Source organism: Bacteroides faecalis (assembly GCF_003865075.1).
Lineage (GTDB): Bacteria > Bacteroidota > Bacteroidia > Bacteroidales > Bacteroidaceae > Bacteroides > Bacteroides faecalis.
In genome coordinates this window covers 1-57,671 of sequence record NZ_BHWB01000025.1, presented here as the reverse complement: position 1 = coordinate 57,671, position 57,671 = coordinate 1, and the positions used below count along the sequence as shown (strand labels likewise).

The window sequence follows — 57,671 nt, the reverse complement described above, 5'->3', positions numbered from 1 at the left end:
CTATCAATATGTTTTTTATTATAGGTAAGATCTTTCCGATAGGAACCCAGATGATCTACATCTGCATAGTCGAACTCTTCCGCTTCAGCAATACGAAGTACTTCGTTGCCTTCTGCTGCATTCAAAAATTCACCATGTTCATTAAGCAGCTTCAGTGCATTCCACTGTTTAGGATTATGAGAAGCTGTCAGAATGATACCTCCACAAGCCCCTTCCATCGTAACAGCCAATTCTGTAGTCGGAGTAGAAGCCAGATCAATGTCTACAACATCCCATCCCATCCCCATCAATGTACCAACTACTACGTTTTTCACCATTTCACCAGAAATACGGGCATCGCGTCCCACAACAATCTTGTTACTTTTCACTTTACAAGTCTTGCGAATCAAAGTAGCATATGCCGAAGTGAATTTTACAATGTCAAGTGGATTCAGTCCCTCTCCTGCTCCTCCGCCAATAGTACCACGGATTCCAGAGATAGATTTAATTAGAGTCATAAGTATTAACTAAAAATATTATTTATGTTAGTGTTCTAATTCAGTGCTTTACTGAATGACCAAATATCGTAGTGATAAGGAATAACATAATTCGAACTTTGCAATGCAGCATGTCCCATCTTAGAAGGCACAATTAAACGGACATGAGCGTTATTACGAACAAAAGGTAATGCCAACAACCAACCAGCAGGTACTGTATAATCCCTCAATTGGCTACGAACCATGAGCATCCACGAATAATCCATTTCTACAACTGTACCATAGGCATAAGAACCTTGAACATTATAACGAAACACCAAAGGAGATGAATAAATAAGAGGATTCTCATATCCTGGATAAAAAACGTTCAAAGATTGAATGGAGTCACCCATTATACTTCTTTCTATATAGCGAACACAAATTTCATCATTTGTAGCAAAAGTATCCGTTTTATTTTCTTCGGAACCTCTATCCACTATTTGCATATACACCCCATCAGAAAGAGCTACATATTCATTCCTATCCAAATTTGTAACTGTATCATTCCTTTCAAATTCATCCTGCGAAATAATATGGATTCCATTATCTCTAATGAACCTACTCACCTCTCTTTTTTCATCTTCCAATTGCTCTGCATATGTTTTGGAGTTATCACATGCCTGAAATAGACCACCGGCAGCCATCAAAGAGAGAAATAAATATACAAGTTTCTTCATTATCTGTTATTTAGCTATATTTGGCACAAATGTATCTCAAATCGAGGAATAAAACATAAGGAGAAGGTTAAAAGTTTGTAACTTTTAACCTTCTCCTTACACATTTAACCATGTTATTATAATCCATATAAATCTCATCACTAGAAAAAGACCTATACTTTACATTAAGAATCAGGGCGGCTTTTAGGAAAAAATTCTTAGTTTTTAGCTATAAGCAAAGGCTTATACTTTTCAAGTGCCTTTTCAAAAACAGCCTTTGCTTCCTCCATTGTTCCAAAGAATTCACCTCCGGATGCATTCAAATGCCCACCTCCATTAAAGAATTCAGCAGCCACTTGATTACAAGGGAAAGTTCCTACGGAACGAAGAGATATTTTTATCATCGGCTTCTCGGTATCTTCACGCAAAAAGCAAGAGAAACATACATTTTTAATAGATAAGGGAATATTGACAAAGCCCTCGCTGTCGCCTTTGATATAATCAAATCTCCCCTGTTCCTCTTTCGTAAGAGAAATGAGTGCAGCGTTACAATCAGAATATACCACCATGTTCGACAAGACATATCCCATCAAACGCAAACGACTCTCAGAGTAAGTATTGTACACCTTGCGATAGATGTCATCTTTATCAATACCTTTGGAAAGGAGTTCACTGATAATGAAATAGATCTCGCAATTGTTGGAGTTGTAAGTAAACCCACCTGTATCAGTCATCATACCGGTGTAAATACATTCGGCTCCTTCTTTGGAAATATCACTGAAATAACCCATTCGGCAAATCAAACGAAATATTAATTCGGAAGTAGAAGAAATGGTAGGATAAGACATCGTAATCTTACAAAAATCTTCCGGATAAAGATGATGATCAATCAAGACTTTACGTGCCGGAGATGCAACAACTGCATCTGCCATATCCTCAATACGTTTTAACGCATTGAAATCAAGACAACAAATAATATCTGCTTCGGCTATCAATTTATCGGCAAAATCTTTATAACGGTCATACAAAAGAACATCTTTACTACCCGGCATCCATCTCAGAAAATCAGGAAACGCATTGGGAACAATGACATTTACATTTTTTTCCTGTGAATCCAGAAAGTGATAAAGTCCCAATGATGAACCGATAGCATCGCCATCCGGAGAAACATGAGACACGATTACTATTTTGTCAGCTCGTTCAAACCACTTTGTAAAATGATCAATCTTAGCCTGTTCAATTACTTTAGTCAGCATACTATAATTACTTTTTTGAGTTGCAAATGTACGATAAATCTTTGTACTTAGAGCAAAAAGCGGATAGAACCTTCTTCAGATAAAGAGATAAATCGGAAACCTAATTGCCGACATTCCTTTTCTAGAAGCCGCTTTCGAGATTCTGAAAAAGAAGCATCCAAAACGATACATGACGGAGAAAATATCCGGGTTAGCTCTTTCATATGTCCTTCATAACCTTTACACAAATAAAGATATTGAATAGATAACGGAGAAACAGCAGATTTGTTTTGCCAACGGTTGTCTGTGATCATACCCACACGACAGCCATGATAAGATAATATCTGCCGGTGACGAGAGAAGCCGGCAGACTGAAAATCCGTTTTAACTTCAACAGGAGGTAAAAGTTGAATCTGTTTCCAATAGTTCGCTGCGACACGCTGTAAACGTCTCTTATCCGATTGCTGATCTCCGTAACTAAGCCATGAATGCCCATCATTTTCTATACAATGCACCACCGGACACCCACGAACATTATAAAAGACAAGACTACGTTGAGGATGATTTACCCAATTCATAATAGAATGTCCCGTTCCCAACATCAACAAAAAGGATAAACACACCCATAAGTATCGAAGCCGGCGCTTCATCATATAATACAATACCAACAATAGGAATATATAAAAGCCTGCAACTTCCCATTGATAAAGCCAAATATTATCTATGGAAGAGAATGGTAATTGCTCTACCCAATGGACAAAAGTATTAAGAGCCTTAAGAAGCAACCTGCATCCTTCAGCCATGACAGATTGAAGCCAGAAAAAAGGAGTCAGGCAAAGCATCAAAACAGCCATATATAATATAATGGTTACTAAAGGAATCACTACCAGGTTAGTCAATAAGAAATGAGTGGAAAAACGGGAAAAGTAAAACATAACAAGGGGAGCCGTACCTAATTGTGCCGCTATAGATACTGCCATCAATCCCCAGATATATTTTCCCAACCAACCCTTGACAGGAAGCAACTGATAAATCGGTTTCTGAATTAATAAAATAGACGCTACCGCAAGAAATGAAAGTTGAAAACCTACATCAAACAGCCAGACCGGTTTACATAATAACATAAACCACGCAACTGCAGCTAAAGTATTTAATGAGATAGCCTTACGGCTGAATACTTCTGCTACTGCCAACGCAGAAAACATACTGGCCGAACGAATAACTGACGGCGACAGTCCTGTGAAAAATGCAAAGGACCATAATAATAGAAGGAGAAGAAGAGTGCGCAAATATTTTCCCGCATTACCTCCCTTCACATCCAACAATTTCAAAATATAAGAAAATAAGACATATAAAAGTCCTATATGCAAACCGGATAATGCCAAAACATGACTTGCACCAGAAACAGAATAACTTTCACGAATTGATTCACTTAGCTCAGTTTTATCCCCCACAGTCAATGCTGAAAGTACCGCTAATTCATCTCCTTCAAACCCTAGTTTCCGATATAAAGCCAGCAACTTCTCCCGATAAGAATTAGCCATCAACCGAAGGGAAGAAACTGAAACAGAAGACAACTTTGTCCATTTCCCGGAAGCAACATATCCGGTTCCGGCGATCCCTTTATACATCAGATAGCGGCTATAGTCAAATTCTCCAAAGTTTTTCCCGTTCACAGGAGGAGAGATTTGCGAAGAAACTAATAGTTCATCTCCATCCTGTAACCGCACTACTGACGAATCTTGTTCCAGATAAAGAATAGCCTTTCGCTCCACCGGACAAATATTGACAGAATCATGATACTCTTCCAGAAATACACGACAAAGGTAGGACCGCTCCTTTAACTCCGGTGCATCTGTCAATCGTACCCGATACACTGTTTCTTGATCTTTAAAGTCATAAACAGACTGTTGCAATTGCCCTGTTATTCCTATCCACCCTCCCATAAAACAAAGAGCAGAAACCGAGAAACCAAAACACCAACGCAGGGAATGACGTCGTAAAAAATGAAAAGCAAAGGATAAACCGACAAAAAAACAAAAAAGAAGGATACTTCCAGACAGTACAGATGTATTGTCAAAGAACATATCTCCACAAAAAACGCCTGTTATCCATGGGATAATCAGGCGTATATATGGATACTGATGTAAATAGTAATTATCCAAAAAATAAATTAGATTTCGTGTAACTTCCGAATCATCTGTTCCGGATCGGGTGCTCCGAACACCGCATTACCGGCTACTAATGCATCCGCTCCTGCTTCCACTAACCGAGCTCCCGTCTCTAAGTTCACTCCTCCGTCCACTTCAATCAAAGCTTTCGACCCTGTACGTTCAATCAAAGACTTCAACTCACGGACTTTTTCAACAGAGTGTTCTATAAACTTCTGTCCGCCGAATCCAGGATTTACACTCATGATAAGAACCATATAAACATCCTGTATAATATCTTGCAATAAAGCTACCGGAGTTGCCGGATTAATAGTTACAGCAGGCTGCATCCCTGCTTCCCTGATCTGCTGAATTACCCTGTGTAAATGAGGGCAAGCTTCATAATGAACATTCATCGTATGAGCACCCAGTGCTTTAACTTCCGGTATAAACTTCTCCGGATTAACAATCATCAAATGTACATCCAAAGGCTTGTTCGTTAATTTAGCTACATATTTCAATACCGGAAAGCCGAACGAAATATTAGGAACAAACACTCCGTCCATAATATCAATATGCACCCACTCCGCTTCACTGCGGTTTATCATTTCAATATCTCTCGCCAAATATCCAAAATCAGCCGAAAGAATGGAAGGAGCAATAATTGGTTTCATCATTTATCTATTTTAGTTCATAAAAGGTTAGTTCATTCGAAATTCATTCGTAAGATGGAATCCACGAAGAAATTCGTCCGTTTTAAGACGTTTCTTACCGGGAAGCTGCAAAGATAGTATGGAAACAAATCCGTCAGGTACGGCGACTTTGATATATTTCTTCCCATCCGTAACAATAGTACCCGGAGTAAGATCATGTGTTTCATGTATTTTCTCACTTTCAAATACTTTCATTATTACTGCTTCCCCTTCAGAGTTTATCAATTCGGTCCATGCGGCAGGATAAGGAGATAATCCGCGAATAAAATCGTATACCTTCTTCACCGGCTGATTCCAATCAATGCGACAAGTCTCTTTAAAGATCTTCGGAGCCGGACGAAGTTCACCTGCTACCGCCATTTCTTCCTGAGGAATAGATTTCACTGTACCATTTAAAATATCATCAACTGTTTCAACAACCAACTTTCCTCCCAACATCATCAGTTTATCATGCACCACTTCTACATTATCTGTATCTGCAATTGGCACTCGTACCTGCTGAATTACTTCACCGGTATCTATTTCATGTTTTAAGAAAAAAGTAGTAATCCCTGTCTCCGTATCCCCATTGATTACCGCCCAATTGATAGGAGCCGCACCACGATATTGAGGAAGCAGGGAAGCATGAAGATTAAATGTACCCAATCGAGGCATGTTCCATACTACTTCCGGCAACATCCGAAAGGCAACCACAATCTGTAAGTCTGCCTTCCAAGCACGAAGAGCTTCCACAAAAGCTTCATCCTTTAGCTTTTCAGGTTGCAACAAAGGCAAATTCTGTTCCAACGCATATTGTTTTACCGGAGAATACTGCACTTTATGTCCGCGTCCTGCCGGTTTATCAGGCATTGTTATCACACCTACTACGTTATAACCACCCTCTACCAACTGACGCAAGGCCTCCACCGCAAAATCGGGTGTGCCCATATATACAATTCTTAAATCTTCTTTCTTCATTTCTTCTAGTCTTCTGAAAAATGTACCAACACCTGTCGATATGAATTAAATATCTTCGACTTAGAGACAAAACCTTCATAACGACCTTCTTCATCTACCACAGGTAAGTTCCATGCTTTTGTATCATCAAAAGTCTGCATCACTTGCTCCATTCCATCCGTATCAAAGATCTTTGCAGGAGCAGATGTCATCAATTTACTAACGGTAAAGCGATGATAAAGTTCTTGACGAAACATGATATTACGAATGTCATCCAACAGTACTAATCCCAACAACTCACCTGTCTTTTTATCTGTCACCGGAAAAACATTTCGATGTGAAGCAGCAATTGCTTTTACAAGTTCACCCAAATCCATTTCCGGGTGGACTACCACAAAATCTTTCTCTACCACATTCTCCATCTTCATCAATGTTAATACAGCTTTATCTTTATGATGAGTGAGTAATTGCCCTTTCTTGGCAAGACGCATGGAGTAAATACTATGTGGCTCAAATACAATAATCGTCAGGTATGAACTTACCGAGACAATCATCAATGGAAGAAACAAGTCATATCCTCCTGTCAGTTCCGCAATCAGGAATACGCCGGTCAGAGGAGCATGCATGACACCACTCATCACTCCTGCCATTCCCATTAAAGCAAAATTCTTTTCGGGCAGAAAAGCAGAGAATTCAAACTCATTACTGAAATGAGAAAAGACAAATCCCGCAATACATCCCAGATAAAGTGAAGGTGCAAAAATACCACCACATCCACCTCCACCATTCGTTGCACTGGAAGCAAACACCTTAAACAAGATAATCAGTAAAAGATATACCAACAACAAATTACCATATCCATAGAACATGGAATTGTTCATGACCGTATCCCACTCTACTGCCGATGATCCATTCAGTAAAAGTTCAATCGTATCGTAACCTTCGCCATAAAGAGGAGGAAAAAGGAAAATTAATACACTCAACATCACCCCGCCGAAAGCCAGTTTCTTATATGGATTTTTGAGCTTTCCGAAAACTCCTTCTACGGAATTCATTGCACGGGTAAAATACAGCGAAACAAGGCCACAGAAAATACCTAATAAAATAACATAAGGAATACGCTCCAACTCGAATGCCTGATCCAGATGGAATTTAAACATAGCCTCAGTTCCGGTAATGATATAAGATACTGTTGCTGCCGTTACTGCCGAAATTAATAAAGGAAGCAAAGAGGACATAGTCAAGTCAATCATCAAGACTTCCAACGTAAACACCAAACCGGCGATCGGAGCCTTAAAGATTCCGGCAATTGCACCTGCCGCACCGCAACCAACCAGTAACATCAGGGTACGATGTTCCATCTTGAACACACTTCCCAGATTGGAACCGATTGCCGAACCGGTTAATACAATAGGAGCCTCCGCCCCGACCGATCCACCGAATCCGATGGTTATAGCACTGGCAATGGTAGACGACCATATATTATGTCTTTTAATACGTCCTTGTCTACGGGAAATAGCATACAGAATCTTAGTGACTCCATGACTAATGTCATCTTTTACTATGTTCCGTACAAACAAACCCGCTAAAAAGATTCCGATTACCGGATATACTAAATAAAGGTAGTTAGCTTCTGTCGCGTTAAAGTTTTCTGTAAGAAAATTCTGTATTTCATGAATCAGGAATTTCAATATTAAGGCTGCCATCGCCGTAAAGATACCAACAAGAAAACTTAGTATCAAGATGAATTGTTTCTCCTTAATATTATTTTCCCGCCATTTAATACAACGCTGTAACAAACTCTGTTTTTCTTTCCTCATCTATTCACGAATTATCTTAATCACTCCACCTTTATCCAACTTAATAATACTAGAAGGTTTTGGCCGGCCCATATCATCCTGACGATAACCTACAATATAATCTACAGCAGATTTTATTTCATCGCTGATTTCACTAAAATTAGCTGCACCCGGTTGCCCGCTAACATTGGCCGATGTAGAAACAATCGCCTTACGGAACTGTTGGCAAAGGCGTTTGGAGAACTCTTCATTTGTCACCCGGATACCAACACTACCGTCCTCAGCCAGCAGATTGGGAGCCAAATTACGCGCACCTGAATAAATAATGGTAAGTGGTTTTTCTACAACATCAATTAAATCCCACGCCACCTCGGGAACATCCTGTACATAAAAATCTACTTTCACAGAGGTGTCCACCAGAACCAACATTGCTTTACTGTCGGCCCGTTTTTTTATCTCATAAATTCGGCGTACAGCCTCTTCGTTAGTAGCGTCACAACCTATACCCCATACGGTATCAGTAGGATAAAGGATAACTCCTCCTCCATTCATCACCTGACAGGCTTTTTTAATATCTTCTATCATTTCTTGATTAATTTCTGTTGAGAATAACACGCAAAAGTACTACTTTTGCTCCGAATTCAAAAAGATTAAGTGAAAACTATGGAAGAAATTGTATTTCACCACTCATTGCCTATCCAATTACGCTTTAATGACGTAGACAAATTCGGTCACGTCAATAACACCGTTTATTTCTCTTTCTACGATTTGGGAAAGACTGAATATTTTGCTTATGTATGCCCGGGAGTCGACTGGGAAAAAATGGGAATTGTCGTTGTACATATTGAGGCAAACTTTGTCAAGCAAATTTTCGGATCGGATCATATTGCAGTACAAACAGCCGTTTCGGAAATCGGAACTAAAAGTTTTCATTTGGTTCAACGGGTGATCGACACAGAAACTTTTGAGGTAAAATGTGTCTGTAAATCTGTGATGGTTACTTACGATCTGGAAAAGCACGAATCTATGCCACTTACTCAGGAATGGATTGAGGCTATTTGCAGGTATGAAGGACGGGATTTACGGAAAAAGACAGGAAAATGATCATAAAAAGAGCTGCAATGGCAAATATTCTTTTTAGAAAGTAATGTAAGTACTAAAAATATCATATATTTGTTTATTAAACAATCCCTTAATAAACAAAGCTATGAGAAAGATATCAATACTCACCGCTATTCTTGTTATATCATGTTTTTCGGTAGTTTATTCTCAAACTAATAATTATACCGAAGCTGAATTAGGACAAAAATGTGACTCTATCATCCAAGAAGGTAATCTTCTATATCGATATGAAAAAGCCACATGGGTATTTTCGGATATGTATATGAATAAACCGGAAATGATGGAAACTGCTACTACATATTTAACTTATGAACAAGGAGATTCCATCAAATGTATTCTAATCGACAAAGAGGGAAAATGTTGTTTTGAAGTATCTTTTATTGAAACATCAACGCCTTGTTTAGTACGTCATTTATATCGAGACCTGTCCGATTATGAAGACAACCTACTCAATACCAGAACAAAAATTCTGAGAAATATAGTCGAGAATAAATACGAGGTAACCACATTTGAAGGATATAGTCTGAACTGGATATTACTCCCTTTTGAAAAAGGGTATAAACTTTATGCTATAAACGGAACTCAGAAAGCAGAAGAGGTCCCCATTGGAAACGACTATCTGTTCATCACTAATAAAGAAGGAGAAATACAATCCTGGAAGAAATTTCATTCCAGCCTTATTCCAATTGACAAGGGAAAACCCGGTGGAAAGCATTTCCATTCTCACCTAAAACAAGAACCATTTATCTCAGCAACAGATATTTGTACATTCAAGTTATACCAAAATCAAGTTGGGCTCACCAGTTTTGGAGTATATTCACCGGCTCTTAGTACTTATTTTATCTATCAACTTGAAACAAATTCTATCAAAATTACAAAGGATCTCGATGATATGTAGTAAAACATAGATAGTCTCCCATAATAATCTCATATAGACAAAATTGGATTGGCGATGTAAATATGCCAATTCAGTTTTAGTTTTCTCTTAATATAAGTTTCTAATAAAGTATTATTGAGTCTATATCTAGCTTGCTCTCTTAGAGATTATAAAGTTACTTTTTATTGTCACTTGTCACTTTTCTGTATTAAGTCCCAGATAATCAATGATGAAATAGTGATAATAGACAGGTGACAATAGAGTGACAATAGAAATTTAGAACCTCCCTATTGTCACTACAATTTAGTTATATTATCATTTATATATCTGGTTATCAACGATTATGAATACAATTTGGTCATCAATTCCCAGAGTGTTAAGAATCCCTTTACCCACTAGATTATTGAGTTTTCCACTCCATTCACATTGGATTTTCTCACGAAAACACAATCTACGGCTATTGCATTACTTGCTTTTTATTAATAAATAGACTGATTATTCAAACAATACGGCATATAATAGAACAAATACTACTAACCTTAACATACTGACAAGGCTCGACTACTGTTTTTTTCAAGGTACACATACTCGTTTCACGTACGTAAACCATTCGGATGATGTACGTGAACCCAATGGATCACGTACGTGGAGCCATGGGAGCATGTACGTAAAACGATATTTTATCATCTCAAAAAGCCATTAACTAAAGGTTTAAAACAACTAAACAAACGATCTATTTCCTCTAATATAAAGGGGATTACACAATTTTACATGCCAAATCTATTTAACCGAAATAAAAAGATAAGATGATTGCTTTGTCTCTTTTTATCTATATTTAAAAGAGGTAGAAAATCCAATAATAGCACAAAGAAAGGGAAAGTAAAAACACAAAAGCGCCGAGAATAATAGAATAACAAAGTAAAAGTGACAATAGAACCCAGATAATTTTCTATTGTCACCCTATTATCACCGGCTATTATCACCATTTTAGCATTGATAATAAGATGTTTAACTTAAAAAAGTGACAAGTGACAATAAAACAAGTATTTTTTATCCTAAGAAGAAAAGCATAATTCAACAATAACATCGCATTCAAAACATTATTCATATATATAAAGGAAATTAGCTATCCGGCGTTCTCCCTGGTGATCGTACCTTTTATTATCACATGGATAATTAACAATACCATTTTCTGATACTCCTGACAGCCATAAAGTGGTAGATCCTCCACCATCTAAATTAATTGCATCTTTACCTCCTAACACTTTAAGCAAATGAGCTAACTCAGGGATATTTATCCCATCTGCAAGTCCTTCCGAACGTCCATCTACCGTTACAAATAAGATTTTCCCCTTTTGGGTAATGCAGACAGCACTGCGGGGATGTTTTGTCCGAATAAACTCAGAATCACACATACTCCAGTCATAATAAGCCGCGTCTTTCAACATCAAAGGGCCGGAAGCTAGAATCGTTCCTTTTTTCCCTTCATACGTTTTCTCAACACCTCTGTTCCAAGGAATTAATTTCAATTTACCCTTCTTAATGTAAATTGCTCCCGTTACCCGAATTTTAAATTCATTCAAAGTAGTCGTATCCACCAACTGTTCGTCCATTTTCAAGAAACAAATCGAATTTCCCTCCTTCATATTGAAATAAGAGCCATTAATTGCTGTAATTGCTTGATAATTTGGAGCACTATAGCTGATTTTATCCATTTTTTCATTTATAGCTACCCCTACTTTCTTCTGTGTTGCCGGATCTATTTCAATTATATTGATGGATTGAACACCTTGATAAAGAGAAGGGACGACAACATGTTTATGAACAATACCTTTTTGTGTTTCCACAACCTGCCAGGGGGCAGTGACAATAGCGACAGAATCTACCTTCGTCTGAGCACCAACCACACCAATTAAAAAAACAAGCAAAATAAAGAAAGTAAAATAACGTTTCATGTTCATTGGGAAAATTATTATTTTGTATTTCACTCTAGACAGAGTATATTACAAAGATAAGCTCTATCCATATATTCAGCAAGTATTTGTCAAAAGAAAAAAAAGTTCTATTCTTTAAAATAAATCTTAACTTTCAAATCTCCCCGAAATATTTTCGTCACATCTTACTATAAGCTTCCGCTTTTTTTCGTACTTTTACCCCTTGTTGGAAAGAAGTGCCTTTCCGACCTCTGAGAAAAGAAAAAGAAAAAACAATATATAAAATGAATCACAAATGGAATTATCAACCCATTACACCCGAACAGGCAGAGACAAGCCAGACATTGGCCCAAGAATTAGGGATTAGCCCGATACTTGGACGTTTATTGGTGCAGCGGGGAATAACAAAGGCTTCAGAAGCTAAAAAGTTTTTCCGCCCGCAATTGCCCGATCTGTATGATCCATTCCTAATGAAGGATATGGACATTGCAGTGGAACGTCTGAACAGGGCGATGGGAAAGAAAGAGCGTATTCTGATTTATGGGGATTATGATGTAGACGGTACTACAGCTGTGGCACTGGTCTACAAGTTCATACAACAGTTCTACTCGAACATTGACTATTATATACCTGATCGTTATAACGAAGGGTATGGCATTTCCAAGAAAGGTATAGACTATGCCGCAGAAACCGGTGTAAGTTTGATTATTGTACTCGACTGCGGAATTAAAGCAGTGGAGGAAATTTCATATGCCAAAGAAAAAGACATTGATTTCATCATCTGCGACCATCATGTTCCTGATGATGTTTTACCTCCTGCGGTAGCTATTCTGAATGCGAAACGTTTGGACAATACATATCCATACACACACCTTTCCGGTTGTGGCGTCGGTTTCAAATTCATGCAAGCATTCGCTATCAATAACGATATTGAATTTCACCATTTGATTCCATTACTTGATTTAGTGGCAGTTAGTATCGCTTCGGATATCGTACCGATTATGGGTGAAAACCGAATCTTGGCTTTTCATGGTTTGAAACAGTTGAACAGTAATCCCAGTGTCGGGATGAAAGCGATAATCGATGTTTGCGGACTTTCCGAGCGTGAAATCACCGTCACCGATATCGTATTCAAAATAGGCCCGCGTATCAATGCCTCAGGAAGAATTCAAAATGGTAAAGAAGCAGTAGACCTGTTAACAGAAAGGGATTTTTCCACTGCTCTGGAGAAAGCGGGACAGATCAACCAGTACAATGAAACCCGAAAAGATCTGGATAAGAGTATGACTGAAGAGGCTAATCAGATTGTTGCTCATCTAGACGGCTTGGCCGATCGGCGTTCTATCGTTCTTTTCAATGAAGAATGGCATAAAGGAGTGATCGGTATCGTTGCCTCCCGTCTGACAGAAATCTATTATCGTCCGGCAGTTGTACTGACACGTACAGATAACATGGCAACAGGTTCGGCACGTTCCGTATCCGGTTTTGATGTTTATAAAGCTATCGAGTATTGCCGTGACCTATTAGAAAACTTCGGAGGACATACTTACGCAGCCGGATTATCAATGAAGGTGGAAAATGTGGAAGCATTTACACAACGCTTTGAAGAGTTCGTCTCAAAAAACATTTTGCCCGAACAAACCAGTGCGGTGATAGATATTGATGCTGAAATTGACTTTAAGGACATTACTCCTAAGTTCTTTAATGATCTGAAGAGGTTCAATCCTTTCGGTCCGGATAATACCAAACCTGTATTCTGTACTCATCATGTATATGATTATGGAACCAGCAAAGTAGTTGGACGGGATCAGGAGCATATCAAACTGGAATTGGTAGACAACAAATCAAATAACGTAATGAATGGTATAGCTTTCGGTCAAAGCTCGCACGTTCGTTATATCAAAACGAAACGTTCATTTGATATCTGTTATTCCATTGAAGAAAATACACACAAGCGTGGTGAAGTGCAACTTCAAATTGAGGATATAAAGCCGATTGAATAAGTATCAGGAGATATTAAAACAATATTGGGGATATGACTCCTTCCGCGATTTGCAGGAGGAGATCATCACCAGTATCGGCGAAAGGAAGGATACGTTAGGATTGATGCCTACGGGAGGCGGAAAATCCATCACATTTCAAGTACCTGCTCTCGCTCAGGAAGGAATTTGTATTGTTATCACTCCCCTCATAGCCCTTATGAAAGACCAAGTACAGAATCTTCGGAAACGAGGAATCAAAGCACTGGCTATCTATTCAGGGATGTCCAGGCAGGAAATTCTTACTGCTTTAGAGAACTGTATCTTTGGCAATTACAAATTCTTATATATATCACCGGAACGTCTGGATACTGAAATATTCCGTATCAAACTACGTTCGATGAAAGTCTCAATGATCACAGTGGACGAAAGCCACTGTATTTCACAATGGGGATACGATTTCCGTCCGGCTTATCTTAAAATAGCTGAGATACGGGATTTACTACCTGGTGTCCCAGTACTGGCTTTAACGGCTACGGCAACTCCAGAAGTAGTGAAAGATATCCAGTCCAGGTTAAATTTTCGGGAAGAAAACGTTTTCCGAATGAGTTTCGAGCGAAAGAATCTGGCCTATATTGTTCGCAAAACAGATAATAAAACAGGAGAGTTACTACATATTTTACGTCGAATAGAGGGTAGTGCTATTATTTATGTACGTAACAGACGACGTACAAAAGAAATAACCGAACTGCTGATGAACGAAAATATTACAGCAGATTTCTACCATGCCGGACTGGATAATGCTGTAAAAGATATCAGGCAGAAACGTTGGCAAAACGGTGAAGTACGCGTCATGGTAGCTACCAACGCTTTCGGTATGGGTATCGATAAACCGGATGTACGCATCGTCATCCACCTCGACCTTCCCGACTCTCCGGAAGCTTATTTCCAAGAGGCCGGACGTGCAGGGAGAGACGGGGAAAAAGCCTATGCCGTTATCCTGTATGCAAAATCCGATAAGACGACCCTTCACAAGCGGATCGCCGATACTTTTCCCGAAAAAGAATATATTCTAAATGTTTACGAACATCTGCAATATTATTACCAGATGGCAATGGGTGATGGCTTTCAATGTGTTCGTGAGTTTAATCTGGAAGAGTTTTGCCGAAAGTTCAAGTACTTCCCTGTCCCGGTAGACAGTGCTTTAAAAATACTGACGCAAGCAGGTTATCTGGAATATACGGATGAACAAGATAACTCCTCGCGTATCTTTTTTACCATTCGGCGGGATGAACTTTATAAGTTGCATGAAATGGGCAAAGAAGCTGAAGCATTGATACAAGCTATCCTCCGTTCTTACACAGGGGTATTCACCGACTATGCTTATATCAGTGAAGAATCACTTGCCGTACGTACAGGACTAACGCGCCAACAAATCTATGCTATTTTAGTGACATTGACAAAGCGTCGTATCGTAGATTACATCCCTCATAAGAAGACACCTTATATTATATATACGCGCGAACGAATGGAACTACATGATGTCCACATTCCTACTTCCGTCTATGAAGACCGCAAAGTACGGTATGAAGCACGTATTAAGGCAATGGAAGAATATGTCACAACAGATAATATCTGTCGAAGCCGGATGTTACTTCGATACTTTGGCGAGAAGAATGAACATAACTGCAAGCAATGTGATGTTTGTCTTAGTCATCATGCAGATAGTCATTTGTCCGAAACTTCTTTCGAAGAACTAAAAAGACAGATTCTCTTTATACTCAACAAAAAGAAACTTACTCCTGCGGATATCGCTAACCAAGTGGAAACAGAAAAAGAAGATATAGGAGAAGTCATTCAGTATTTATTAGAAGAAGGAGTATTGAAGATAGAAGATGGAATGATCTATATTTCAAAATAAGTTATTACATTTGCACATAAACTCAAAAATAACAGAATCATGCCGAACTTTTTTAAATCATTCTTCTCCAGGAAGAGTGAAACATCAGAAAGTGAAAAACAAAAAAACAACCAAAAGAATTTCGAAATATTCAAATATGACGGCTTACGTGCACAGCGTATGGGACGTGCGGATTATGCTGTAAAATGTTTCACTGAGGCCCTTGCCATCGAAGAGGATTTCGAAACAATGGGGTATCTTAGCCAGCTGTATATCCAAATGGGAGAAACAGAGAAAGCACGTATACTCTTGGAAAAAATGGCTGTAATAGAGCCGGATATGACTAACACCTTCCTGACCTTGGCTAACGTATGTTACGTTCAGGAAGATTACAAAGCAATGGAAGAGGCTGCCAATAAAGCAATCGCAATCGAAGAAGGTAATGCTGTTGCTCACTTCCTTTTAGGAAAAGCCTGCAAAGGACAAGATGATGATCTCATGACGATCGCCCATCTGACTAAAGCTATCTCACTGAAAGATGATTTCATTGAAGCTCGTCTAATGCGTGCTCAAGCATTAGTAAAGATGCACCAATATAAGGAAGCAATGGAAGATATTGATGCCGTACTGGCACAAAATCAGGAAGAAGAGACCGCCATACTTCTGCGTGGGAAAGTGGAAGAATCTAATCAGCAACAAGAGGAAGCAGAAGCAGACTATAAACAGGTGACAGAAATAAATCCGTTCAACGAACAAGCTTATCTCTATCTCGGACAACTTTTCATTAACCAGAAAAAACTGTCGGAAGCGATTAGCCTGTTCGACGAAGCAATCGAACTAAATCCTAATTTTGCAGAAGCCTATAAAGAGCGCGGACGTGCCAAACTTCTTAACGGAGATAAAGATGGTTCTGTGGAAGATATGAAAAAATCACTGGAGTTAAATCCAAAGGATGGTTCAAGTCTTAACGGGGAGTTTAAGAATTTGGGAACCAAACCGGAAACACTGCCTGGGATTTTCTAAAACAGCAAGAAAAATGTAATTAAGAGCGAAATATTTCTGTAACATAGCATGATACTTTCATCTATTTTAGATGAAAAACTAAAAAAAATATCGTTTTTTATTTGCATCTAACAGAAAAGTATTACTTTTGCCCCATGAATTAAAAATTAAAGCTAAAAAATTGAGATTCGAATGAAATCATTTACTTATGCATATTACTTCTTTTTTTACTTTTACTTTAGCAACAAAGTGGAGCGGGAGTTTGTATGTATCAAGTGACAGTGATGCTTAAGGACTGAATGAAGAAATCAATCATATGAATCCCGCTCCGACATGGACGCGGGATTTTTTTATTTACAGAAATTTAGAACAATGAAAAAGATAGCAATTCAAGGAACAATCGGCTCGTATCACGACATCGCCGCACACAAGTATTTCGAAGGAGAAGAAATAGAGTTAATCTGTTGTGCCAACTTCGAGGATGTGTTTACATCGATCCGGAAAGACAGTCAAGTCATCGGGATGCTTGCCATTGAAAATACAATTGCAGGTAGTCTGTTACACAACAATGAGTTATTGAGACAAAGTGGTACACAGATTATTGGAGAATACAAACTGCGCATTTCTCACAGTTTTGTCTGCCTCCCGGATGAAGACTGGAAGGATTTGAATGAGGTAAACTCCCACCCTATCGCATTAATGCAATGCCGCGAGTTTCTGAACCAGCATCCGCAACTGAAAGTAGTAGAAGGTGAGGACACAGCGCTCAGCGCAGAAATTATTAAAAAAGAGAACTTGAAAGGACATGCAGCAATCTGTTCCAAAACAGCAGCAGAGCGCTATGGAATGAAAGTTTTACAGGAAGGTATCGAAACCAACAAACACAACTTCACCCGTTTTTTAGTAGTGGCCGATCCTTGGCAAGTTGATGAACTCCGCCAACATCATACCAATGCTATCAATAAAGCAAGTATGGTATTCACACTACCACATATGGAAGGAAGTCTTTCACAAGTGTTATCAATTTTATCGTTCTATAATATCAATCTGACTAAGATACAATCGTTGCCGATCATCGGACGTGAATGGGAATACCAATTTTATGTAGATGTAGCTTTCAACGATTATCTGAGATATAAACAATCCATTACAGCAATCACTCCATTAACCAAAGAACTTAAATTATTAGGCGAATATGCAGAAGGAAAATCAAACATATAAGATATCTCCAGCCGATAGACTGAGTAGTGTCAGTGAATACTACTTCTCCAAAAAACTTAAAGAAGTAGCTCAAATGAATGCTGAAGGCAAAGATGTAATTAGTCTGGGAATTGGAAGTCCTGATATGCCGCCTTCGGAGAAGACAATCGAAACATTGTGTAACAATGCACACGACCCGAATGGACATGGTTACCAACCGTATGTAGGTATTCCTGAACTTCGTAAGGCTTTCGCCAATTGGTATCAACGCTGGTATGGAGTAGAACTAAACCCGAATACTGAAATACAACCGCTTATCGGTTCAAAAGAAGGTATTCTTCATGTCACGCTCGCTTTCGTTAATCCGGGAGAACAAGTTCTGGTCCCCAATCCGGGATATCCGACTTATACTTCTCTGAGTAAAATACTTGGTGCAGAGGTGATTAATTACGATTTGAAAGAAGAGGATGGATGGATGCCGGATTTCGAAGCATTGGAAAAGATGGACCTAAGCCGGGTTAAATTAATGTGGACCAACTATCCCAATATGCCAACAGGTGCCAATGCAACGCCGGAACTGTACGAACGTTTGGTAGACTTTGCACGTCGCAAGAATATCGTGATTGTCAATGACAATCCATATAGCTTTATCCTGAACGAAAAGCCAATTAGTATTCTCAGTGTACCGGGAGCTAAAGAGTGTTGCATCGAATTCAACTCCATGAGTAAAAGCCATAATATGCCGGGATGGCGTATCGGAATGATAGCCTCAAATGCAGACTTTATTCAATGGATTCTGAAAGTGAAAAGCAATATCGACAGCGGAATGTTTCGTGCCATGCAACTGGCGGCAGCCACTGCTTTAGAAGCAGAGAAGAGTTGGTATGAAGGTAACAACTTAAATTACCGGAATCGTCGTCATCTGGCAGGTGAAATTATGAATACACTAGGCTGCACGTACGATGAAAAACAGGTAGGTATGTTTCTTTGGGGAAAAATTCCAGCTTCCTGCAAGGATGTGGAGGAGCTGACGGAAAGAGTACTCCATAAAGCAAGAGTGTTTATTACACCTGGATTTATCTTCGGAAGTAATGGAGCCAGATATATCCGTATCTCTCTTTGTTGTAAAGACGCCAAACTGGCAGAAGCATTGGAGAGAATAAAGAAACTTTCCTAATCGTCCAAAGAGGGAAACAACAAGAATAGAACAAATTTCCTGATAAAAACTGAATATTAGAATAAAATAAAAATAAGAAAGAATATGGAACTCGAATCAATTTTATTACCGGGCATTGAAGCGAAAAGACCGATTGTCATCGCCGGTCCATGTAGTGCAGAAACTGAAGAACAAGTAATGGATACAGCCAAACAACTGGCCGCTAAAGGACAAAAAATATTTCGTGCCGGAATCTGGAAGCCACGTACCAAACCGGGAGGCTTCGAAGGTATCGGCGTAGAAGCTCTTCCCTGGTTGAAAGAAGTGAAAAAAGAAACAGGCATGTATGTTTCTACCGAAGTAGCTACAGCAAAGCATGTTTATGAATGTCTGAAAGCGGGTATTGATATTCTTTGGGTAGGTGCACGTACCACTGCCAATCCCTTCGCTGTACAAGAAATTGCGGATGCTTTGAAAGGTGTAGATATTCCTGTACTTGTGAAGAACCCGGTAAATCCAGATCTTGAATTATGGATCGGTGCTTTGGAGCGCATCCACAACGCTGGTTTGAAACGTCTAGGAGCTATCCATCGCGGTTTCAGCAGCTATGATAAGAAAATTTATCGCAATCTTCCTCAATGGCATATTCCAATCGAACTACGTCGTCGTATTCCTAACTTACCTATTTTCTGCGATCCTAGTCATATTGGAGGTAAACGAGAATTGGTAGCTCCTCTTTGCCAGCAAGCAATGGATTTAAATTTCGACGGACTGATTGTAGAAAGTCATTGCAACCCGGATTGTGCATGGAGTGATGCATCTCAACAGGTTACTCCGGATGTACTGGATTACATCCTCAACTTATTAGTGATCCGTACCGAAACTCAAACAACAGAGAACCTATCACAATTGCGCAAGCAAATTGATGAATGTGACGATAACATCATCCAGGAACTATCGAAAAGAATGCGTGTAGCACGTGAAATCGGTACTTACAAGAAAGAACATGGAATCACTGTTCTTCAGGCAGGACGTTATAACGAAATTCTGGAAAAGCGTGGTGCACAAGGTGAGCATTGCGGTATGGATGGAGAATTCATGAAAAAGATATTCGAAGCCATCCACGAAGAATCTGTTCGCCAACAGATGGAAATCATTAATAAGTAATAGGAGAATTATTACACAATAAACTGATAAATAAAGATATGAGAATATTAATCCTTGGAGCCGGAAAAATGGGTTCCTTCTTTACCGATATATTAAGTTTCCAGCACGAGACGGCCGTGTTTGATGTCAATCCGCACCAGTTGCGTTTTGTCTATAACACCTATCGTTTCACTACACTAGAGGAGATTAAAGAATTTGAACCGGAATTAGTCATCAATGCTGCTACTGTGAAGTATACTCTTGATGCTTTCCGCACCGTATTGCCTGTGTTACCCAAGGACTGTATTATCAGTGATATCGCCTCGGTAAAAAACGGACTGAAGAAATTCTATGAAGAAAGTGGTTTCCGTTATGTCTCTTCTCACCCGATGTTTGGTCCTACTTTCGCCAGCCTCAGCAATCTGAGTAGCGAAAATGCGATTATCATCAGCGAAGGTGACCACTTAGGAAAGATATTCTTCAAAGACCTTTACCAGACATTACACCTGAATATCTTTGAATATACATTTGACGAGCATGATGAGACAGTGGCTTACTCATTGTCTATTCCATTCGTATCGACTTTTGTGTTTGCAGCAGTGATGAAACATCAGGAAGCACCGGGTACTACCTTCAAAAAGCACATGGCTATTGCCAAAGGACTTTTGAGCGAGGATGACTATCTGCTTCAGGAGATTTTATTCAATCCCCGTACCCCGTCACAAGTAGCCAATATCCGGACAGAGCTAAAAAATCTGCTTGAAATCATCGAAAACAAAGATGCGGAAGGAATGAAGAAGTATCTGACGAAGATTAGGGAGAAAATTAAATAATCCTTTAGCCTGTATAGGCAATATTCAACGATCCTCTGCTAAAAATCTTTTTTGCAGAGGATTTTTTTATGTGTAACTTTGTATCCGCAAAAACGGATTCACAGAAGAAAAGAACCATGATTGATCAAGCAACGATAGACCGCATATTAGATGCATCACAGATAATAGATGTTGTATCAGATTTCGTCACTCTGCGTAAACGTGGAGTGAATTATGTCGGTTTATGTCCGTTCCATAGTGATAAGACACCTTCTTTTTATGTTTCTCCTGCCAAAGGACTTTGTAAATGCTTCGCTTGTGGAAAAGGGGGGAATGCTGTGCATTTCATTATGGAGCATGAGCAGATGTCTTATCCGGAAGCTCTGAAATATCTTGCTAAGAAGTACAATATTGAAATTAAGGAACGGGAGTTAAGTGATGAAGAGAAACTGGTCCAAAGTGAACGTGAGAGTCTTTTCATCGTCAATAACTATGCACGTGACTACTTTCAGAATATTTTAAGAAATCACGTTGATGGTCGTAGTATCGGTATGGCATACTTCCGTAACCGTGGTTTTCGGGATGACATTATTGAGAAATTCCAATTAGGATATTGCACCGACAGTCATGACGCCTTCGCACAAGAAGCCCAACAAAAGGGATATAAAAAAGAATATCTTGTTAAAACCGGACTTTGCTACGAAACAGACGACCATCGATTACGTGACCGTTTTTGGGGACGGGTTATTTTTCCTGTTCATACACTATCAGGCAAAGTTGTTGCCTTCGGCGGACGTGTACTTGCCAATGCAACAAAGGGAGTCAAAGTAAAATATGTCAATTCTCCCGAATCTGAGATTTATCATAAAAGCAATGAATTATATGGTATTTACTTCGCGAAACAAGCGATCGTAAAGCAAGATCGTTGCTTTCTGGTTGAAGGCTATACGGATGTTATTTCCATGCACCAATCGGGTATAGAGAATGTGGTTGCTTCCTCAGGAACGGCGCTTACTTCAGGACAGATCCGTATGATCCATCGTTTCACTAATAATATCACTGTTCTTTATGATGGTGACATGGCAGGTATCAAAGCTTCTATCCGGGGAATCGATATGCTACTTGAAGAAGGAATGAATATCAAGGTATGTTTGCTTCCTGACGGTGATGACCCGGACTCTTTTGCCCGTAAACATAACTCCACTGAATTCCAAGCCTTCATCAAAGAACATGAAAGTGATTTTATCCGTTTCAAGACAAACTTATTGTTGGAAGACGCCGGAAAAGATCCAATCAAGCGTGCAGAACTGATAGGTAATCTGGTACAAAGTATTTCCGTTATTCCGGAAGCTATTATACGGGATGTTTATATCAAAGAATGTGCTCAGTTACTACATGTAGAAGATAAACTACTCGTATCCGAGGTAGCTAAAAGACGGGAAGTACAAGCGGAAAAACGAGTTGAACAAACAGAACGGGAACGTAGAATTAACGAAAGAGCAGCTAATATGTCTCAGGCTGTATCTGGAGAAAATATCCCAATGCCTGACGGAGATGTTCCAATGCCACCCGAAACGGGTGCTGGATATTCGGAGGTTCCATCTGCTTTACAGGAGGATAGCTATACTTCCTTTATTCCTCAGGAAGGAAAAGAAGGACAAGAGTTCTACAAATTTGAACGTTTGATTTTACAAGCGGTAGTCCGTTATGGCGAAAAGATTATGTGCAATCTGAGTGATGAAGAAGGAAATGAGACTCCTGTAACTGTCATAGAATACGTTATCAATGATTTGAAAGAAGATGACCTGGCTTTCCATAACCCGTTACATCGCCAGATTCTGTCGGAAGCAGCAACGCATATTCATGACTCAGGATTTGTGGCAGAACGCTATTTCCTGGCACATCCAGATCCGACTATCAGCAGACTAAGTGTCGATCTGATTAATGTACGTTATCAACTCAGTAAATATCATTCGAAATCACAGAAGATTGTGACGGATGAGGAACGTCTTTATGAATTAGTTCCTATGCTAATGATAAACTTCAAATATGCAATTGTAACAGAAGAATTAAAACACATGCTTTATGCATTGCAAGATCCATCTCTCGCTAATGACAACGAGAAGTGCAACTCACTGATGCAACGTTACAATGAATTGAGAGGAGTACAAAGTATTATGGCTAAACGCCTGGGGGATCGCGTAGTTCTGCGATAATCCCCTTGTTTCAGAACAGAAGACCGTTACAAGTATCCGTGCTGAATCAGATTCATAAACTCCTCACGCGTCTTAGCCTGATTGAATGCACCCGTAAAGTCGGAAGTGGTAGTTATGGAATTTTGTTTTTCCACCCCACGCATTTGCATACACATATGTTTCGCCTCCACTACAACCATTACTCCCAATGGATTAAGTGTTTCCTGAATACACTCCTTGATTTGCAGTGTCATACGTTCCTGGACTTGCAGACGGTGAGAAAAGATATCGACTACACGAGCAATCTTACTCAGTCCGGTAATATATCCGTTGGGAATGTATGCTACATGTGCCTTTCCATAAAACGGCAACATGTGATGTTCGCAAAGAGAGAAGAAATCAATGTCTTTCACAATCACCATCTGGCTGTATTCTTCTTTAAACTTAGCTGAGCGGAGCACTTCATGAGGATCCATATGGTAGCCCTTTGTCAAACTCAACATTGCTTTAGCCACACGTTCCGGAGTTTTCAATAAACCTTCCCGTTCTGCATCTTCTCCCAAAAGGGTGATGATACTACGATAATGACTTTTCAATTCCTCCAGATTCGGAGAGTCTATTTCTTCTTTTTCTAACATAATCAGATTATAAAGGAATATTAATTTGGTCCTTAACGATAGAGACCTCTTTAAACACACCGGTTGCTTTCATCTTACGCATCATTGCATCCGCTTCTTCAATGCTTCGGAAATCACCCACACGACAAAGCCAGCGAGGAGAATTGAACGAAGTATATACTGTCAGTTCCGGAAAATGATCTTTGATACGTGCACCCACATTACGAGCTTCATTTTTAGCTTCATTGGTATTATTGCCGGCATATGCCTGAATTCTGAATCCAGAAGTCTTTAATACTTTCTGCTCACCCGTTCCAATACGTTCTACACCGATCAACGCTTCTATTGCAGGATCCTGATGAATGGTCACCTTTCCCTGTCCCGGTACGTTACGTTCCAGACTCTTTACGATATTCTGAGCCTGTGCACCGACGCCTGTAAAAACAAACAATAGGATAAATAAAGATAGCTTTTTCATTCAGTGAATTTTTAAATAGACACGGATTTCACAGATCAACTGTTACTTATAGAGTTGGGTATCTCCATGCAATCCGCGTCCAAAAGATTTTAATTATGCATTAAACGCATCAATGATGCCTTTGAAGTCAGCAACTTTCAAAGCAGCACCACCAATCAAACCACCATCTACGTCAGGGTTAGCAAACAATTCTTTTGCGTTAGAAGCTTTACAGCTACCACCGTAAAGAATAGAAGTATTGTCTGCAATTTCTTTACCGTATTTATTTGCTACCAATGAACGGATGAAAGCATGGATTTCCTGAGCTTGTTCTGCTGAAGCAGTTTTGCCAGTACCAATAGCCCAAACCGGTTCATAAGCCAAAATAATCTTAGAGAAGTCCTCTGCAGACAAAGAGAATACAGATGCCAATTGAGCAGCTACTACTTCATTTTGCTTGTTAGCTTCGCGTTCTTCCAAAACTTCACCGATACAGAAGATCGGAGTCAAACCGTTAGCCAGAGCCAATTTAACTTTCTCTTCAAGAATAGCAACAGTCTCACCGTAGTAAGCACGACGTTCAGAGTGACCCAAAATTACATATTTAGCACCTGTAGAAGCTACCATAGCAGCAGAAACTTCGCCAGTATAAGCACCTGATTCTTTATCAGCACAGTTTTCAGCACCTACACCAATCTTAGCAGCATCTACCAATGGAGTAACAGAAGCCAGATGGATGAACGGAGTACAGATAATTACATCACAGTTAGGCTTTTCATTAGCCAATGTTTCATTCAGTTCTTTTGCCAAAGCAATACCTTCTTGAAGGGTTTTGTTCATTTTCCAGTTTCCTGCAACAATGTTCTTTCTCATTTTGTCTTTTTATTTAAAGGGTTAATAAATTACATTCTATCTATTTATAAATCTTCAAGCAGATAACTTAGAATGAAGATTTTTCTCCGTTATCCTCTCTTGTTTTCTCTTTCTTTTCATTTACATTATTTTGCCGTTTCTTAGCAGCTCTTCGTTCCCGGCGACGGACGATTAAAATATCTACTCCTAACACCAACAACAATGGTATTACAAACCATAAAACGACAAAGCCAATGGTATGAGTATCACTCTCCACTTTCACTTGTCCCAATGGCAAATTTTCCAACTTATCAGTCAGCACATATTCATCCGGAATATCTTCATCGCTCCACTTGTTCAGGATTGTCCCATTCTTTATCAACATCAATCCCGGGTTAGAACGTATCATCGTTTTTAATGTAATATCATCCATCTGGCAGAACGGATATTCAGCTCCTGTCTTATCCTTCCACAATTCTATTTGTTCTTCCGGTGAAGAGGTCAGGCAATAAAACTTATAACCATGTTCTACAGAATAATCAAAAACGTCATTAATCAGATCGATATTACTATCGTCAGCCTCCTCAATACGATGAGCTACCAACAGGAAGGTATATCCCATATCAGTCAGCACATCATCTGTTATATCATCTCCCGTATTCAGTTCCACCATCGAGAAATCGTGAATAGGAGGTTCATACCCTTTTTCTTTAAGGACAGTACGGGTATCTACAAATTTCCATGTGCTATCAGGATAGTTCTCTAACGTAAACTCTTCCTTTTTTCCGTCTTTTTCTAAAGTGAATATACTTTCATATACACTGGATTTAGCTCCTTCCGGAATAGTCATGCCTTCCGGGATATTCTTTCCGATCTTGTAAGGGCGAAAATCCAAAACAGGCAAACGGTCTAAGCAATAAAACGATAATGTAAATACAAAAAACAAAGTATATAGAGATACTAACCACTCCATTTTCTGACTTACAAACCGGATCAGCAACTTTCTTTCTTTAAATACGATGATTGCTGCGATCAACAATATCACATTCTTTCCGAAAGTCTCCCAATTGGTCAATACCCATGCATCACCAAAACAACCACAATCTGAAACCGGATTAAAAAGTGCAAGATATAAAGTCAACGGAGTCATGAAAATCATCAGGATCAACGCTAAAGTAGAAGCGACTGATCTTCTGACACCAAAAAACAGGAAAATACCAACAGAGAACTCAACCGCAGATAGAATAATCCCCCCTAACAACGGGAAAAAGGAAGGAAACCAGGAAGCCATCCCGAACGCTGAAAGATAATCTTGTATCTTGTACTGCGAGCCTAGCGGGTCTACAGACTTCACAAACCCGGAAAAGATAAATGCTGCTGCCAACAAAAAACGGCAAACATTCGCTCCTATCTGCTGAATGATATGTAAGTGCTTATCCTTCAAATTCTATTTTAATCAGTCCGAAAACAGAGTAATTAATCATATCCATGTAATTGGCATCGATACCTTCCGACACTAAAGTGTTTCCTGACAAACTTTCAATCTGTTTGGTACGATAGATTTTCATCAGGATCAGGTCCGTGTAAGAGCTAACACGCATACTTCTCCAAGCTTCATCATAATCATGGTTCTTGGCAAGCATTAATTCCAAAGCTTCTTTAGCATATTTATCATACAAGGCCAACGCTTCCTCATTGCTTATGTCTGCAGATTCAGCATATCCCAATTCTAATTGAATCAGTCCGATTAAACCATAATTGACTATGGCAATGAATTCGGAACGGATACCTTCATCTATCAAGGTCACTCCCTTTATTTCAATGCTACGTATCCGGTTGGCTTTAATAAAAATCTGGTCAGTTACCGAAGCCGGACGCAAAATGCGCCATGCAGGCCCATAATCATGCAGCTTCTTGGAAAATAAGTCACGGCACAAAGCGATGACATGTTCAAATTGTTGCTTGGTATCTTTCATTTTCTTCCAAATAGTGTGCAAAGGTAACAATAATTAAGTAAAAACAGAAAGAGGGCACTCTAAATTATATTAAAGTGCCCTCTGCAAAAGATTATATTGTATTACTTTTTACGAACAACGCAAAACTTGATTCAATCGTAAAATACTCTTAGTTGTGATACGATTCAATTCACAAAGTTTCGTGATAGAGACTCCCGTTATCTTAGAAATACGTGACAAGGAGTCACCACTCTTCACTTTATAATAACGAACAGTTCCATCAGCCACCTCCGTATCATGAGAACCTGCACGAGTAGGATTCCGTTGAGTCTTACGGAATGTGTATGTATCAGCTACGATATCTTGTTTTGGGAAATCAAACATATAAACCGGATTGATAGCAATTCCCAAGAAACGAGTTTCAAAATGAAGATGTGAGCCTGTAGAACGTCCGGTGTTACCACCTAAACCTATTACTTCACCGGCTTTTACCAATTGGTTTTCTTCTACAAGTTGTTTAGACAAGTGGCCATATACAGTTTCCAAACCATTATCATGACGGATCACTACATATTTACCATATCCTTTACGCTCATATTTTACAATACGTACCTTACCATCAAAAGCAGCTACAATAGTATCACCAATATTTACCTTCAAATCCAGACCATTGTGCATTCTTCTCCAACGCGGACCAAAAGGTGAAGTGATCTTCGTACTTGGAGTCGGCATATGGAAACCTGTCAAGTCAATAGTATAAGAATCAGGAACAATAACATCTTTTCCGTATGCATGTACATATTGGTTATTCCAAGTTGGATATAGACTAAGAGCAGGGTATTCAGACTGCTCAATACGAATTTGCTTTTGCAATGCCAAAGAGTCTACTGTTTTTAATTTTTTATCTATTGGTGCCTGGCGGGCAATCAGGTCTTGAGAAAAAGAGCTCAAGCTGACCATAGCCGCTACAGCGACCAATCCTGTTTTAATAATACAATTAAAATTCATTCGTTCTCGTCAATTGTTCAATCAATATTCGTCATTTGCATACAAGTAATCAAAGGTAACCTGCTTATAATCGAATATTTCTTCCGGTTTAAAAAATCTTGTTAATTCAGCGGCTGCCGTCTCCGGGGAATCAGAAGTATGAACGATATTCTCTTGAAAACTCATACTATAATCTCCACGAATGGTTCCTGGTGCAGCCAAACGTCCATTAGTTGGTCCCGCCAACGTACGGACTGTTTGAATAGCATCCACACCTTCAAAGCAACAAATAATAACAGGAGCTGTCATCATCGAGTCCTTCACCCGTTGGAAGAAGGGTTTACTGCTCAAGTGGGAATAATGTTCACTTAACAAATTGTCAGTCAATTGCATCATCTTCATTCCAGCCAATCGCAACCCTTTACGTTCAAAGCGATGAGTAATCTCACCAACCAATCCCCGTTGAAGGGTACAAGGCTTTAAAATGACCAATGTTTTTTCAAGCATAACATGCAATATTCAGACGGTTAAACGATACATTTTCTAAAAAATTCTCCCAAAGATAGCATTTTCTAATGAAACAGCAAGTTTGTTATTAACTATTTTTTAGATAGACATAACTAAAAAAAGACTAAAAACTAGTTGTAAGTGCCTATGAATAGGAGATATAATAAAAAACATGTTTTGCAACACATTTACGTAAATAAACTGTATGTTTAACCGTTTTTCAACTAATAGCAGCCCAATTAACGTTCGACTTCCGAAGTGCCTTCAACTGACGCCATAAAATTTCATTCTCCGGGTTCTCTCCCATAAGGTCATGCTCCACAATATCTTCGGCTATCAAACGGACATATTGCAACAATTGTCCGTCACGGGAAATATCCGCAATCTTCAGATCAAAAGCGACACCACTCTGTTGCGTACCCTCCAAATCACCGGGACCGCGCAATTTCAAATCGGCTTCTGCTATTTCAAATCCATCATTGGTACGTACCATAATCTCAAGACGCTTTCGGGTATCTTCCGTCAGTTTATAAGTGGTAACCAAAATACAATAAGACTGATCGGCACCACGTCCTACTCTACCCCGCAACTGATGTAATTGTGAAAGGCCAAAACGTTCTGCATTTTCTATAATCATCACAGAAGCATTAGGCACATTTACACCTACTTCTATCACAGTAGTAGCGACCATAATCTGTGCCTGTCCCGAAGCAAAAAGCTGCATTTGCTCGTCTTTCTCAGCCGACTTCATTTTACCATGTACTTTGCAAACCTTACATTCGGGAAATTCTTCAAGAATATGTTGATATCCCTCTTCCAGATTCTTCAAATCAATCTTCTCACTCTCCTTTATCAGAGGATAGACGATATATACCTGGCGTCCTTCTTTAATTTGTTTGTGCACTGAACGATATAGACTTTCACGACGGTTATCAAACTGATGAATCGTAGCGATTGGCTTTCGTCCCGGTGGGAGTTCATCAATAATAGAAACATCCAAGTCGCCATATAAAGTCATTGCCAACGTACGGGGAATTGGGGTTGCAGTCATCACAAGCACATGAGGGGGCTGAACATTCTTACTCCAAAGACGGGCCCGTTGTGCTACACCAAAGCGGTGTTGCTCATCAATCACCACAAATCCCAGAGAAGAGAAGTTTACCGTATCCTCAATAACAGCATGTGTACCTATTAATATATGCACTTCTCCTGTCAATAGACCGGACAGAATAGCTTCCCTTTTTTTCCCTTTGATGGAACCTGTCAAGAGTTCCACACGAATGTCCATTCCAAAAAGTAACTCTTTGATGGTTTCGTAATGTTGATTTGCCAATATCTCGGTAGGAGCCATCATACAAGCTTGAAAGCCATTGTCCAGCGCCAACAACATACTCATCAACGCAACCAAAGTCTTTCCACTACCTACGTCTCCTTGTAGAAGACGGTTCATCTGCTTTCCACTCCCGACATCGTTTCTTATTTCTTTCAGCACTCTCTTTTGAGCACCTGTCAGTTGGAAAGGGAGATTCTGTGTATAAAAGGTATTAAATATATCTCCCACCTTTTCGAATACATATCCCCGATAACGCCTCTGCCTGTCTTTGGCATACCGGAGAATATTCAATTGCACATAGAATAGTTCTTCAAATTTAAGACGATATTGTGCTCTGCGCAACACATCAGGATTTGCGGGAAAATGAATATTCCGAAGAGCTTCCGTCAAAGACATCAAATGATGGTCGGCTAGCAATTTAGGAGAAAGTGTTTCCGGCAGAGGTGCCTGAATTTGTTGGATAACCATTGTCATCATCTTCTCAATAGCATGAGAATTGAGAAAACAACGCTTCATCTTCTCCGTTGTATTATAATAAGGTTGCAGTCCTACGGACGAAAGTTTCAACTCATCCGCTTTATCGATATCAGGATGTGCCACATTGATCCGTCCATTAAAAACAGTCGGCTTGCCAAAAATAATATATTCTTCGTGAAGCTTATATTTCTCCAATATATATTTAATTCCCTGAAACCACACCAAGTCCACTACACCTGTACCATCAGAGAAATGAGCTGTCAGACGACGTTGCCGTCCTTCACCTGCTGTTTCGAAACCGAGGATTCTTCCTTTCAATTGAATATATGGCATATTACCATCTATTTCGTGAATGTAATAGATGCGGCTCCGGTCTACATATTTATAGGGGAAATAATAAATCAAATCATGCAAGGAGTAGATTCCCAACTCCTTATTTAATATAGTTGCCTTTTGAGGACCTACACCGGAGATATATTTTATGTCACGTGTAACTAAATCGAACATTTACAAGAGAGCACTCCCTATTTTCAAATCGAAAGGAGTCGTTATTTTTATATTTTCACGATTACCGGGTGCAAGATAAACAGAAACACCCATAGCTTCTACTACAGAAGCATCATCAGTAAAAAACGGAGTATATTCCTGCGCATAAGCCTGTCTAAGAAGTTCCGCATCAAAAACCTGAGGAGTTTGTACAAGCTTATAGTCATTACGACTGACTGTTTCACTTGCTGCATCAGTCAAATGCCGCAAAGTCTCGACAACATCAATCACCGGAATTACAGCCTTGTATTGCTTTGCCAAATCATAACAATTACGTATCACTTCAACTGACACGAATGGACGGACTCCATCATGTACGCCCACCAATCCGGGACCTTGTACTTGTGCCAATCCGTTTTTCACTGAATGGAAACGTGTTTCACCACCATCGGCAACAACATGCTCCACAGTAAAACGATACTTTTCACAGAGTTGCTTCCAGAACTTCTGTTGTGCAAGTGGAAGCACCAGGATAATCTGAAGATTCGCATCAAATTTTCGAAAGACTTCCAAAGTACGCATCAATACAGGTTTGTTGCCGATGGGAAGAAATTGTTTGGGTAGATCACTTCCCATCCGCAACCCCTTGCCGCCGGCAACAATAATCACATATCGATTCATAAGCAGTTTAGCGTTTAACGCACATTGCCTCTACCAATTCGTCTACTTTTTCTTTACCGACCAACAGTTCAACAATAGTCAAAGCAAATTCCATTGCAGCCCCCGGCCCCATTCCTGTAATAATATTTCCATCACGTACAACTGGTTTATTAACACATTCGGCTCCATCCAAATATTGTTCGAAGCTTGGATAACAAGTCACTTTCTTACCTTTCAACAAGCCCAATTTACCTAACACCATCGGAGCGGCACAAATTGCAGCGACTGGTTTATTCTTGGCTGCAAAGTCCAAGATCAATCTGCGCAATCCTTCATGTTTATCAAGAGTAGCTGCACCCGGCATTCCACCCGGCAACAGCAACAAATCGGCATCAAAGAAGTCACAATTATCAAAGTTAATGTCACAAAGCAAAGATACATCATGTGCACCTACTACAATTTCATCCGGAGTAACAGATACGATTTCTACATTTAACCCGGCACGTCTCAGTGTATCAACAGCAGTAAAGGCTTCTATTTCTTCAAAGCCATCTGCAAAAAAAGCATATACAGTTCCCATAATCTTATATTTTGATCAGTGATACTATTTCAAATTAAAATAATAAGTAATCGTTCCACTCTGGTTGTTTACTCCATCTACCGAATTGAAACGAGCCTTCTTTGCGGCATCTTCCGCTGATTTACGCAAAACGGAATTCACCGTATTTGTTTGAGGATTTATGCTGGTAGCAATAACCAAGCCTGCAGGATTCACCGTAATATTTACAACCACACGTCCCTCTTCCTGTACATTATAAACAGGCTTCGGTAAACCACCTTCACCTAAAGAACGTCCACCTAAGTTAAATGTTCCGTAACCGGCAACTCCGGTCTTCGCTCCTGTAGAAGAATTTCCGTCCTTACTACCTTCCACTCCGGTTCCGGATTCAGCAGTTCCTTTATTTCCTCCCATCTGAGCACCTTTACCAAAAGCATTTGCAACCTTTTTCTTTGCTGCTTCTTCGGCTGCTTTCCGCTCACGTTCTGCCTTTTCTTCTGCCAAACGTTTCGCTTCTGCCGCTTTCTCGGCTTCCGTCTTCTCCGGTTTCTTTACTGGTTCCTTGGGTTTAGTCACTTCTTTCGGCTTCACGTTTTCTTTTTTTGGCTCAGTCTTTGGTTTAATAGCCACTGTTTCCTCTTCCGTTTGTGTCAGCAGTTCCTGTTCAGAAGGAACTTCCGGCGGAGTTGGTTCGGGTTCGGCAACAGCCGGTTCTTCCGGCAATATGTCCACGTCCACCAATGAGGGGTCATCAAAGCCCCGTGCAGCATCTACATTTCCTATCATGACAGGTATTCCGCCAGCATCTTCATCCGGCTGGGGAACCGTAAAGCTCACCAGAATCAAAAGAGCAATCACTGCCACATGCACTAACAGTGCACCCAGCGCTCCGATATATTCACCCTTTTTTCTTCTGTCCATCATTCTTATTTATTTTCTGGCGGGCGGGTAGCCAACACCATTTTAAAATGATTCTCATTTGCAATATTCAGTATCTTTACCACTTCGCGATAAGGTACTGTTTCATCAGCATACAATGCTACATACATTTCAGGTTCTTTCTCCGAACATGATTTCAGGAACGGAGTCAGTTCATCCAAGGTCAGTGTTTTCTCCTTTTCATTACCGAAAGCAGCGTAGAAGTTAAGGTCTTTATCAATGATCACTCTCGTTAGCGGTTTGGCCGAGGTTTGTTGCTTTCCCTGAGGTAACAATACCTTTATTGCATTGGGCGATACCACTGTAGAAGTAATCATAAAGAAGATCAATAACAGGAAAATGACGTCCGTCATGGATGCCATACTGAAATTGGGCGATACTTTATTTCTTCTTTTTAATCCCATAGTTATTTCGTTGGCTCATTCAACAAGTCCATAAACTCCATTGTACGAGATTCCATCTTGTTTACGACGCGGTCTACCAACATCACCAGATAGTTATAAGCAAACATGGCAATGATACCTACGATCAAACCACCGACTGTGGTAATCATAGCTTCGTAAATACCACCGGAAAGCAGTGTAATGTCAATGTTGCCACTTCCTGCATTGGCCATCTCGTAGAAAGCACGCACCATACCGGTCACCGTACCTAAGAATCCGAGCATCGGAGCACCACCGGAAATGGTTGCCATTACAGTCAGTCCTTTTTCAAGCTTGGCAACTTCGATATTACCTACGTTTTCAATCGCTGCCTGTACGTCATTAATCGGACGACCCAAACGGCTAATACCCTTTTCAATCATACGAGCCGAGGGGGTGTTCATGGTACGGCAATAATTAATAGCTGCCTTTATCTCACCACTATGAATATAATCTTTGATACGGTCCATAAACATCGGATCTTCTTTTCCAGCCTTACGAATCATGTAATTGCGTTCGAACAGAATATAGAAGCATACCACTGAAAGTACTCCCAGTACAATCATAATCCAGCCACCCTTGATAGCCATATCAAGCATGTTCATTTCCGGAGCACTGACCGGAGTTAACACAGGATTGGCTGTCGCGAGCGAATCAGCCATACTCATAGCCCCTTGGGCCAATAACATCAATCCATTCATTAGCGTAGACAGTTTTTATATTCCTGAATGGTACGCTCCAATCCCAGATACAATGCATCACTGATTAATGCATGTCCGATGGAAACTTCATCCAACCAAGAAATGTTTTTATAGAAATAATTTAAGTTCACAAGACTCAAGTCATGTCCGGCATTCAAGCCTAATCCCAATTTACGGGCAGTTTTTGCCGCTTCTATAAAAGGAGCGATAGCTGCTTCAGGATCTTTAGGATAATCCGTAGCATAAGGTTCGGTATAGAGTTCTACACGGTCTGCTCCTGCTTTTGCAGCATATTCCACCATTTCCGGATCGGCAGCAACGAATACGGAAGTACGGATACCGGCACTATTGAATTGGTCAAGCACTTCCCTCAAGAATTCCAGATTCACTTTCGTATCCCATCCGGAGTTAGATGTAATTTGAGAAGGAGAATCGGGAACCAAAGTTACCTGATGTGGTTTTACCTTCAACACCAGATCTATAAATTCAGGGTCCGGATAACCTTCAATATTAAATTCTGTCCGTAACAACGGGCGTAAATCATACACATCTGCCCGACGAATATGACGTTCGTCAGGACGGGGATGAACGGTAATACCGTCGGCACCGAAAGTTTCACAATCAAGAGCCACCTTTACCACATTGGGGACATCCCCTCCACGCGCATTTCTCAATGTAGCGATCTTGTTTATGTTCACACTTAATTTAGTCATAGTTTTATGCAATATTTGCCGCAAAAATACAAATATTATTATTAGTTGCCTAATAATACGAAACGCATTCTTAGTTCTTTTTTGGTTATTTAAAGTAGAATTCCAAGAAAAAATGCCAAATTTGCAATCGAAACTAATGATATAACTTATGAAATTTGCCATTTTCGGAAATACTTTTCAGGCTAAGAAGTCTTCTCATGCCGCTAATCTGTTCCAACTCCTGCAAAAGCATGGAGCAGAGATTTATGTGTGCAGAGAATTTTATCAATTTCTGACTTCAGACCTAAAGATGCAGATTCATGCTGACCGTTTGTTTGATGGCAATGATTTTACGGCTGATATGGTAATCAGTATCGGTGGTGACGGTACTTTCCTGAAAGCGGCTAGTCGTGTAGGCAGAAAGGGAATCCCTATCCTTGGAATTAATACGGGACGTTTAGGATTTCTGGCCGATATCTCACCGGAAGAAATGGAAGAGACATTCGAAGAAATTTACTCCGGAAGATATAGTGTGGAAGAAAGGGGGGTATTACAGCTTATTTGTAATGACAAACGTTTACAGAGTTATCCATACGCACTTAATGAGATTGCTGTTCTGAAACGGGATAGTTCTTCGATGATCAGTATTCGCACAGCCATCAATGGAGCTTATTTGAATACGTATCAAGCTGATGGTCTGGTAATAGCTACTCCTACAGGTTCTACTGCATATTCTCTCAGTGTAGGCGGTCCTATTATTGTTCCCCATTGCAATGCGATTGCTATTACTCCTGTAGCACCTCACAGCCTCAACGTCCGTCCTATCGTCATTCGTGACGATTGGGAAATAACTCTTGATGTAGAGAGTCGTAGCCATAATTTTCTCGTAGCTATTGACGGACGAAGTGAGAGTTGTAAGGAGACGACTCAACTCAAAATCCGTAAAGCGGACTACAGCATCAAAGTAATAAAACGCTTCAACCACATATTCTTCGATACACTCCGCAGCAAAATGATGTGGGGAGCGGATGGAAGGAGCAACAGCTAAGGCTCTGAAAACCTCTGTTAGAACAACTTATTCCCTTTCACATTTTAAATAAGGAATCCCACCATAGAAAAAACTCATTTTTCTCTATCACCTATCACCGGAAGATCTATAACCGCTTATTCATCGTACTTTGAGACATGGTGATAGGTTAAAACAATCTATCACCACATCTATCACCTATCACCTATTAACACTTGCTACTTCCATTCCAAAGTATTAATAGATAAATTCCTCTTTATTAGGACCAAACTTCTTTTCCTTTAATAATAAAGTTTCTCTCTATTTGATTCAATCTATAAACAAAACTTGCATTTATATAAACGCAGGTTTCATTTATATAATTGCAAGTTTCATTTATACAATCAAAACTTGCAATTATAGATTTATATTAGGCACAAACAAGTTTTGTATTAGATTAGAGCGAGTTTTGTATTAAGAGACAGGAACTTATCTATTAATACTCTAGGAAGAAAGAAGTAATAGTTATAAGAACCACTTGTAACTATAGTCCGAGAAACATTAATCCAACCATGATAATTACAGAAAAGCCTTATATTGCTCATAAACAATATAAGGCTTTTCTGTAATTATATAATCTACCCGAAAGGATCACCTTTAAACCTATAGATTCCGACTATTATTTCAATGTGAAACTCTGAGAACCAATCAGATTGCCACCTTCAAAAATATCCACGCGATAGTTTCCGGCATACAAGAACTCTTCTACATCCCAGAACACATTTACATTCTGCTCTTCTCCATTATATTCGATATACTTCTTAATCGAATAAACCAATGTACGGTTTTCATAAGGGAATGTATTCGACGCACTTTTTGTCAGTACATCATTATCCGGTTTCGTGATACGTATATATAAGATACGTTCGCCATTCTCAGCAGTAATATTCTTTACGACTGTAAAGCTGATAGCCAGCTTCACTATATCTTTCACCTTCTTAGCTTCCTTGCCTCGTTTATTACGCGGTTCAATTCGAATATTAGTAACATCCAGTTGAGCAGCCAGAGTTACTTTCTTATCCAAATTCTTCTTTTCCTCAGAAAGAGCATTGACCTGTCGTGAAGCCTGATTATATTTCTTAGTAACATCAGCGATCTGTTGTTGCTGCATAATAGCCAGCTTATTCAATGAGTCAATCTGGGCAATATAATTAAACAAGATAGCACGTAACGTTGCCACTTCCTTTTTCAAACGACGGATTTCAGTAGCATTTGAGCTTTTCACTGTACGTAGTTCTTCCAGCAACCGCTGGCTTTTCAATTGCTCTTGTTCCAACAATTGAGCCAATGAATCATTAGTAACGGTAATCTTCAACTCGTCGTATTTTTGCACAAAACCAGCATATTCGTTTTCCAGATCTTCCTTATCCAGATTAAACTCTTCCACCAACTCCCGGTTAGCTTTCTTTTCGCTAATCAATAAATAAGTAATGCCGATAAAAGCAATTATCAGAACAGTTACAGCTGTAATTAGAAGGCTTTTTTTATTCATAGTTTCTGTATGCTAATTAATAACGGCTGCAAAAGTAATCATTTCATAACAGAGTAACACAGAATGGGGTATTTTCTTTAACGAAAATTATTACGGAAAAATTTCTTTAATCAGGATTATCGTTGTAATTTTGTCGCGCAAAAAAGATAAAACTTATTATCAACTTTTTAAATAAATAGTATTATGTCAAAAGTAACCGTAGTAGGCGCAGGTAACGTAGGTGCTACATGTGCAAATGTACTTGCTTTCAATGAAGTAGCAGACGAAGTAGTAATGCTGGACGTTAAAGAAGGCGTATCAGAAGGTAAAGCAATGGATATGATGCAGACAGCTCAACTGTTGGGCTTCGACACTACTGTAGTAGGATGCACAAACGACTATGCTCAAACTGCTAACTCTGACGTTGTTGTAATTACTTCAGGTATTCCTCGTAAACCGGGTATGACTCGTGAAGAACTGATTGGTGTAAACGCTGGTATCGTTAAATCGGTAGCAGAAAACATCTTGAAATATTCTCCTAACGCAATCCTTGTTGTTATCTCTAACCCAATGGATACAATGACTTACCTGTCATTGAAATCTTTAGGATTACCGAAAAATCGTATCATCGGTATGGGGGGTGCTTTGGATAGCTCTCGTTTCAAATATTTCTTGGCTCAGGCTTTGGGATGTAACGCTAACGAAGTAGAAGGTATGGTAATCGGCGGTCACGGCGATACTACCATGATCCCTTTGACTCGTTTCGCTACTTACAAAGGTATGCCTGTAACTAACTTCATCTCTGAAGAAAAGCTGAATGAAGTTGCTGCTTCTACTATGGTAGGTGGTGCTACTTTGACTAAGTTATTGGGTACTTCTGCATGGTATGCACCGGGTGCAGCAGGAGCATTCGTCGTTGAATCTATCTTGCACGACCAAAAGAAGATGATCCCTTGTTCAGTATATCTGGAAGGTGAATACGGTGAATCAGATCTTTGTATTGGCGTACCTGTAATCCTTGGTAAGAACGGTATCGAAAAGATCGTTGAACTGAATCTGAATGAAGATGAAAAAGCTAAGTTTGCTGCCAGCGCTGCTGCTGTTCACAAAACAAACGCCGATTTAAAGACAGTAGGTGCTCTTTAATTGAGTATCCTTATTTATTGTTTAGATTACAAGGCTATTCTTCCATTGAGAAGAGTAGCCTTTTTTATTTTCTCCTCCGTTACTCTCTCTCCACAAATAAGCATTTAAAAAAACTAAATTCTTTGCATTCTTCAAGAAAAGCATCTATTTTTGCATCGTTGCTTATGCAATTATTGTCTATAAAAAAAGCAAACTAAGTAATCTGATTAAAGATGCTAGACACAATGAAGAAAGTACTGACTCTGACAATTCTATGTAGCTTAGCTCTAGTGGGCAAAGCGCAAGGCGTTCTTAGCCTAGATAGTTGTCGTGCATTGGCCCTTGCCAATAACAAGGATTTACTAATTAGCAATGAAAAAATAAATGCAGCACACTATCAACGAAAAGCTGCATTTACCAATTACCTTCCGAGTATTTCGGCTACGGGAGCTTACATGAGAAATCAGAAAGAGTTCTCACTGCTGAACGATGGCCAAAAAGCTGCACTTTCAGGACTGGGAACGAATCTGGCAGGTCCTATCGGAGAAGTGGCAACAAAAATCGTAACTGAATACCCCGATCTGGCTCCATTCGTTTCTTCACTAAGTGGGAAATTGGGTGCAGTTCTGCCCGAACTCGACAAAACAGGAAGTTCGATTGTAGATGCTTTCCGTACCGATACAAGAAACGTATACGCAGGAGCTATTACTCTCACCCAACCTTTATATATGGGTGGAAAGATTCGTGCTTACAACAAAATCACTAAATATGCTGAAGAACTGGCACAACAACAGCATCAATCAGGCAAACAAGAAGTGATTATGAGTACCGATCAGGCTTATTGGCAAGTTATCTCGCTCGTCAATAAGAAAAAACTGGCGGAAGGATATTTGAAACTTCTTCAACAACTCGACAGCGATGTGGAAAAGATGATTACCGAAGGAGTAGCAACCAAAGCCGACGGACTATCTGTACGAGTAAAAGTCAATGAAGCAGAAATGACCTTAACCAAAGTAGAGGATGGACTGAGTCTTGCCCGAATGTTGTTATGCCAACTATGTGGTATCGATCTAAGCTCTCCGATCACATTGGCGGATGAAAACATGAATGACATTCCTTTGATGACTCCGGATACTCATTTCGACATGAATACTGCTTATGCTAACCGACCGGAAATACGCAGCCTCGAACTGGCTACACAGATTTATGGACAGAAAGTGAATGTGACACGCGCCGAATATCTTCCTTCCATCGCATTAATGGGAAATTATATAACTACTAATCCTTCTGTATTCAACAGTTTTGAAAACAAGTTCAAAGGAATGTGGAATGTGGGGGTTATGGTACAAGTACCTATCTGGAATTGGGGACAAGGTTTTTATAAAACAAAAGCAGCCAAAGCGGAAGCTCGCATTGCACAGTATCAGTTGCAAGATGCAAAAGAAAAGATTGAATTGCAAGTCAATCAAGCAGCTTTCAAAGTAAATGAAGCGAATAAGAAGCTAACAATGGCTTCCAAGAATATGGAAAAGGCAGATGAGAATCTTCGTTATGCTGTGCTGGGATTCAAAGAGGGAGTGATTGCTACAAGCAACGTTCTCGAAGCACAAACGGCTTGGTTGTCTGCTCAGTCAGAGAAAATCGATTCACAAATAGATGTGAAACTTACCCAAATCTATCTGAAGAAGTCTTTGGGAACTTTAAGATGAATTAAATGAAGAACGAGAACATTCCTCATTCTTCATTCAAAAACAATTTAGTAATTTAAAAATCAATATGATATGACCTCTACAAAATCACAAAACAGTAATATGCTACTTGCATTTCTCACTTTATTGGGAGTGATCGCAATTGTTGCAGTCGTTGGTTTCTTTATGCTTCGCAAAGGTCCCGAAATCATTCAGGGACAAGCTGAGGTAACGGAATATCGTGTTTCAAGCAAAGTTCCGGGACGCATTTTGGAGTTTCGCGTGAAAGAAGGACAAAAGGTCAATACAGGAGATACTCTAGCTATTTTGGAAGCCCCTGATGTTATGGCAAAGATGGAACAGGCACGTGCTGCTGAAGCTGCCGCTCAGGCACAAAATGAAAAAGCAATCAAAGGAGCACGTCAGGAACAAATTCAGGCAGCATACGAAATGTGGCAAAAAGCACAAGCCGGAGTTACCATCGCCGAGAAATCTTACAAGAGAGTTAAGAATCTATTTGAGCAGGGGGTGATGCCCGCCCAAAAGCTAGATGAAGTAACTGCACAACGTGACGCTGCTATCGCTACAGAAAAAGCAGCCAAAGCACAATATACGATGGCAAAAAACGGAGCGGAACGTGAGGATAAAATGGCAGCGGAAGCTTTAGTAAATCGTGCCAAAGGAGCTGTTGCAGAAGTAGAATCGTATATCAAAGAGACTTATCTCATAGCTCCGGCAGCCGGGGAAGTCTCCGAGATTTTCCCAAAGGTTGGAGAACTGGTCGGAACAGGGGCTCCCATTATGAATATTGCAGAACTTGACGACATGTGGGTCTCATTCAATGTACGCGAGGATTTACTCAAAAACCTGACTATGGGAGCCGAATTCGAAGCAATCGTTCCTGCATTGGATAATAAAACGATCAAACTGAAAGTATATTACTTGAAAGATCTAGGTACTTACGCTGCCTGGAAAGCAACTAAAACAACTGGTCAGTTTGACCTGAAAACATTCGAAGTAAAGGCTAATACTCTGGAGACTGTAGAAAATCTCCGTCCGGGTATGTCGGTCATTATCGATAAATAATCATGAAAGAGAAAGAAAAGAAATATATAGCTTTATGGCAAGTCATGCAACGAGAGTGTCGCCGATTGGTATCGCGACCACTCTATCTGTTTTGTATGGTGATTGCTCCCCTATTCTGCTATATCTTCTTCACTACCCTTATGGGTTCGGGACTTCCTCAAAACTTGCCTGCCGGAGTTGTGGATATGGATGACTCTTCCACTTCGCGCAATATTGTTCGTAACTTGGACGCTTTCTCTCAAACGGGAGTGGTAGCCCACTACAGCAATGTAACCGATGCGCGAATTGCTCTACAAGAAGGAAAAATCTATGGATTCTTCTACATCCCGAAAGGTCTTTCTGTCGAAGCACAAAGTCAAAAGCAACCGACCCTCTCTTTTTATACCAACTATTCATATCTGATAGCAGGCTCCTTACTTTTCAGAGACATGAAAATGATGGGAGAACTAACTTCCGGAGCGGCTGCGCGAAGTGTTTTGTATGCCAAAGGTGCAACAGAGAGTCAGGCAATGGCTTATTTACAACCAATTGTGATCGACACGCACCCATTAAATAATCCCTGGCTAAATTATTCGGTATATCTTTGTAACACGATCATACCGGGGGTACTCATGTTACTCATATTCATGGTAACCGTTTATGCAATTGGCGTGGAGATTAAGGACCGCACTGCCCGCGAATGGCTTCGCATGAGTAATAATTCAATTTATATTGCATTGGCCGGTAAGTTATTACCTCATACGGTAGTCTTCTTTATCATGGGAATATTCTATAATGTATACCTATATGGTTTCTTACATTTTCCCTGTAATAGCGGTATTCTTCCAATGATCTTTGCCACTCTTTGTCTGGTACTGGCTTCTCAATGTTGTGGCATTGTCATGATAGGAACACTACCTACCTTACGACTGGGGCTGAGCTTCGCTTCATTATGGGGAGTAATCTCTTTCTCCATCTCCGGATTTTCATTTCCGGTCATGGCAATGCATCCTGTTCTTCAGGCACTGAGCAACTTATTCCCACTACGTCATTACTTCCTGATTTATGTCGATCAGGCATTAAACGGATATAGCATGGCTTATTCATGGTCTAACTATATGGCATTGCTAATATTTATGATGCTTCCTTTCTTTGTGGTTCACCGACTGAAAGAAGCATTGATTTACTATAAATATATACCCTAAATGAAAGATATAAAATTAAAAGATAAGATAGCCCAAGGCATCAATGACCTGTTTTATATCTGGAAACATGAGTTTCAGACGACTTTCCGTGACCAAGGAGTACTGATATTCTTCCTCCTAGTCCCATTGGGTTATCCACTGATTTATAGCTTCATTTATGACAATGAAGTGGTTCGTGAAGTTCCGGCGGTTGTAGTAAACGATTCACATTCTTCTTTAAGTCGTGAATATCTTCGTAAAGTAGACGCTACACCAGATATACAAATTGTTTCATACTGTGCAGACATGGAAGAAGCTAAGCAAATGCTGAAGAACAGACGTGCATATGGAATCATTTATATACCTTCTGATTTCAGTGATAACATTGCCAAAGGCGAACAAACTCAAGTCAGTATTTACTGTGACATGAGCGGACTGTTATACTATAAGTCCATGCTACTCGCCAATACAGCTGTTTCACTGGATATGAACAAAGATATCAAAATAGCCCGAAGCGGAAATACAACGGAACGACAAGACGAGATTACAGCTTACCCGATTGAATACGAAGAAATCTCTATTTTCAATCCGACTACCGGCTTTGCTGCTTTCCTAATCCCTGCGGTACTAGTTTTGATTATTCAGCAAACGTTATTGTTAGGTATCGGACTTGCCGCCGGAACTGCCCGTGAGCACAACCGTTTTAAAGACCTTGTTCCTATCAACCGGCATTATAACGGAACATTGCGAATTGTATTAGGGAAAGGGCTCAGTTATTTCATGGTTTATATACTGGTGTCATTCTATGTTCTTTTCGTTGTCCCCCGTTTGTTCAGTCTCAACCAAATAGGACAACCAGAATCTTTGGTGTTGTTTGTTGCCCCCTATTTAGCGGCTTGTATTTTCTTTGCAATGACAGCGTCCATCGCTATCCGTAACCGGGAAACTTGTATGTTGATATTTGTATTCACATCAGTACCTTTATTATTTATTTCGGGGATTTCATGGCCCGGAGCAGCCATCCCTCCTTTTTGGAAATATGTTTCTTACCTGTTTCCATCAACATTCGGAATCAATGGTTTTGTAAAAATCAACAATATGGGAGCTACTCTTAGTGAAGTTGCTTTTGAATATAAAGCTTTATGGATACAGGCCGGAATTTACTTTATAACCACCTGTTTGGTATATCGCTGGCAAATCATGATGAGCCGGAAACATGCAATTAAGAGATATAGAGAATTGAAAGAGAAAATAAAGCTAGAAAAAACGTAACCTCAGTTATTTCTCATTAACAAAACCGAAACAATATCTAAAAGACTTTCCAGCCCATACCAAAAAGTGTCCCTCACTCATTTGATTGAGCGAGGGACCTATCTAAAAATTATTATAAAGAATATAATCTGTGATTAGAATTTATAACCAACACCAATCGAGAAGTTCAGATTTTTGGGAGCACCCTCACCATCACCAAGCTTAGTTAATCCAAATTCTCCTGTCAAATCAACAAAGAATTTATTAATTTCATATGCTACACCTACACCAAGGCCAAAGTCAAATCTCTTCATGCCCAAACCACCATCATTGATATCTTTATAAAGATCCATATCTTTAGGAAGATCAAAATAATCTAAAATATCTTCTTCTGAATACCCTTCCAAATCTCCCGAAAGACTAGTTTTCATTTTTCCGGAAATACCAAAAGCTAGATATGGACCAGCTTTTACTACAATGTTTTGATTGTCAGCAATTGCAAATCTAGCAGCTGCCATAATCGGAAGTTCAAGATACATTGGATTTAATTTCACTTTAGCAGTAACATCTTCTTCATTCACCTCCACTTTTGTTCCTTTCTGAGTAAGCATCAATGAAGGTTGAATAGACCACATCTCACTAAACTGATACTCCATCCCAACTCCAACATTAAAACCAACTCTCATCTTACTGTCTTTGAAAGCATCACCAGTGAAATTACTCATATTCATACCAACTTTGGCATTCCATGAAACTTGAGAATAAGAAACGACAGAAATCAGTGCAAATAGCACAAGAATCAAACCTTTTTTCATACTATTCATTTTTATTGCCTTCTTTTTCCCATGAAGGCATTATTTATAGTTTTAGGATAAGTGCAGGGAAAAAATCTCAACCTTTCAAAGGCCAGAATACACCCATATTTATTTTGTGTCTACAAATGTATTTAGTTTTTTTATATAAAGAAATATTTGATAGCATTTTTTGCATGAAAAATATTCTACAGCTATAAAAGCTCATTTAAATTGGTTATGGAACTATCAGCTTCTTAATTTAAATAGTCACAATCCTAATTTAAGCTTTCCGTACATACACGAATCGTTTGCAACATTTAACCCTCTATCTATTGTTTAATTACGAAAGATTCGTAGATTTGCGAAAGATTCGTAATTAAACAAATATCTTTATGGAAAAATTAAGCATACAAGAAGAAGAGGTAATGATCTACATTTGGGAGTTGCAGAGTTGTTTTGTAAAAGATATCGTAGCTAAGTTTCCACAGCCAGCACCTCCTTATACAACAGTAGCATCTATTGTGAAAAACCTGGAACGTAAAGGATATGTAACCCCTAAACGTGTAGGTAACACTTATGAATATACTCCCGCTATCCGCGAATGTGAGTATAAACGTCACTTTATGAGTGGGGTAGTACGCAACTACTTTGAAAACTCTTATAAAGAAATGGTATCCTTCTTTGCAAAAGACAATAAAATTTCTGCCAATGACCTGAAAGAAATCATTGACCTGATAGAGAAAGGAAAAGAAAAGAATAAATAAAAATATATTTTGCCATGACTCCGGAACTCGCCTATTTTCTAAAGATTAATATAGCAATCGCATTGTTCTACGCATTCTATCGGTTGTTCTTTTATAAAGACACCTTTTTCCGGTGGCGACGGACGGCCCTGCTTTGTTTCTTTGCAATCTCCATCGTTTATCCTTTACTGAATATCCAGGAATGGATAAAGGCTAATAAACCTATGGTAGCAATGGCGGACCTTTATGCAACGATCATACTACCAGAACAAGCAATAGTAGTGTCACCAGAAACAAATTTCAATTGGCAAGAGCTACTCACATTAATTCTGGAGTACGTTTATTGGGGAGTTCTATTGCTTCTTCTACTACGTTTTTTTATTCAATTAGGTTGTATTATACGACTACATATTCAATGCCCTAAAAGCAATATACAAGGTACGAATATCCATCTTTTAAAAAAGGAAAGTGGCCCCTTTTCTTTTTTCAATTGGATATTTATATACCCATTCACTCATACGGAATCGGAAATTAGTGAGATAATTACTCACGAAAAAACTCATGCCCGCCAATATCACTCAGCAGATGTACTTATCAGCGAAATAATGTGCATCGCTTGTTGGTTTAATCCCTTTATTTGGCTAATGAAACGCGAAGTCAGAAACAATCTGGAATATATGGCAGACCATCAAGTATTAAAAACCGGACATGACAGTAAATCATACCAATACCATTTATTGGGACTGACTCATCACAAGGCTGCAGCAAATTTATCCAATAGTTTCAATGTTTTACCACTCAAAAATCGAATTAAAATGATGAACAAAAGAAGAACAAAAGGAATAGGAAGAACAAAATATCTAATGTTTCTTCCATTAGCAATACTGTTGATGATTGTCAGCAATATCGAGATGGTGGCACGCACTACCACAAAATTTGCAAAAGAAATGATGGATGAAGTATTTGTACAATCTACTCCTTCTCCTGCAGAAGTAACGATTCCACAAATACAAGTATCTGAAACTCCCCAAATTGTAAAATCACAACAACTAGTAGCTCAACAAGAAGTAGCTCAACAACCGGAAGTGACTGCTATCAAAGATACCATTCCGGAAGATGTTCTTTTTGAAGTTGTAGAACAGATGCCTGAATTCCCAGGAGGACTAGAGGCACTTCAACTGTTTCTGAGAAATAACATAAGATACCCGGAAATAGCCCATGAAAAAGGAACGCAGGGACGGGTAATCGTACAGTTCGTTGTTAGAAAAGATGGTAGCATATCAGACATAAAAACTGTAAACAGTGTAGATCCCTATCTCGACAAAGAAGCCGAAAGAGTCATTTCACGTATGCCGAAGTGGATTCCCGGCAGGCAACGTGGCAAGGCAGTCAGTGTAAAATTTACAGTTCCTATTATGTTCCGGTTGAATGGTCCGAAAAAACCAGAAACAAAATTGATTGCACTAACCAGACGAGTAGAGAAGCCTCTACCACTGGAAGAAGTGAAAAAAGCCGTTCTGTCAGAAGTAGTAGTTACGGGATATGCCCCTAGTGAAACATCCGAAGAAGAAGCTGTCGCTGATACAATAGAAAAGATGCCCAAATTCCCGGGAGGAGAAGAGGCCTTAATGCGATTCATAGCCCAAAACATCAAATATCCGACAATCGCTCAGAAAAAGAAAGAACAAGGTAAAGTGATCTTAAGGATGACCGTGGGAAAGGATGGCAAAATATCAAATATAAACGTACAACAGAGTGTATCGCCTTATTTAGATGCAGAGGCTATTCGCGTAATAAGTGAAATGCCGGAATGGGAACCAGGAGAAAACAAAGGGGAACCTATCAATGTAGAATTTACATTACCTATTACATTCCGCTTACAATAGGTTATAGATAAAATACAGAACATCCTTCCAAAAAAGGATTAAAAAGAAGTTATATCAAGATTGATACAACTTCTTTTTCTTATTATAATTAGGAAAAACACAAATATTTATTTATATTTGTTGCATACCAAATGCAATACTCATGAAAAAATTCACATGGATTATAAGTTTTCTGTTTTGTACTATTTGCATAGTGCAAATACAAGCAAAAGATAGAGTCATTGAATGTCCTCCTTTTACAGCTTGGAGTTCCACTACCATTGAAATTGAAAAGATTGTCATTAACGACACAGCTACTACATTATATATCAAAGCATTCTATGAGCCTAAACATTGGATAAAAATTGCAGCAGGAAGTTTCCTTAAAGACAATAACGGAACCATATACCCAATACGTAGAGGAGTTGGCATCACATTAGACCAAGAATTTTGGATGCCTGAATCTGGTGAGACTGAATTTCAGCTCATTTTCCCCCCACTTCCTCCAAACATTACTTTGGTTGATTTTATCGAAGGAAATGATGAAAAAGCATTTAAAATCTGGGGAATTCAGTTAAACAAGAAAGCATTTGAAAAGCAACAATTACCACAAGAGTTGGTTGTGCACAAAATGAACAAAAAAACAACTTTACCCATCCCAGAACTATCTTATGGAACTGCTGTATTGAAAGGAAGAATTCTGGATTATCAAAAAGATATGCCAAGAGAATGCAGAATACATGTGTTCAATCCTGCTTTCAGAGAAGACAACACAAGCTATCTTAAAATCAATGAAGACGGGACCTTTCAAACAGAAATAGGAATTCCGACAGTTACGAATATTGCATTAACTTTCTCTTACGGCAACGTAGTATGTCTTGTAGCTCCACACGAAGAAACATATATTGCAATAAATCCTAAAGAACTTTGCCGGCAGCAATCACGCTTACAAAAGAAAGCCAAAAGTTACGGAGCCACTGCCTATTTTAAAGGTTATCTCGCTAGTTTGCAACAAGAGTTTTTAACAGTGGATTTAGATATGACATTAGGAGATCACGATTACATGGATTACCTTAAGGCTATTTCCGGAAAAAGTGCAGAGGAATATAAAAATTATATATTGAAATCTATTCCAACGATCCGAAAAAAGATTGCACAATCTAAATATAGTAAAGCTTGCAAAGAACTATTAAACATTAAATTAGACATTATAACAACGTCCTGCATTGCCACTACAATCAGAGATTTAGAATATGCATATATAAAAATCAATAAGTTGGATAGAGGAAAAGCTGCTGAATATTTCAAAAATAATCCAATCAATATTCCGAAAGAATATTATAATGTATTGAAGAAATTCTCATCCATCAATACTACTAAAGCTTTGTATAATGATAGGTATGCATCAATGGTGAATATTTTAGATATTATCCCCGACAAGGAAAATGTACTCAAAGAAGCATTAGGCACAGACAAAGGTGCTTTATTTGACTATATTGAGGTTCAGAATATTTATTCAGCTTTGAAAGATTTTACACCTTTGACAGCAGAACAGAAAGTTCGATTAAAAAAACTTTCCTCACCTGCTTATACCGAACTGCTTACTCAAACAAACAAAAAACTGATAGAAACAATCGAATTGAATAAAAAGAAGAGTGGATTTACAGTCAATGAAGCGGGAGAGGTAATCAACAAAGAGTTATTTCCTTCTATCATTTCAAAATACCGGGGACATGTGTTAATGGTAGATTTTTGGACAACTTGGTGTGGTCCATGTCTTAGAGCACACAAGACATTAACACCAATGAAAGAAGAATTGAAAGATAAGGATATTATCTATCTATACATTACAGGAGAAACTTCTCCCAAAGAAACTTGGAATAAAATAATACCCGATATACACGGAGAACATTTCAGACTAAAAGATAATCAATGGGATTATCTGATAGAAAATTTGAATATTCGGGGAGTACCAACATACTTAATCATTGATCGGGAAGGAAATATATCCTACAGGGAAACCGGATTATCAAAGGCAGAAGTTATCAAAGAACAATTAATGGAAGCCTTAGACAAATAAAAACCAATATTATTATAACAATAAAACGACAACCAAATGAAAAAAACACAAAACATCACCAAGGTAAATAGGATGAAATATCCTTTTCTTCTAATAGCGACATTACTTAGTATCAGTTGCTATAACTATATTAAGGCTGGGGTTCATCCAAGAGAGACAGAGCTATTGTTCGCTAACACCGACACCTTAATCAATGATAATAATACAATCGAGAAGGATTCTGTTTACGAAACGGCAGAAGAGCCTGCAAAATATCCCGGAGGATTACAAGCTGGTATGTTATTTCTTGCTCAAAACATCAAATATCCACCAGAAGTTCTGAAGCTTGGAATACAAGGACGTGTAGTAGCTCAGATGATCATAAGAAGTGATGGAAAGGTTTCGGATATTAAAATAATCCGTAGTTTACATCCCGATTTAGATAAAGAAGTGGTCCGAGTTTTAGAAACTATGCCACTGTGGATTCCCGGAAAGAAGGACGGTAAAGCCGTAAATTCCAGAATAACAATACCAGTCAAATTCAATTCCGGTCCTCCTGCTTCTCAAAATACGGAACAAAAAACAAAGGATAATATTTGCGAGACACCAGATATATTCCCTGAATTTTCAGGAGGTATAAAGAAACTACACAAATATATACAAGAGCACATTATACATTGGAAAAATTCTGAAACAAAAAATGAAAAAGGCCGAGTAATAACCAGTTTTATTATACGAGAAGATGGTAGCATCTCAGATGTCCGAGTAATACAGGGAGGATCTCCAGCCCTTAATGCGGAAGCTTACCGTATTATCAGCCAAATGCCTAAATGGAAACCCGGACAACAAGGAGGAAAGCCGGTATCTGTCAAGATGACTATTCCAATACTTTTTCACCCTTAAAAAAATAAGAACACAAAATCGCCCGTTGATGCGTGAATATGCTCAACGGGCGATTTATTACCCAGAATGATTCTCTAAAAAACTATATATAATAGAATAATTATTTCCGCATTTCTACTATCTGAGTTGGTGCCATTTCTATATTCCGACGGTCTACTTGTCTAACAACACTTGCTGCTAATGACAAGAAAGCACGCCCCGTCACTGTATCCTCGTCCAATGCAACCGGTGTACCGTTATCACCTCCTTCACAGATACTTTGCACAATAGGAATCTGTCCCAGCAAAGGCACATGCATTTCTTCCGCCAATTTCTTAGCTCCCTCTTTACCAAAAAGATAATATTTATTTTCCGGAAGTTCAGCAGGTGTAAACCAAGCCATATTTTCTACCAGACCGAGAATAGGTACATTCACCTTTTCATTTGTAAACATATTAATTCCTTTACGAGCATCGGCCAAAGCAACCGCTTGCGGAGTACTGACAACGATTGCACCTGTCATTGCCAATGTCTGAACGACAGTCAGGTGGATATCACTAGTTCCGGGAGGAAGATCTATCAGAAAATAATCCAAATCTCCCCATACCGCATCACCAATTAATTGTTTCAAAGCATTACTTGCCATCCCCCCACGCCAGAGAGTAGCTTGATCAGGATCGACAAAGAAACCGATAGACAAAAGCTTTACTCCGTATTTCTCAACTGGAATGATCATATCACGACCATCCACGCGCTCTGCATATGGACGAGCATCTTCTACCTGAAACATTTTTGGCATAGAAGGACCAAAGATATCTGCATCAAGCAATCCCACTTTATAGCCTAGTTTAGCCAATGCAACAGCAAGATTAGCCGATACGGTAGACTTACCAACTCCGCCTTTACCGGAAGAAATACCAATAATATTCTTTACTTGCGGAAGTAACTTACCAACTTCCGGACGGGCTGCCTGTTTACTTTCAGTTGCGATTGTTACCTGCACATCTGAAGATACGTAAGTATGAATAGCTGTTTCAGCAGCTTTCAGCATTGATTTCATAAAAGGATCAGTCGACTTCTCAAAGATTAAAGAAAAACTAACTGACATGCCATCTATACGAAGATTGTCTGCAACCATCTCCGCTTCTACCAGATTCTTTCCCGTACCGGGATAACGCACTGTTGCCAGTGCATCTAATATTAATTTCGGATAGAGTGTCATAATCTATATTTTTAAATTTATCTACTTACAAAAGTACCTAGCTATATTGTAGTATAATTGGTAACTAATCAGTCGGTGTATCATTTAGAAGTCTGCAACCCCCTCCGCTTACTACGATTATAACTACGGTAGGAATCAAGCTCTATTTCTACATTCGGTTCCTTTAGCTGACCGTCTTTTGGAAGTCGAAACTTGATATATTTGATGCTTAAACCACGATCAAGCCATTGTTGTTCATAATATGTTTTAATCCTCAGAATATCATCAACCAAATCTGAATGATACAAGTCTTCTGTTATAAAATCAATCGGAAATTGATTTGCCTCAATCATATACTTGGTATAAGTAAACATGAAGTTACTATCTGTCTTAAGATGAATGATCCCATTCGGTTGCAGAAATTTGCGATACCGCTCCATGAAATAAGTGGAAGTCAGTCTTTTAGTCGCTTTCTTCATCTGCGGATCAGAGAAAGTAAGCCAAATTTCACTCACTTCACCTTCAGCAAAGAAACGTTCGATGATCTCAATATTAGTACGCAAGAAAGCTACATTCTTCATACCTGACCGCAAAGCATCTGTTGCTCCGGTCCACATACGGGCACCTTTGATATCAACAGCTATGAAGTTTTTCTCCGGAAACATTTTGCCTAATCCGATAGTATATTCGCCCCGTCCACAACCAAGCTCAAGCACTATTGGATGGTCATTCTTAAAAAACTTCCGATGCCATTTTCCCTTCATGTCAAAAGGCACATTATCTACTGCTGAATAAGGATATTCAAACACATGCGGATAACTCGCCATATCGGCAAACTTCTCTAATTTATTTTTTCCCATATCATTTCACTGATTAGGTTGCAAAGGTACTTACTTTTGATGTAAACGGCAAAAATAAATGGAGTACAGATTGCTCTATACCCCACTCTATTAAAATTACGTTTATTCGCTTATTAATCTCAAATATTCACTTCAACATTCTCTTGTTGTGCTTTTAAATCATTATAAAAAGCAGCATAAGATACTCCCCTATACGATTGAAGGAAAAGATATCCAATTCCAAAAGTGAAAAGACACAATATTGCCCAACCGATGAAGCTCAAATCAAGCATAAATAATTTCATCTTATTTCCTTCCATCATTGTCATACTTTTTTCAATCGCAGCATTGTTTTTCATTTCAGGCTCCTCTTTCAGAATAAAGTCTGTCATTGCATAAGAGTAATATTTGATAACACCCGGTATAAATAACAACAATGACCACAAGAAAGTATAAACTACTTGCAGCAACTTAGTACTCAAAATACGTCCATAATCCTGAAATCCTTCAAACAATATTCCAAAATCAACATCTCCACCCTTGAATACATTCAACATAACAATTACATAACCATACATTATTGGAAGAGTAAACAACATTACGAGTACACCAATGAATGGTATTGCTGACAATCCACCAATAACACCCCCCAAAATAAGAGTAGCCACAGCAGCCATAAGCCATTTTCCTTGAAGAGCTACACGTGCTTCAGCACGCAACTCAGAATTTTGTTTTAACATAGATACTATTTTTTTATTAATTACTTTCTTACTCTACGATAGTCACCCAACCATATGTATCCGGTTCATCACCATATTGAATACCACGCAGTTTATTATACAACTTCGTACAAATCGGTCCCGGTTTTCCATCTTTGGAGATAACGTATGATTTACCGTTTTCCAAATCATCAATCCGTTCAATTGGGCTGATCACCGCAGCCGTACCACAAGCACCTGCTTCTTCAAAAGTAGCAAGTTCTTCTTCAGGCACCGGACGGCGCTCTACTTTCAATCCCATATCTTCTGCCAACTGCATCAAACTCTTATTTGTGATAGATGGCAGAATGGAAGTTGATTTCGGAGTGATGTATGTATTGTCTTTGATTCCGAAGAAATTGGCAGCGCCACACTCATCAATGTATTTCTTTTCTTTTGCATCCAGATAGAATTCACAGGAATATCCCAACTCATGTGCTTTCTTATTTGCACGCAAACTAGCAGCATAATTTCCACCCACCTTATAAATACCTGTTCCCAAAGGTGCCGAACGGTCGAACTCACGAATAATGACGTACGGGTTAGTAGAGAATCCACCTTTGAAGTACGGGCCTACCGGAGTTACAAATACTACAAACATATATTCATTAGCAGGATGTACTCCTACCTGAGCACTTGTTCCAATCAATAATGGACGAATATATAAAGAAGCACCTGTTTCATAAGGAGGAATAAAACGCTCATTCAACTTCACTACTTTCAAAATAGCTTCCTTGAAACGTTCGATTGGTAATTCAGCCATCAAAATTCCCTGGCAGGTAGATTGCAAACGTGCTGCATTTTCTTCCAAACGGAAAATACGTACTTTACCATCTTTACCACGGAATGCCTTTAATCCTTCAAATGCCTCCTGACCATAGTGCAAACAAGTAGCCGCCATGTGCAAATTGAGGTATTCTTCACTACTAACCTCCAATTCGCCCCACGCACCATTACGGAAATTAATTCTCACATTGTAATCTGTCTTCATATACCCAAACGACAGATTCGCCCAGTCTATTTCTTTCATTTCGTTATGTATTAGTTTATTTTCTTGTCCATTGATTCGCAAAAATAGCTTTTATTCTTCAGACTGCCTCTTTTCTTGCAATAATTTTTCCACTTCTCGATCTGCTTTCGTCAGCTTTTCGGTACAAAAGGCAATAATTTCATTCGCTTCCTTGATTTTTTCGCTCAAAATGTCGATATCCAATTCATTGTTGTCAATCTGGCGGACGATCTTTTCAAGACGCTCTATTGCCTGGGAATATGTTTCTTTTTTTGCTGCCACGATGATATGTTATTTATGGTTGAAAATGAATATTTATAAATTATTAGAAGTTACTACTTAACAAGGGAATGAACTTCACCTTTCGACAAACGGGTTACCAGTTCATCACCCGTTTTTAACAAAGAGGCATCCGTCACCGCTTTTCCATCTTTCAGAGTGATACTATACCCACGTTTCAAAAGCTTGTCCGGCGAAGCATCCATGATACGCTGTTGCAATAACTCCAGCCGATGTCGATGACGGGAAAGTAAAGTGAGAGTCGCTTGAGTCAAATCCTTTCGGACCGTTAATAGAGAGAAACGTACCTCCGAAAGTTTTCGGTGAACAAGCACAGGAATACGGGTCTGAATAGCAACAAGCCTCCTCTGTTCCTGTTCTAGCAATGCGTAGGCTCCTTGTTGAATACGAGCTGACAAATCTTCCAAATGTTCCGCTACCTCCGTCACTTGATGAATCAGAAGTTCAGCAGCTGCCGTAGGCGTTTTTACACGTGTATGAGCCACAGAATCGAGTACAGTATCGTCCCGCTCGTGCCCGATACCTGTAATAATTGGTAATGGAAACTGTGCACAGGCCGCTGCCAATAGATAGGTATCAAAGCCAGAAAGATCAGAAGTAGCCCCACCCCCACGTATGATAACGACAACATCAAAGTCGTCAATACGTGCATTAATGCGATCTAAGGCATCCAATACCGACTCTTCTACTTGATTTCCTTGCATCAGAGCAGGGAAAAGTTCCGTATAAAAAAAGAATCCACCGGGATTATGCTTCAACTGATGACAAAAGTCACCATATCCTGCTGCTGTAGCAGAAGAGACTACCGCAATACGTTGAGGAAGAAGCGGCATCTCCAATTCTTTGTTCAATGTTAATACCCCTTCCTCTTCCAGCTGCAACAGTATTTCACGACGACGACGTGCCATATCGCCTAACGTATAGGTAGGATCAATATCCAGCACTGTCAGACTGTATCCATACAATTCATGGAACTGAACGGTCACTTTCACCAATACCTTGATACCTGAAACAAACAATTGTCCGGTAGCCTCCTCAAAGTATGGTTTTAGCAGACGATAAATGTTATTCCAGATCATCCCACGTGCCTTAGCCACAAGACTATTGTTACGCGGATCTTTTTGTATAAACTCCAGATAGCAATGTCCAGTCGTATTGGAACGGACATCACTCAACTCAGCCTGTATCCAATACTCATCAGGAAGACATTGCTCCAGACTCCGCCGCACCAGTGCATTCAGTTCCAAAAGAGAAAGAGAATCCATACGTAAGCTATTTATCGTTTTTTCTTTATCGTCGATTGATATGCCTTCCACAAATCAGGAATTCCATACCCATAGATATTATCCGGAAAATCTGCCCGATCGCCTGAATGACGTACCAGTTCGATAATTTCTTTTGCTGTCAGCTTCGGACAAGCCTGCCAAAGACAAGCCACCATACCACACATGATCGGAGATGAGAAGGATGTTCCGTTTGCATGACGAAGATTACCATCTGTACCCATCACATCAGCCCAAAGCCCAACTGCCACAACATCCGGTTTTACCCGGCCATCCGCAGTATTACCGATAGAAGAGAATGGAGCCAACAAGCCTTTTTTATCAATTGCACCGACCGTAATTACATTTTCTGCATCTCCCGGAGGAGTTGTTTTTTTCCAGGAATCCATCCCTGAGTTCCCGGCACTGCAAACCACAACCATACCCTTATCTGCTGCCATTCCTGCTTCACGAGACATCAATGCATAATGTCCGTTCAGATCACGATATCTATAATTCTTCGTCGGATCATCAAATGTATAATAGCCAAGAGAAGTATTCACAATGTCTACTCCTACACTATCTGCAAATTCGATAGCCGCTGCCCAATAGTCTTGTTCAACCAGATTCTCTGAGTATTCATCTTCACTACGTAACAACCAGTAAGAAGCTTCGGGAGCTGTACCTATCATCACATTCGGCTGATTCATAGCCATACATGAAAGTACGCACATTCCATGGCTACTCTCCGCATAGATATCTGCTTCCGGATTCACAAAATCGCGTGTACCGAGAATACGAATATTATTCATTGCTTCAATCTTATCCGCATTGTGGAATCCGGCATCAATCACAGCAATTGTCATTCCCTGTCCTTTAAAGCCGGCTTCATGCAAACGATTGGCATTACTCATCTGAATCTGAGTAATAGCCGGTCCATACAAACTATCTGTACGCAACGGCTTATTAATCAAAGAGTCCCTTCTCTGGGATTTTTTCACCTGCCCCTTCCATACTCTCTCTGTAGAACGTACAAAAGGAAGTTTCGCTATTTCATCGATCAATGTGCTATCATTACATGAAACGGTCACAAAGTTATCCCATTTTCCCGTTACTAGTATGTGAACTCCTTTCTCACGGATAGCATCTACATACTTCTTACATACTGGCAAATCGGTAACATCCACAGATAATCCTTGTTTCTTTCTCCGTTCAATGGATTTCTCGGATAGAAACATCTCGGGTTTCTTTACAGAATAGGTCGTTGCCTTTTTATCCTTCAAACTAATACGATACTTTAAAGTATCAGTAGAAGTAAACTGAGCAAAACGCACCTAAAACAATATTCAAAGCGAACACCAATAGTACAAATTTCTTCATAAGTTATCTTTATTTTAAGCTATTAAAATTTCCATTTTCTAAAATTACCAGCCCAATGCCACGTTGAGAAGCAATAAATGCACCACCTAGCACGCGCTTTCCATCATAAAACACAGCAGATTGCCCGGGTGCAATAGCAGAAGCAGCCTCCAAGAAATGCACCAATAAGTGTCCATCTTCCAGGCGTTTCACCTGACAAGACAACGGACGACTCCGATAACGAATCCTTACTGTCAGATTCTCACATCGGAACAATTCCTGCTCGTTAATAATCTTATCTCTTCCAACAACATATACTCAGCCTTTAGCTGCTCGGCATCTCCAAGCATTACCGTATTTTTTGCGGATTGATTTTCAATACATAAGCAGGTTTACCCAAGGCTATCTCTAATCCTTTCCGTTGTCCAATGGTATAATAAGGGGCTCCTTTATGTTGTCCTAATTTGACTCCTTCAGAGCTAACAAACCATCCGGGACCGATTTCACGATCCAACTCAGGACATTGTTCACGAAGAAAATCCCGATAGTCCCCTTTTATAAAACAGACTTCCATACTCTCCCCTTCTTTTGACTTCGCTTCATATCCCTTCTCAGCCAGATACTCACGAACCTTTATCTTTGTATAATTTCCCAATGGGAATATACAGCGTTTCAGCACCTCCTGACTCAATTGCCAAAGAAAATAGGACTGGTCTTTCTTTTCATCATCTCCGGCAACAATGTAAATATGTCCGTCACATTCTTCCAATCGGGAATAG

At 39.4% G+C, this 57,671-nt stretch carries 51 protein-coding genes and 2 pseudogenes (1 of these 53 running past the window's edge); 20 read left to right on the top strand and 33 right to left on the bottom strand.

What is annotated here, in order from left to right:
- From glmM to EJF25_RS22405, 8 genes are all read right to left on the bottom strand, one after another.
- Positions 1 to 497, bottom strand: the 5' portion of a protein-coding gene (glmM, locus tag EJF25_RS22440; protein WP_025075695.1) for a phosphoglucosamine mutase. The gene continues 892 nt to the left of window position 1, outside the view; only the first 497 of its 1,389 coding nucleotides appear in the window; the start codon lies at positions 495 to 497; its stop codon lies off the left edge, out of view.
- Between the two features lie 35 nt (positions 498 to 532).
- Positions 533 to 1,192 (bottom strand): BamK family beta-barrel-assembly machinery protein, encoded by a 660-nt coding sequence (bamK, locus tag EJF25_RS22435; protein ID WP_125042858.1) that lies wholly within the window; start codon positions 1,190 to 1,192, stop codon positions 533 to 535.
- A gap of 197 nt (positions 1,193 to 1,389) precedes the next feature.
- Positions 1,390 to 2,427 carry a DHH family phosphoesterase gene (locus tag EJF25_RS22430; RefSeq protein ID WP_125042856.1) on the bottom strand — a complete coding sequence of 346 codons (1,038 nt, stop codon included), beginning with the start codon at positions 2,425 to 2,427 and terminating at the stop codon, positions 1,390 to 1,392.
- A gap of 47 nt (positions 2,428 to 2,474) precedes the next feature.
- A complete protein-coding gene (locus EJF25_RS22425; RefSeq protein ID WP_125042854.1) occupies positions 2,475 to 4,571 on the bottom strand; it encodes a ComEC/Rec2 family competence protein in 2,097 nt (698 codons plus the stop codon).
- A gap of 8 nt (positions 4,572 to 4,579) precedes the next feature.
- The gene (gene rpe, locus EJF25_RS22420; protein ID WP_025075699.1) at positions 4,580 to 5,230 is read right to left on the bottom strand and encodes a ribulose-phosphate 3-epimerase; all 651 of its coding nucleotides are present in this window, start codon (positions 5,228 to 5,230) and stop codon (positions 4,580 to 4,582) included.
- Positions 5,231 to 5,257: 27 nt separating this feature from the next.
- A complete protein-coding gene (gene fmt / locus EJF25_RS22415; protein ID WP_125042852.1) occupies positions 5,258 to 6,226 on the bottom strand; it encodes a methionyl-tRNA formyltransferase in 969 nt (322 codons plus the stop codon).
- Positions 6,227 to 6,231: 5 nt separating this feature from the next.
- Positions 6,232 to 8,025 (bottom strand): chloride channel protein, encoded by a 1,794-nt coding sequence (locus tag EJF25_RS22410; protein ID WP_025075701.1) that lies wholly within the window; start codon positions 8,023 to 8,025, stop codon positions 6,232 to 6,234.
- The gene (locus EJF25_RS22405) at positions 8,026 to 8,589 is read right to left on the bottom strand and encodes an L-threonylcarbamoyladenylate synthase (RefSeq protein WP_125042850.1); all 564 of its coding nucleotides are present in this window, start codon (positions 8,587 to 8,589) and stop codon (positions 8,026 to 8,028) included. It abuts the gene before it with no gap.
- Between the two features lie 78 nt (positions 8,590 to 8,667).
- Between EJF25_RS22405 and EJF25_RS22400 the strand changes: the two genes are divergently transcribed.
- Both EJF25_RS22400 and EJF25_RS22395 read left to right on the top strand, forming a co-directional pair.
- Positions 8,668 to 9,108, top strand: coding sequence for an acyl-CoA thioesterase (locus tag EJF25_RS22400; protein ID WP_025075703.1), 441 nt, complete (start codon positions 8,668 to 8,670; stop codon positions 9,106 to 9,108).
- A 103-nt stretch (positions 9,109 to 9,211) separates the two neighbouring features.
- Positions 9,212 to 10,024, top strand: a complete 813-nt coding sequence (locus tag EJF25_RS22395) for a hypothetical protein (RefSeq protein ID WP_125042848.1) — start codon at positions 9,212 to 9,214, stop codon at positions 10,022 to 10,024.
- A gap of 1,079 nt (positions 10,025 to 11,103) precedes the next feature.
- Here EJF25_RS22395 and EJF25_RS22390 read toward each other — a convergent pair.
- Positions 11,104 to 11,958 carry a phosphodiester glycosidase family protein gene (locus tag EJF25_RS22390; RefSeq protein WP_125042846.1) on the bottom strand — a complete coding sequence of 285 codons (855 nt, stop codon included), beginning with the start codon at positions 11,956 to 11,958 and terminating at the stop codon, positions 11,104 to 11,106.
- A gap of 263 nt (positions 11,959 to 12,221) precedes the next feature.
- On the opposite strand from EJF25_RS22390, the gene recJ reads away from it, so the two are divergent.
- From recJ to dnaG, 8 genes are all read left to right on the top strand, one after another.
- On the top strand, positions 12,222 to 13,940 hold the full coding sequence (gene recJ, locus EJF25_RS22385; RefSeq protein WP_125042844.1) for a single-stranded-DNA-specific exonuclease RecJ: 1,719 nt from the start codon (positions 12,222 to 12,224) through the stop codon (positions 13,938 to 13,940).
- Complete coding sequence (locus tag EJF25_RS22380; protein ID WP_125042842.1) at positions 13,933 to 15,837, top strand: RecQ family ATP-dependent DNA helicase; 1,905 nt, start codon at positions 13,933 to 13,935, stop codon at positions 15,835 to 15,837. The genes recJ and EJF25_RS22380 overlap by 8 nt, the downstream gene beginning before the upstream one ends.
- 39 nt (positions 15,838 to 15,876) lie before the next feature.
- The gene (locus EJF25_RS22375) at positions 15,877 to 16,839 is read left to right on the top strand and encodes a tetratricopeptide repeat protein (RefSeq protein WP_125042839.1); all 963 of its coding nucleotides are present in this window, start codon (positions 15,877 to 15,879) and stop codon (positions 16,837 to 16,839) included.
- A gap of 351 nt (positions 16,840 to 17,190) precedes the next feature.
- Positions 17,191 to 18,039, top strand: coding sequence for a prephenate dehydratase (locus EJF25_RS22370; RefSeq protein WP_125042837.1), 849 nt, complete (start codon positions 17,191 to 17,193; stop codon positions 18,037 to 18,039).
- The gene (locus EJF25_RS22365) at positions 18,014 to 19,195 is read left to right on the top strand and encodes a pyridoxal phosphate-dependent aminotransferase (RefSeq protein ID WP_125042835.1); all 1,182 of its coding nucleotides are present in this window, start codon (positions 18,014 to 18,016) and stop codon (positions 19,193 to 19,195) included. Before EJF25_RS22370 ends, EJF25_RS22365 begins: the two co-directional genes overlap by 26 nt.
- Positions 19,196 to 19,279: 84 nt before the next feature.
- Positions 19,280 to 20,341, top strand: coding sequence for a bifunctional 3-deoxy-7-phosphoheptulonate synthase/chorismate mutase type II (locus EJF25_RS22360; RefSeq protein ID WP_125042833.1), 1,062 nt, complete (start codon positions 19,280 to 19,282; stop codon positions 20,339 to 20,341).
- 38 nt (positions 20,342 to 20,379) lie between these two features.
- Positions 20,380 to 21,153 (top strand): prephenate dehydrogenase, encoded by a 774-nt coding sequence (locus EJF25_RS22355; protein WP_125042831.1) that lies wholly within the window; start codon positions 20,380 to 20,382, stop codon positions 21,151 to 21,153.
- 116 nt (positions 21,154 to 21,269) lie between these two features.
- Positions 21,270 to 23,348: a DNA primase gene (gene dnaG, locus EJF25_RS22350; RefSeq protein WP_125042829.1), complete on the top strand. Its 2,079-nt coding sequence runs from the start codon at positions 21,270 to 21,272 to the stop codon at positions 23,346 to 23,348.
- A gap of 26 nt (positions 23,349 to 23,374) precedes the next feature.
- Here the strand turns inward: dnaG and folE are convergent, their stop codons facing one another.
- The 14 genes from folE to EJF25_RS22280 all read right to left on the bottom strand — a co-directional run bounded on the left by folE (position 23,375) and on the right by EJF25_RS22280 (position 34,992).
- Positions 23,375 to 23,965 (bottom strand): GTP cyclohydrolase I FolE, encoded by a 591-nt coding sequence (gene folE, locus EJF25_RS22345; protein ID WP_125042827.1) that lies wholly within the window; start codon positions 23,963 to 23,965, stop codon positions 23,375 to 23,377.
- Between the two features lie 7 nt (positions 23,966 to 23,972).
- A complete protein-coding gene (locus EJF25_RS22340) occupies positions 23,973 to 24,422 on the bottom strand; it encodes an SPOR domain-containing protein (protein WP_025075713.1) in 450 nt (149 codons plus the stop codon).
- A 93-nt stretch (positions 24,423 to 24,515) separates the two neighbouring features.
- Entirely contained in the window at positions 24,516 to 25,274 is a 759-nt protein-coding gene (gene tpiA, locus EJF25_RS22335) for a triose-phosphate isomerase (protein ID WP_077155304.1), read from the bottom strand.
- Between the two features lie 67 nt (positions 25,275 to 25,341).
- Complete coding sequence (locus EJF25_RS22330) at positions 25,342 to 26,697, bottom strand: BT_3928 family protein (RefSeq protein ID WP_200832974.1); 1,356 nt, start codon at positions 26,695 to 26,697, stop codon at positions 25,342 to 25,344.
- Positions 26,687 to 27,229 (bottom strand): DUF1599 domain-containing protein, encoded by a 543-nt coding sequence (locus tag EJF25_RS22325; protein WP_025075716.1) that lies wholly within the window; start codon positions 27,227 to 27,229, stop codon positions 26,687 to 26,689. Before EJF25_RS22325 ends, EJF25_RS22330 begins: the two co-directional genes overlap by 11 nt.
- A 108-nt stretch (positions 27,230 to 27,337) precedes the next feature.
- A complete protein-coding gene (locus EJF25_RS22320) occupies positions 27,338 to 28,216 on the bottom strand; it encodes a peptidoglycan DD-metalloendopeptidase family protein (protein WP_125042825.1) in 879 nt (292 codons plus the stop codon).
- A 21-nt stretch (positions 28,217 to 28,237) separates the two neighbouring features.
- The gene (gene ndk, locus EJF25_RS22315; protein WP_125042823.1) at positions 28,238 to 28,702 is read right to left on the bottom strand and encodes a nucleoside-diphosphate kinase; all 465 of its coding nucleotides are present in this window, start codon (positions 28,700 to 28,702) and stop codon (positions 28,238 to 28,240) included.
- Between the two features lie 220 nt (positions 28,703 to 28,922).
- On the bottom strand, positions 28,923 to 31,019 hold the full coding sequence (gene recG, locus EJF25_RS22310) for an ATP-dependent DNA helicase RecG (RefSeq protein WP_125042821.1): 2,097 nt from the start codon (positions 31,017 to 31,019) through the stop codon (positions 28,923 to 28,925).
- Positions 31,020 to 31,679 carry a 2-C-methyl-D-erythritol 4-phosphate cytidylyltransferase gene (locus tag EJF25_RS22305; protein WP_125042819.1) on the bottom strand — a complete coding sequence of 220 codons (660 nt, stop codon included), beginning with the start codon at positions 31,677 to 31,679 and terminating at the stop codon, positions 31,020 to 31,022.
- A gap of 7 nt (positions 31,680 to 31,686) precedes the next feature.
- Positions 31,687 to 32,238: a DJ-1 family glyoxalase III gene (locus EJF25_RS22300; RefSeq protein WP_125042817.1), complete on the bottom strand. Its 552-nt coding sequence runs from the start codon at positions 32,236 to 32,238 to the stop codon at positions 31,687 to 31,689.
- Positions 32,239 to 32,262: 24 nt separating this feature from the next.
- A complete protein-coding gene (locus EJF25_RS22295; RefSeq protein WP_125042860.1) occupies positions 32,263 to 33,138 on the bottom strand; it encodes an energy transducer TonB family protein in 876 nt (291 codons plus the stop codon).
- A gap of 5 nt (positions 33,139 to 33,143) precedes the next feature.
- Positions 33,144 to 33,560 carry an ExbD/TolR family protein gene (locus tag EJF25_RS22290; RefSeq protein ID WP_125042815.1) on the bottom strand — a complete coding sequence of 139 codons (417 nt, stop codon included), beginning with the start codon at positions 33,558 to 33,560 and terminating at the stop codon, positions 33,144 to 33,146.
- A 2-nt stretch (positions 33,561 to 33,562) separates the two neighbouring features.
- Positions 33,563 to 34,279: a MotA/TolQ/ExbB proton channel family protein gene (locus EJF25_RS22285; protein WP_025075723.1), complete on the bottom strand. Its 717-nt coding sequence runs from the start codon at positions 34,277 to 34,279 to the stop codon at positions 33,563 to 33,565.
- Positions 34,279 to 34,992: a pyridoxine 5'-phosphate synthase gene (locus tag EJF25_RS22280; RefSeq protein ID WP_125042813.1), complete on the bottom strand. Its 714-nt coding sequence runs from the start codon at positions 34,990 to 34,992 to the stop codon at positions 34,279 to 34,281. The genes EJF25_RS22285 and EJF25_RS22280 overlap by 1 nt, the downstream gene beginning before the upstream one ends.
- A 148-nt stretch (positions 34,993 to 35,140) precedes the next feature.
- On the opposite strand from EJF25_RS22280, the gene EJF25_RS22275 reads away from it, so the two are divergent.
- Positions 35,141 to 36,019, top strand: coding sequence for an NAD kinase (locus EJF25_RS22275; RefSeq protein ID WP_125042811.1), 879 nt, complete (start codon positions 35,141 to 35,143; stop codon positions 36,017 to 36,019).
- 637 nt (positions 36,020 to 36,656) lie between these two features.
- On the opposite strand, the gene EJF25_RS22270 is transcribed toward EJF25_RS22275, so the two are convergent.
- Positions 36,657 to 37,529, bottom strand: coding sequence for a DUF8429 coiled-coil domain-containing protein (locus EJF25_RS22270; RefSeq protein ID WP_125042809.1), 873 nt, complete (start codon positions 37,527 to 37,529; stop codon positions 36,657 to 36,659).
- Positions 37,530 to 37,712: 183 nt separating this feature from the next.
- On the opposite strand from EJF25_RS22270, the gene mdh reads away from it, so the two are divergent.
- The 5 genes from mdh to EJF25_RS22245 all read left to right on the top strand — a co-directional run bounded on the left by mdh (position 37,713) and on the right by EJF25_RS22245 (position 43,842).
- Positions 37,713 to 38,654, top strand: a complete 942-nt coding sequence (gene mdh / locus EJF25_RS22265; protein WP_125042806.1) for a malate dehydrogenase — start codon at positions 37,713 to 37,715, stop codon at positions 38,652 to 38,654.
- A gap of 224 nt (positions 38,655 to 38,878) precedes the next feature.
- Positions 38,879 to 40,342, top strand: coding sequence for a TolC family protein (locus EJF25_RS22260; protein ID WP_125042804.1), 1,464 nt, complete (start codon positions 38,879 to 38,881; stop codon positions 40,340 to 40,342).
- Positions 40,343 to 40,414: 72 nt separating this feature from the next.
- Positions 40,415 to 41,407 carry an HlyD family secretion protein gene (locus EJF25_RS22255; RefSeq protein WP_125042802.1) on the top strand — a complete coding sequence of 331 codons (993 nt, stop codon included), beginning with the start codon at positions 40,415 to 40,417 and terminating at the stop codon, positions 41,405 to 41,407.
- A 2-nt stretch (positions 41,408 to 41,409) separates the two neighbouring features.
- Positions 41,410 to 42,591 (top strand): ABC transporter permease, encoded by a 1,182-nt coding sequence (locus EJF25_RS22250; protein ID WP_125042800.1) that lies wholly within the window; start codon positions 41,410 to 41,412, stop codon positions 42,589 to 42,591.
- Positions 42,592 to 43,842, top strand: a complete 1,251-nt coding sequence (locus tag EJF25_RS22245; RefSeq protein WP_125042798.1) for an ABC transporter permease — start codon at positions 42,592 to 42,594, stop codon at positions 43,840 to 43,842.
- A 134-nt stretch (positions 43,843 to 43,976) separates the two neighbouring features.
- Here the strand turns inward: EJF25_RS22245 and EJF25_RS22240 are convergent, their stop codons facing one another.
- Positions 43,977 to 44,636 carry a porin family protein gene (locus tag EJF25_RS22240; RefSeq protein ID WP_125042796.1) on the bottom strand — a complete coding sequence of 220 codons (660 nt, stop codon included), beginning with the start codon at positions 44,634 to 44,636 and terminating at the stop codon, positions 43,977 to 43,979.
- 371 nt (positions 44,637 to 45,007) lie between these two features.
- Here EJF25_RS22240 and EJF25_RS22235 point away from each other — a divergent pair, with 371 nt between their 5' ends.
- The 4 genes from EJF25_RS22235 to EJF25_RS22220 all read left to right on the top strand — a co-directional run bounded on the left by EJF25_RS22235 (position 45,008) and on the right by EJF25_RS22220 (position 50,185).
- Positions 45,008 to 45,379: a BlaI/MecI/CopY family transcriptional regulator gene (locus tag EJF25_RS22235; RefSeq protein WP_125042794.1), complete on the top strand. Its 372-nt coding sequence runs from the start codon at positions 45,008 to 45,010 to the stop codon at positions 45,377 to 45,379.
- 14 nt (positions 45,380 to 45,393) lie between these two features.
- Entirely contained in the window at positions 45,394 to 47,244 is a 1,851-nt protein-coding gene (locus EJF25_RS22230) for a M56 family metallopeptidase (RefSeq protein WP_125042792.1), read from the top strand.
- 142 nt (positions 47,245 to 47,386) lie between these two features.
- Positions 47,387 to 49,303, top strand: coding sequence for a TlpA family protein disulfide reductase (locus EJF25_RS22225; RefSeq protein ID WP_125042790.1), 1,917 nt, complete (start codon positions 47,387 to 47,389; stop codon positions 49,301 to 49,303).
- 36 nt (positions 49,304 to 49,339) lie between these two features.
- The gene (locus tag EJF25_RS22220; protein WP_125042788.1) at positions 49,340 to 50,185 is read left to right on the top strand and encodes an energy transducer TonB; all 846 of its coding nucleotides are present in this window, start codon (positions 49,340 to 49,342) and stop codon (positions 50,183 to 50,185) included.
- A gap of 100 nt (positions 50,186 to 50,285) precedes the next feature.
- Here the strand turns inward: EJF25_RS22220 and EJF25_RS22215 are convergent, their stop codons facing one another.
- The 8 genes and pseudogenes from EJF25_RS22215 to EJF25_RS22180 all read right to left on the bottom strand — a co-directional run.
- Positions 50,286 to 51,386 (bottom strand): Mrp/NBP35 family ATP-binding protein, encoded by a 1,101-nt coding sequence (locus tag EJF25_RS22215; protein WP_125042786.1) that lies wholly within the window; start codon positions 51,384 to 51,386, stop codon positions 50,286 to 50,288.
- Positions 51,387 to 51,466: 80 nt separating this feature from the next.
- The gene (trmB, locus tag EJF25_RS22210; protein WP_125042784.1) at positions 51,467 to 52,225 is read right to left on the bottom strand and encodes a tRNA (guanosine(46)-N7)-methyltransferase TrmB; all 759 of its coding nucleotides are present in this window, start codon (positions 52,223 to 52,225) and stop codon (positions 51,467 to 51,469) included.
- A 119-nt stretch (positions 52,226 to 52,344) separates the two neighbouring features.
- Positions 52,345 to 52,944, bottom strand: a complete 600-nt coding sequence (locus tag EJF25_RS22205) for a DUF975 family protein (RefSeq protein ID WP_125042782.1) — start codon at positions 52,942 to 52,944, stop codon at positions 52,345 to 52,347.
- A 28-nt stretch (positions 52,945 to 52,972) separates the two neighbouring features.
- Positions 52,973 to 54,004 carry a branched-chain amino acid aminotransferase gene (locus EJF25_RS22200; RefSeq protein ID WP_262707231.1) on the bottom strand — a complete coding sequence of 344 codons (1,032 nt, stop codon included), beginning with the start codon at positions 54,002 to 54,004 and terminating at the stop codon, positions 52,973 to 52,975.
- A 39-nt stretch (positions 54,005 to 54,043) separates the two neighbouring features.
- Complete coding sequence (gene xseB, locus EJF25_RS22195; RefSeq protein WP_125042778.1) at positions 54,044 to 54,253, bottom strand: exodeoxyribonuclease VII small subunit; 210 nt, start codon at positions 54,251 to 54,253, stop codon at positions 54,044 to 54,046.
- Between the two features lie 53 nt (positions 54,254 to 54,306).
- Positions 54,307 to 55,536, bottom strand: coding sequence for an exodeoxyribonuclease VII large subunit (xseA, locus tag EJF25_RS22190; RefSeq protein ID WP_125042776.1), 1,230 nt, complete (start codon positions 55,534 to 55,536; stop codon positions 54,307 to 54,309).
- A gap of 11 nt (positions 55,537 to 55,547) precedes the next feature.
- A pseudogene (locus tag EJF25_RS22185) lies at positions 55,548 to 56,913 on the bottom strand (S8 family peptidase).
- A gap of 9 nt (positions 56,914 to 56,922) precedes the next feature.
- Positions 56,923 to 57,671, bottom strand: a pseudogene (locus EJF25_RS22180) (aminomethyltransferase beta-barrel domain-containing protein); the annotation flags it as partial.

Bases quoted from the DNA above. Each gene is read 5' to 3' on its own strand.
- bamK (WP_125042858.1), bottom strand. From the start codon at position 1,192: ATGAAGAAACTTGTATATTTATTTCTCTCTTTGATGGCTGCCGGTGGT.
- EJF25_RS22430 (WP_125042856.1), bottom strand. From the start codon at position 2,427: ATGCTGACTAAAGTAATTGAACAGGCTAAGATTGATCATTTTACAAAG.
- rpe (WP_025075699.1), bottom strand. From the start codon at position 5,230: ATGAAACCAATTATTGCTCCTTCCATTCTTTCGGCTGATTTTGGATAT.
- fmt (WP_125042852.1), bottom strand. From the start codon at position 6,226: ATGAAGAAAGAAGATTTAAGAATTGTATATATGGGCACACCCGATTTT.
- EJF25_RS22410 (WP_025075701.1), bottom strand. From the start codon at position 8,025: ATGAGGAAAGAAAAACAGAGTTTGTTACAGCGTTGTATTAAATGGCGG.
- EJF25_RS22405 (WP_125042850.1), bottom strand. From the start codon at position 8,589: ATGATAGAAGATATTAAAAAAGCCTGTCAGGTGATGAATGGAGGAGGA.
- EJF25_RS22400 (WP_025075703.1), top strand. From the start codon at position 8,668: ATGGAAGAAATTGTATTTCACCACTCATTGCCTATCCAATTACGCTTT.
- EJF25_RS22395 (WP_125042848.1), top strand. From the start codon at position 9,212: ATGAGAAAGATATCAATACTCACCGCTATTCTTGTTATATCATGTTTT.
- EJF25_RS22390 (WP_125042846.1), bottom strand. From the start codon at position 11,958: ATGAAACGTTATTTTACTTTCTTTATTTTGCTTGTTTTTTTAATTGGT.
- recJ (WP_125042844.1), top strand. From the start codon at position 12,222: ATGAATCACAAATGGAATTATCAACCCATTACACCCGAACAGGCAGAG.
- EJF25_RS22375 (WP_125042839.1), top strand. From the start codon at position 15,877: ATGCCGAACTTTTTTAAATCATTCTTCTCCAGGAAGAGTGAAACATCA.
- EJF25_RS22370 (WP_125042837.1), top strand. From the start codon at position 17,191: ATGAAAAAGATAGCAATTCAAGGAACAATCGGCTCGTATCACGACATC.
- EJF25_RS22365 (WP_125042835.1), top strand. From the start codon at position 18,014: ATGCAGAAGGAAAATCAAACATATAAGATATCTCCAGCCGATAGACTG.
- EJF25_RS22360 (WP_125042833.1), top strand. From the start codon at position 19,280: ATGGAACTCGAATCAATTTTATTACCGGGCATTGAAGCGAAAAGACCG.
- EJF25_RS22355 (WP_125042831.1), top strand. From the start codon at position 20,380: ATGAGAATATTAATCCTTGGAGCCGGAAAAATGGGTTCCTTCTTTACC.
- dnaG (WP_125042829.1), top strand. From the start codon at position 21,270: ATGATTGATCAAGCAACGATAGACCGCATATTAGATGCATCACAGATA.
- folE (WP_125042827.1), bottom strand. From the start codon at position 23,965: ATGTTAGAAAAAGAAGAAATAGACTCTCCGAATCTGGAGGAATTGAAA.
- EJF25_RS22340 (WP_025075713.1), bottom strand. From the start codon at position 24,422: ATGAAAAAGCTATCTTTATTTATCCTATTGTTTGTTTTTACAGGCGTC.
- tpiA (WP_077155304.1), bottom strand. From the start codon at position 25,274: ATGAGAAAGAACATTGTTGCAGGAAACTGGAAAATGAACAAAACCCTT.
- EJF25_RS22325 (WP_025075716.1), bottom strand. From the start codon at position 27,229: ATGAAAGATACCAAGCAACAATTTGAACATGTCATCGCTTTGTGCCGT.
- EJF25_RS22320 (WP_125042825.1), bottom strand. From the start codon at position 28,216: ATGAATTTTAATTGTATTATTAAAACAGGATTGGTCGCTGTAGCGGCT.
- ndk (WP_125042823.1), bottom strand. From the start codon at position 28,702: ATGCTTGAAAAAACATTGGTCATTTTAAAGCCTTGTACCCTTCAACGG.
- recG (WP_125042821.1), bottom strand. From the start codon at position 31,019: ATGTTCGATTTAGTTACACGTGACATAAAATATATCTCCGGTGTAGGT.
- EJF25_RS22305 (WP_125042819.1), bottom strand. From the start codon at position 31,679: ATGAATCGATATGTGATTATTGTTGCCGGCGGCAAGGGGTTGCGGATG.
- EJF25_RS22300 (WP_125042817.1), bottom strand. From the start codon at position 32,238: ATGGGAACTGTATATGCTTTTTTTGCAGATGGCTTTGAAGAAATAGAA.
- EJF25_RS22295 (WP_125042860.1), bottom strand. From the start codon at position 33,138: ATGGACAGAAGAAAAAAGGGTGAATATATCGGAGCGCTGGGTGCACTG.
- EJF25_RS22290 (WP_125042815.1), bottom strand. From the start codon at position 33,560: ATGGGATTAAAAAGAAGAAATAAAGTATCGCCCAATTTCAGTATGGCA.
- EJF25_RS22285 (WP_025075723.1), bottom strand. From the start codon at position 34,279: ATGAATGGATTGATGTTATTGGCCCAAGGGGCTATGAGTATGGCTGAT.
- EJF25_RS22280 (WP_125042813.1), bottom strand. From the start codon at position 34,992: ATGACTAAATTAAGTGTGAACATAAACAAGATCGCTACATTGAGAAAT.
- EJF25_RS22275 (WP_125042811.1), top strand. From the start codon at position 35,141: ATGAAATTTGCCATTTTCGGAAATACTTTTCAGGCTAAGAAGTCTTCT.
- EJF25_RS22270 (WP_125042809.1), bottom strand. From the start codon at position 37,529: ATGAATAAAAAAAGCCTTCTAATTACAGCTGTAACTGTTCTGATAATT.
- mdh (WP_125042806.1), top strand. From the start codon at position 37,713: ATGTCAAAAGTAACCGTAGTAGGCGCAGGTAACGTAGGTGCTACATGT.
- EJF25_RS22260 (WP_125042804.1), top strand. From the start codon at position 38,879: ATGAAGAAAGTACTGACTCTGACAATTCTATGTAGCTTAGCTCTAGTG.
- EJF25_RS22255 (WP_125042802.1), top strand. From the start codon at position 40,415: ATGACCTCTACAAAATCACAAAACAGTAATATGCTACTTGCATTTCTC.
- EJF25_RS22250 (WP_125042800.1), top strand. From the start codon at position 41,410: ATGAAAGAGAAAGAAAAGAAATATATAGCTTTATGGCAAGTCATGCAA.
- EJF25_RS22245 (WP_125042798.1), top strand. From the start codon at position 42,592: ATGAAAGATATAAAATTAAAAGATAAGATAGCCCAAGGCATCAATGAC.
- EJF25_RS22240 (WP_125042796.1), bottom strand. From the start codon at position 44,636: ATGAAAAAAGGTTTGATTCTTGTGCTATTTGCACTGATTTCTGTCGTT.
- EJF25_RS22235 (WP_125042794.1), top strand. From the start codon at position 45,008: ATGGAAAAATTAAGCATACAAGAAGAAGAGGTAATGATCTACATTTGG.
- EJF25_RS22230 (WP_125042792.1), top strand. From the start codon at position 45,394: ATGACTCCGGAACTCGCCTATTTTCTAAAGATTAATATAGCAATCGCA.
- EJF25_RS22225 (WP_125042790.1), top strand. From the start codon at position 47,387: ATGAAAAAATTCACATGGATTATAAGTTTTCTGTTTTGTACTATTTGC.
- EJF25_RS22220 (WP_125042788.1), top strand. From the start codon at position 49,340: ATGAAAAAAACACAAAACATCACCAAGGTAAATAGGATGAAATATCCT.
- EJF25_RS22215 (WP_125042786.1), bottom strand. From the start codon at position 51,386: ATGACACTCTATCCGAAATTAATATTAGATGCACTGGCAACAGTGCGT.
- trmB (WP_125042784.1), bottom strand. From the start codon at position 52,225: ATGGGAAAAAATAAATTAGAGAAGTTTGCCGATATGGCGAGTTATCCG.
- EJF25_RS22205 (WP_125042782.1), bottom strand. From the start codon at position 52,944: ATGTTAAAACAAAATTCTGAGTTGCGTGCTGAAGCACGTGTAGCTCTT.
- xseA (WP_125042776.1), bottom strand. From the start codon at position 55,536: ATGGATTCTCTTTCTCTTTTGGAACTGAATGCACTGGTGCGGCGGAGT.